General features: G+C 63.6%; 54 protein-coding genes (2 of these 54 cut by a window edge). 27 read left to right on the top strand and 27 right to left on the bottom strand.

Annotated features, from left to right (window positions below; all coding sequences use genetic code 11):
- From ACIQLF_RS13345 to ACIQLF_RS13335, 3 genes are all read right to left on the bottom strand, one after another.
- Positions 1-1,279 carry the 5' portion of an ATP-binding protein gene (locus ACIQLF_RS13345; protein WP_400299108.1) on the bottom strand. Its footprint begins 140 nt before the window's first position, so 1,279 of the gene's 1,419 nt are visible here — the first part of the coding sequence; its start codon is at positions 1,277-1,279; its stop codon lies off the left edge, out of view.
- A gap of 76 nt (positions 1,280-1,355) precedes the next feature.
- Positions 1,356-1,688 carry a hypothetical protein gene (locus ACIQLF_RS13340; protein WP_400299105.1) on the bottom strand — a complete coding sequence of 111 codons (333 nt, stop codon included), beginning with the start codon at positions 1,686-1,688 and terminating at the stop codon, positions 1,356-1,358.
- Between the two features lie 240 nt (positions 1,689-1,928).
- Complete coding sequence (locus ACIQLF_RS13335; protein ID WP_400299103.1) at positions 1,929-3,605, bottom strand: thiamine pyrophosphate-dependent enzyme; 1,677 nt, start codon at positions 3,603-3,605, stop codon at positions 1,929-1,931.
- Between the two features lie 278 nt (positions 3,606-3,883).
- Here ACIQLF_RS13335 and ACIQLF_RS13330 point away from each other — a divergent pair, with 278 nt between their 5' ends.
- Positions 3,884-4,465 carry a GNAT family N-acetyltransferase gene (locus ACIQLF_RS13330; protein ID WP_400299100.1) on the top strand — a complete coding sequence of 194 codons (582 nt, stop codon included), beginning with the start codon at positions 3,884-3,886 and terminating at the stop codon, positions 4,463-4,465.
- Between the two features lie 69 nt (positions 4,466-4,534).
- Here ACIQLF_RS13330 and ACIQLF_RS13325 read toward each other — a convergent pair whose 3' ends face one another.
- From ACIQLF_RS13325 to paaI, 4 genes are all read right to left on the bottom strand, one after another.
- A complete protein-coding gene (locus ACIQLF_RS13325) occupies positions 4,535-5,236 on the bottom strand; it encodes a nicotinamide mononucleotide transporter (protein WP_400299097.1) in 702 nt (233 codons plus the stop codon).
- Between the two features lie 89 nt (positions 5,237-5,325).
- The gene (locus tag ACIQLF_RS13320) at positions 5,326-5,943 is read right to left on the bottom strand and encodes a TetR/AcrR family transcriptional regulator (protein WP_400299094.1); all 618 of its coding nucleotides are present in this window, start codon (positions 5,941-5,943) and stop codon (positions 5,326-5,328) included.
- Between the two features lie 102 nt (positions 5,944-6,045).
- The gene (locus tag ACIQLF_RS13315) at positions 6,046-7,365 is read right to left on the bottom strand and encodes an AMP-binding protein (RefSeq protein ID WP_400299092.1); all 1,320 of its coding nucleotides are present in this window, start codon (positions 7,363-7,365) and stop codon (positions 6,046-6,048) included.
- 52 nt (positions 7,366-7,417) lie between these two features.
- A complete protein-coding gene (gene paaI, locus ACIQLF_RS13310; RefSeq protein WP_400299089.1) occupies positions 7,418-7,858 on the bottom strand; it encodes a hydroxyphenylacetyl-CoA thioesterase PaaI in 441 nt (146 codons plus the stop codon).
- A gap of 328 nt (positions 7,859-8,186) precedes the next feature.
- Here paaI and ACIQLF_RS13305 point away from each other — a divergent pair, with 328 nt between their 5' ends.
- A complete protein-coding gene (locus tag ACIQLF_RS13305; RefSeq protein ID WP_400299087.1) occupies positions 8,187-8,540 on the top strand; it encodes a hypothetical protein in 354 nt (117 codons plus the stop codon).
- 213 nt (positions 8,541-8,753) lie between these two features.
- Entirely contained in the window at positions 8,754-8,924 is a 171-nt protein-coding gene (locus tag ACIQLF_RS13300) for a hypothetical protein (RefSeq protein ID WP_400299084.1), read from the top strand.
- A gap of 55 nt (positions 8,925-8,979) precedes the next feature.
- Here the strand turns inward: ACIQLF_RS13300 and ACIQLF_RS13295 are convergent, their stop codons facing one another.
- From ACIQLF_RS13295 to ACIQLF_RS13285, 3 genes are all read right to left on the bottom strand, one after another.
- Positions 8,980-10,005 (bottom strand): GNAT family N-acetyltransferase, encoded by a 1,026-nt coding sequence (locus ACIQLF_RS13295; RefSeq protein ID WP_400299082.1) that lies wholly within the window; start codon positions 10,003-10,005, stop codon positions 8,980-8,982.
- On the bottom strand, positions 10,002-12,164 hold the full coding sequence (locus ACIQLF_RS13290) for a S9 family peptidase (protein WP_400299080.1): 2,163 nt from the start codon (positions 12,162-12,164) through the stop codon (positions 10,002-10,004). Before ACIQLF_RS13290 ends, ACIQLF_RS13295 begins: the two co-directional genes overlap by 4 nt.
- Before the next feature lie 101 nt (positions 12,165-12,265).
- Positions 12,266-12,574, bottom strand: a complete 309-nt coding sequence (locus ACIQLF_RS13285) for a hypothetical protein (protein ID WP_400299079.1) — start codon at positions 12,572-12,574, stop codon at positions 12,266-12,268.
- 88 nt (positions 12,575-12,662) lie between these two features.
- Between ACIQLF_RS13285 and ACIQLF_RS13280 the strand changes: the two genes are divergently transcribed.
- From ACIQLF_RS13280 to ACIQLF_RS13265, 4 genes are all read left to right on the top strand, one after another.
- Positions 12,663-14,090, top strand: coding sequence for a serine hydrolase domain-containing protein (locus ACIQLF_RS13280; RefSeq protein WP_400299076.1), 1,428 nt, complete (start codon positions 12,663-12,665; stop codon positions 14,088-14,090).
- Positions 14,091-14,317: 227 nt separating this feature from the next.
- Positions 14,318-15,772: an amino acid ABC transporter substrate-binding protein/permease gene (locus ACIQLF_RS13275; protein WP_400299074.1), complete on the top strand. Its 1,455-nt coding sequence runs from the start codon at positions 14,318-14,320 to the stop codon at positions 15,770-15,772.
- Positions 15,769-16,527, top strand: coding sequence for an amino acid ABC transporter ATP-binding protein (locus ACIQLF_RS13270; protein ID WP_400299071.1), 759 nt, complete (start codon positions 15,769-15,771; stop codon positions 16,525-16,527). The genes ACIQLF_RS13275 and ACIQLF_RS13270 overlap by 4 nt, the downstream gene beginning before the upstream one ends.
- Positions 16,528-16,697: 170 nt before the next feature.
- Positions 16,698-16,985: an SHOCT domain-containing protein gene (locus ACIQLF_RS13265; protein ID WP_400299069.1), complete on the top strand. Its 288-nt coding sequence runs from the start codon at positions 16,698-16,700 to the stop codon at positions 16,983-16,985.
- A 134-nt stretch (positions 16,986-17,119) separates the two neighbouring features.
- On the opposite strand, the gene ACIQLF_RS13260 is transcribed toward ACIQLF_RS13265, so the two are convergent.
- Positions 17,120-17,932 (bottom strand): polysaccharide deacetylase family protein, encoded by an 813-nt coding sequence (locus ACIQLF_RS13260; RefSeq protein WP_400299066.1) that lies wholly within the window; start codon positions 17,930-17,932, stop codon positions 17,120-17,122.
- A 274-nt stretch (positions 17,933-18,206) separates the two neighbouring features.
- Between ACIQLF_RS13260 and ACIQLF_RS13255 the strand changes: the two genes are divergently transcribed.
- Entirely contained in the window at positions 18,207-18,653 is a 447-nt protein-coding gene (locus ACIQLF_RS13255; protein ID WP_400299063.1) for a DoxX family protein, read from the top strand.
- Between the two features lie 81 nt (positions 18,654-18,734).
- Here ACIQLF_RS13255 and ACIQLF_RS13250 read toward each other — a convergent pair whose 3' ends face one another.
- From ACIQLF_RS13250 to ACIQLF_RS13230, 5 genes are all read right to left on the bottom strand, one after another.
- Entirely contained in the window at positions 18,735-19,649 is a 915-nt protein-coding gene (locus ACIQLF_RS13250; RefSeq protein WP_400299061.1) for a MetQ/NlpA family ABC transporter substrate-binding protein, read from the bottom strand.
- Between the two features lie 82 nt (positions 19,650-19,731).
- Positions 19,732-20,448: a methionine ABC transporter permease gene (locus ACIQLF_RS13245; protein WP_400299058.1), complete on the bottom strand. Its 717-nt coding sequence runs from the start codon at positions 20,446-20,448 to the stop codon at positions 19,732-19,734.
- The gene (locus ACIQLF_RS13240) at positions 20,439-21,485 is read right to left on the bottom strand and encodes a methionine ABC transporter ATP-binding protein (RefSeq protein WP_400299055.1); all 1,047 of its coding nucleotides are present in this window, start codon (positions 21,483-21,485) and stop codon (positions 20,439-20,441) included. The genes ACIQLF_RS13245 and ACIQLF_RS13240 overlap by 10 nt, the downstream gene beginning before the upstream one ends.
- Positions 21,486-21,848: 363 nt before the next feature.
- Positions 21,849-22,562: a hypothetical protein gene (locus ACIQLF_RS13235; RefSeq protein ID WP_400299053.1), complete on the bottom strand. Its 714-nt coding sequence runs from the start codon at positions 22,560-22,562 to the stop codon at positions 21,849-21,851.
- Positions 22,559-22,870 (bottom strand): PadR family transcriptional regulator, encoded by a 312-nt coding sequence (locus ACIQLF_RS13230; RefSeq protein ID WP_400299199.1) that lies wholly within the window; start codon positions 22,868-22,870, stop codon positions 22,559-22,561. Before ACIQLF_RS13230 ends, ACIQLF_RS13235 begins: the two co-directional genes overlap by 4 nt.
- Before the next feature lie 237 nt (positions 22,871-23,107).
- Here ACIQLF_RS13230 and paaA point away from each other — a divergent pair, with 237 nt between their 5' ends.
- The 6 genes from paaA to ACIQLF_RS13200 all read left to right on the top strand — a co-directional run bounded on the left by paaA (position 23,108) and on the right by ACIQLF_RS13200 (position 27,784).
- On the top strand, positions 23,108-24,097 hold the full coding sequence (paaA, locus tag ACIQLF_RS13225) for a 1,2-phenylacetyl-CoA epoxidase subunit PaaA (RefSeq protein ID WP_400299050.1): 990 nt from the start codon (positions 23,108-23,110) through the stop codon (positions 24,095-24,097).
- Positions 24,098-24,100: 3 nt separating this feature from the next.
- Positions 24,101-24,394 carry a 1,2-phenylacetyl-CoA epoxidase subunit PaaB gene (gene paaB / locus ACIQLF_RS13220; protein ID WP_400299047.1) on the top strand — a complete coding sequence of 98 codons (294 nt, stop codon included), beginning with the start codon at positions 24,101-24,103 and terminating at the stop codon, positions 24,392-24,394.
- Entirely contained in the window at positions 24,391-25,251 is an 861-nt protein-coding gene (gene paaC / locus ACIQLF_RS13215) for a 1,2-phenylacetyl-CoA epoxidase subunit PaaC (protein WP_400299045.1), read from the top strand. The genes paaB and paaC overlap by 4 nt, the downstream gene beginning before the upstream one ends.
- A gap of 18 nt (positions 25,252-25,269) precedes the next feature.
- The gene (gene paaD, locus ACIQLF_RS13210; protein WP_400299042.1) at positions 25,270-25,758 is read left to right on the top strand and encodes a 1,2-phenylacetyl-CoA epoxidase subunit PaaD; all 489 of its coding nucleotides are present in this window, start codon (positions 25,270-25,272) and stop codon (positions 25,756-25,758) included.
- Positions 25,755-26,924, top strand: a complete 1,170-nt coding sequence (paaE, locus tag ACIQLF_RS13205; RefSeq protein WP_400299039.1) for a 1,2-phenylacetyl-CoA epoxidase subunit PaaE — start codon at positions 25,755-25,757, stop codon at positions 26,922-26,924. Before paaD ends, paaE begins: the two co-directional genes overlap by 4 nt.
- An 80-nt stretch (positions 26,925-27,004) precedes the next feature.
- Positions 27,005-27,784: an enoyl-CoA hydratase/isomerase family protein gene (locus tag ACIQLF_RS13200; RefSeq protein ID WP_400299036.1), complete on the top strand. Its 780-nt coding sequence runs from the start codon at positions 27,005-27,007 to the stop codon at positions 27,782-27,784.
- Positions 27,785-27,923: 139 nt separating this feature from the next.
- Here ACIQLF_RS13200 and ACIQLF_RS13195 read toward each other — a convergent pair whose 3' ends face one another.
- Both ACIQLF_RS13195 and ACIQLF_RS13190 read right to left on the bottom strand, forming a co-directional pair.
- On the bottom strand, positions 27,924-29,225 hold the full coding sequence (locus tag ACIQLF_RS13195) for an MFS transporter (protein ID WP_400299034.1): 1,302 nt from the start codon (positions 29,223-29,225) through the stop codon (positions 27,924-27,926).
- A gap of 70 nt (positions 29,226-29,295) precedes the next feature.
- On the bottom strand, positions 29,296-29,745 hold the full coding sequence (locus ACIQLF_RS13190) for an Lrp/AsnC family transcriptional regulator (RefSeq protein ID WP_209998829.1): 450 nt from the start codon (positions 29,743-29,745) through the stop codon (positions 29,296-29,298).
- 218 nt (positions 29,746-29,963) lie between these two features.
- Between ACIQLF_RS13190 and pdhA the strand changes: the two genes are divergently transcribed.
- From pdhA to ACIQLF_RS13175, 3 genes are read left to right on the top strand one after another with little or no spacing between them, the layout of a single operon-like run.
- Positions 29,964-31,133: a pyruvate dehydrogenase (acetyl-transferring) E1 component subunit alpha gene (gene pdhA / locus ACIQLF_RS13185; protein WP_400299031.1), complete on the top strand. Its 1,170-nt coding sequence runs from the start codon at positions 29,964-29,966 to the stop codon at positions 31,131-31,133.
- On the top strand, positions 31,130-32,230 hold the full coding sequence (locus ACIQLF_RS13180) for an alpha-ketoacid dehydrogenase subunit beta (RefSeq protein WP_400299028.1): 1,101 nt from the start codon (positions 31,130-31,132) through the stop codon (positions 32,228-32,230). The genes pdhA and ACIQLF_RS13180 overlap by 4 nt, the downstream gene beginning before the upstream one ends.
- Positions 32,227-33,642 carry a dihydrolipoamide acetyltransferase family protein gene (locus tag ACIQLF_RS13175; RefSeq protein ID WP_400299025.1) on the top strand — a complete coding sequence of 472 codons (1,416 nt, stop codon included), beginning with the start codon at positions 32,227-32,229 and terminating at the stop codon, positions 33,640-33,642. Before ACIQLF_RS13180 ends, ACIQLF_RS13175 begins: the two co-directional genes overlap by 4 nt.
- 198 nt (positions 33,643-33,840) lie before the next feature.
- On the opposite strand, the gene ACIQLF_RS13170 is transcribed toward ACIQLF_RS13175, so the two are convergent.
- From ACIQLF_RS13170 to ACIQLF_RS13145, 6 genes are all read right to left on the bottom strand, one after another.
- Positions 33,841-34,737 (bottom strand): LPXTG cell wall anchor domain-containing protein, encoded by an 897-nt coding sequence (locus ACIQLF_RS13170; protein WP_400299022.1) that lies wholly within the window; start codon positions 34,735-34,737, stop codon positions 33,841-33,843.
- The gene (locus ACIQLF_RS13165) at positions 34,734-35,456 is read right to left on the bottom strand and encodes a SipW-dependent-type signal peptide-containing protein (RefSeq protein ID WP_400299019.1); all 723 of its coding nucleotides are present in this window, start codon (positions 35,454-35,456) and stop codon (positions 34,734-34,736) included. Before ACIQLF_RS13165 ends, ACIQLF_RS13170 begins: the two co-directional genes overlap by 4 nt.
- Positions 35,456-36,037, bottom strand: a complete 582-nt coding sequence (locus ACIQLF_RS13160; protein WP_400299016.1) for an alternate-type signal peptide domain-containing protein — start codon at positions 36,035-36,037, stop codon at positions 35,456-35,458. The genes ACIQLF_RS13165 and ACIQLF_RS13160 overlap by 1 nt, the downstream gene beginning before the upstream one ends.
- Positions 36,034-36,633, bottom strand: coding sequence for a signal peptidase I (locus tag ACIQLF_RS13155; protein ID WP_400299013.1), 600 nt, complete (start codon positions 36,631-36,633; stop codon positions 36,034-36,036). Before ACIQLF_RS13155 ends, ACIQLF_RS13160 begins: the two co-directional genes overlap by 4 nt.
- Positions 36,634-36,747: 114 nt before the next feature.
- A complete protein-coding gene (locus ACIQLF_RS13150; protein ID WP_400299010.1) occupies positions 36,748-37,410 on the bottom strand; it encodes an alternate-type signal peptide domain-containing protein in 663 nt (220 codons plus the stop codon).
- A gap of 53 nt (positions 37,411-37,463) precedes the next feature.
- A complete protein-coding gene (locus tag ACIQLF_RS13145) occupies positions 37,464-39,647 on the bottom strand; it encodes a hypothetical protein (RefSeq protein ID WP_400299007.1) in 2,184 nt (727 codons plus the stop codon).
- A gap of 499 nt (positions 39,648-40,146) precedes the next feature.
- On the opposite strand from ACIQLF_RS13145, the gene ACIQLF_RS13140 reads away from it, so the two are divergent.
- The 4 genes from ACIQLF_RS13140 (at position 40,147) to ACIQLF_RS13125 (ending at position 43,372) form a co-directional block, all read left to right on the top strand.
- A complete protein-coding gene (locus tag ACIQLF_RS13140; RefSeq protein ID WP_400299004.1) occupies positions 40,147-40,830 on the top strand; it encodes a response regulator transcription factor in 684 nt (227 codons plus the stop codon).
- Positions 40,831-40,986: 156 nt separating this feature from the next.
- Positions 40,987-41,196: a hypothetical protein gene (locus ACIQLF_RS13135; protein ID WP_400299001.1), complete on the top strand. Its 210-nt coding sequence runs from the start codon at positions 40,987-40,989 to the stop codon at positions 41,194-41,196.
- 59 nt (positions 41,197-41,255) lie between these two features.
- Positions 41,256-42,146 (top strand): MBL fold metallo-hydrolase, encoded by an 891-nt coding sequence (locus tag ACIQLF_RS13130; RefSeq protein ID WP_400298999.1) that lies wholly within the window; start codon positions 41,256-41,258, stop codon positions 42,144-42,146.
- A gap of 50 nt (positions 42,147-42,196) precedes the next feature.
- Entirely contained in the window at positions 42,197-43,372 is a 1,176-nt protein-coding gene (locus ACIQLF_RS13125; protein ID WP_400298997.1) for an MFS transporter, read from the top strand.
- Here the strand turns inward: ACIQLF_RS13125 and ACIQLF_RS13120 are convergent.
- Positions 43,327-44,256: a phosphatase PAP2 family protein gene (locus ACIQLF_RS13120; RefSeq protein WP_400298995.1), complete on the bottom strand. Its 930-nt coding sequence runs from the start codon at positions 44,254-44,256 to the stop codon at positions 43,327-43,329. The two genes, ACIQLF_RS13125 and ACIQLF_RS13120, sit on opposite strands and share 46 nt — an antisense overlap.
- Positions 44,257-44,417: 161 nt before the next feature.
- Here ACIQLF_RS13120 and ACIQLF_RS13115 point away from each other — a divergent pair, with 161 nt between their 5' ends.
- From ACIQLF_RS13115 to menD, 5 genes are all read left to right on the top strand, one after another.
- Positions 44,418-45,005 carry a winged helix-turn-helix domain-containing protein gene (locus ACIQLF_RS13115; RefSeq protein ID WP_400298992.1) on the top strand — a complete coding sequence of 196 codons (588 nt, stop codon included), beginning with the start codon at positions 44,418-44,420 and terminating at the stop codon, positions 45,003-45,005.
- The gene (locus tag ACIQLF_RS13110; RefSeq protein WP_400298989.1) at positions 45,002-45,691 is read left to right on the top strand and encodes an SRPBCC domain-containing protein; all 690 of its coding nucleotides are present in this window, start codon (positions 45,002-45,004) and stop codon (positions 45,689-45,691) included. Before ACIQLF_RS13115 ends, ACIQLF_RS13110 begins: the two co-directional genes overlap by 4 nt.
- A 42-nt stretch (positions 45,692-45,733) precedes the next feature.
- Positions 45,734-46,744 (top strand): o-succinylbenzoate synthase, encoded by a 1,011-nt coding sequence (locus tag ACIQLF_RS13105; RefSeq protein WP_400298986.1) that lies wholly within the window; start codon positions 45,734-45,736, stop codon positions 46,742-46,744.
- Positions 46,745-47,165: 421 nt separating this feature from the next.
- Positions 47,166-49,235 (top strand): PhoX family protein, encoded by a 2,070-nt coding sequence (locus ACIQLF_RS13100; protein ID WP_400298984.1) that lies wholly within the window; start codon positions 47,166-47,168, stop codon positions 49,233-49,235.
- A gap of 173 nt (positions 49,236-49,408) precedes the next feature.
- The gene (menD, locus tag ACIQLF_RS13095) at positions 49,409-51,109 is read left to right on the top strand and encodes a 2-succinyl-5-enolpyruvyl-6-hydroxy-3-cyclohexene-1-carboxylic-acid synthase (protein ID WP_400298981.1); all 1,701 of its coding nucleotides are present in this window, start codon (positions 49,409-49,411) and stop codon (positions 51,107-51,109) included.
- Between the two features lie 77 nt (positions 51,110-51,186).
- On the opposite strand, the gene ACIQLF_RS13090 is transcribed toward menD, so the two are convergent.
- Together ACIQLF_RS13090 and ACIQLF_RS13085 are read right to left on the bottom strand one after the other, a co-directional pair.
- Complete coding sequence (locus ACIQLF_RS13090; protein WP_400298978.1) at positions 51,187-53,064, bottom strand: beta-galactosidase family protein; 1,878 nt, start codon at positions 53,062-53,064, stop codon at positions 51,187-51,189.
- Positions 53,065-53,122: 58 nt separating this feature from the next.
- Positions 53,123-54,142, bottom strand: coding sequence for a LacI family DNA-binding transcriptional regulator (locus ACIQLF_RS13085; protein WP_400298975.1), 1,020 nt, complete (start codon positions 54,140-54,142; stop codon positions 53,123-53,125).
- 312 nt (positions 54,143-54,454) lie between these two features.
- Here ACIQLF_RS13085 and ACIQLF_RS13080 point away from each other — a divergent pair, with 312 nt between their 5' ends.
- Positions 54,455-55,349, top strand: the 5' portion of a protein-coding gene (locus ACIQLF_RS13080) for an ABC transporter substrate-binding protein (RefSeq protein ID WP_400298973.1). Its footprint extends 437 nt past the window's final position; 895 of the gene's 1,332 nt are visible here — the first part of the coding sequence; its start codon is at positions 54,455-54,457; the stop codon falls past the right edge of the window.

Genomic DNA, 55,349 nt, shown 5'->3' with positions numbered 1-55,349 from the left:
CGGTGCGTTTTGAATTGTGGCCCCTGCCGAATCGCTCGAAGATCCGTTCCTGGTCCTCAGGCGCGATTCCGATGCCTTCGTCACGCACCCAAAAGCGAAGCGTCCTCTTTCCGCCGGCCGACCCGTTGACGTTCGTCCCCAGCGTGATGGTGGTTCCCGGTGCCGAGAACTTAACAGCGTTCGAGCACAACTGCAGCATGGCCTGGGTGATTCGTTGGGGGTCCAGGAGCGCAATGGCCTCGTTTCGATGCCCGACCTTCCAAGTCCGCTCGCCAAGCGGATATGCCTTGTCCAGGAGGTCATCCAGCAGGGTTCCAACATTGGTGGGCACCGGGTGTACAAAGTCGATTCGGTTTGATTTGGCCAGGGTCACCAAGTCGTTGATCAAGAACGACATCCGGTCCAGTTCGGCCAGCGCTATGTCGCGGGACTGGTTGACGTCGCCGGGATCCGACGGGTCCATGAGTTCCAGGTGTCCCTGGACGATCGTGACCGGGGTCCGAAGCTCGTGGCCCACGTCATCCAGCAATTGGCGTTGCGAAGTCATGGCGTTTTCCAAGCGGTCCAGCATGGCATTGACCGTGGCCGTCAGTTCGGCCAGGTCGTCCCGACCGACAACTTCGATGCGTTGGGCAAGGTCGGATTCGGAGATTTGCCGCGCGGTGTTCCGAAGTAGGGTGATCGGTCGCAGGATACGACCCACCAGCATCCAGCCCACGACTCCTGCGGTCAACAACACGACGAGCCCGACCAAGAGGTACACGAGAAAACCCTGGTTTAGCGCGCGTTTTTCCGCCGTGTAGTCGTAGGCGAAGATAAGGTGCGCCGGGCCGGCTTGATCGCCCAAGGCGACGGGCACCGATACAGCCCGGTATGTTGTCGTGGCGGTGGGTACGGATTGCACGACCACGTCCGTGCGTGAGGTGCCGCCTGCCGCCCACGCAACAAATTCCGGATCGTTTTCCAGCCTGAGGTCGACGACCTCGGGGGCCGTCCAGCGCACCTTTCCGTTGACAATGCTCAGCATGCCCTCGTGGCTGGCAGGCAGGGTCTGCTGCATGGCGGTGTAGAGGAGGACCTCGGCCGTCACGGGCTCGGGGAAAACCGTGGCGTCCGAATGCCGTGCAGCCAGCACGCGGAATTCCTCGACGCTGCGTTTGAGCGAGTCGTCGATACGGGCGTCCATGCTGGAGAGCTGCAGCAGGTAAACCACGCTCCCGGTGACAATAAACGAGATGGTGATGAGTCCCAGCATGCCGGCCAGGACGCGCGATCGCACCGACCAACCCCGCCGAGAAGGCTTGGGCCGGGGGTCTGCGTCCCGTGCGGTTTCGGAAAGGGGCGTCCCCTCGTGGCTAGTCGTCAATGTCGTCGCCGTCGCCGTCGTCATCATCGTCGTCGGCCGTTGACGGCGGAAGCGGTTTGACGGGTGCCGATTTGCTGGGGATGAGCGTGGTGGGCGCCGGCGAAGAGGAACTTTGCGTGGCAGGGGTGCCGGACGGCTCAGGAGTCGCGGGTGCATTCGGGCGCGACTGGGTGGGGATGGCGCTCTGCTGGATGGTGATTCCCGGTCCAAGCTTGACCGGCGGGGGAGCCGAAGCCGCTTGGGCCAGCACGTACACGCCAACGCCGAGGGCAGACAAAACAACTGCCCAGAGAGCAACCTGACGCATCGTTCCAAATCCCATAGGACTCAGTATGGCCGAAGTTGATGAGACGAAGATGAGAAGCCGCCACCGTGAAATTGCATGCGGCTTGGCACGAAGACCACTGGGCGGCATCTGTGGCCAGCAATGACCGCAAGAACGGGGGAGCGGCCAGAGGATTGGAACGGTGAAGAGTGGATGGCCGCAGATGCGTTCCGCCCGCTCGGCCGGCAGATCCGCGCAATGGGCGGACCTGCCGGCCGAGCGGGCGGACGGAGCGACTTAGTAGGCCTTGACGCGCTGCTCCACGATCAGGTGGATGAGTGCGAACTGGCCTTCGTCGTCGATGGCCTTCAGCGCCGCCTCGAGTGCCGCGGGAACGTCGGCATCGTTCTCAACCCGGACACCGAACCCGCCGAAGGCCTGGGCCATCAGGGCGAAATCGGGGTTCTTGAGCTGCGTGCCGGAAACGCGCTCCGGGTAATGGCGTTCCTGGTGGGTGCGGATGGTGCCGTATTCCTGGTTGTCCATGACGATCACCAGCGGGGTGGCACCGTACTGTGCGGCCGTTGCCAGCTCCTGCCCGTTCATCAGGAACTCGCCGTCTCCCGCGATGGTGACGACGCGGCGGCCCGGGAAGTTCAGCGAGGCCGCGATGGCCGAGGGAACCGAGTAGCCCATCGAACCGTTGCGGGCCGAAATCATGGAGGCGTATTCCTCGGTGGGGAAGTAGCGGTGCGCCCAGTTGGTGTGCTCGCCGGCGCCGAGGGTGATCATCGCATCGGTCGGCAAGCCCTTGACCAGGTTGGCCATGAGCGTGTCCATCTTGGCGGGACCGGCGGACGGCGTCGCCGGCGGCAGCGCCGAGAACTTCACCTGTTCGGCACGCATGCGGTCGGTGAACGCCTGCCATTCCGGCTTCACGTCCAGGTCCATCATGACGAGGTCGCGGACGAATACGTCGGGCTTGGAAACGATCTGGTGGGACACCGCGCCCGAACGTCCGCGCAGGGACGGGTCGATGGTGACCAGGAAGTTCTTCTTGCTCCAGTCCTGGCGAACCACGAAACCGTCGGTGATGACGTCACCCGGGACGGTGCCGACGAAGACCAGCAGGTCGGTTTCCTCCAGTAGGTCGTACGTCGGCTTGGGGCGCCCGTAGCCGATCGGGCCGACGTAGGACGGGGAACTGAACGGGACGGTGCCTTCGCAACGCCATTCAACGGCCGCCGCGATCTGGTGGTCTTCCAGCCACTTGGTCAGGGTTTGCGCGCCCTCAGCGGTCCAGTCGTTGCCGCCCACGACGAAGAGCGGCTTGGTGGACACCTCGAGGGCGGACTTGAGCTGCTTCCAGTCGGTGACGGTCATCCCACCCGCGGCGACGGGAATGATCGGGTGCAGGGTTGGCTCGACCATCTCACGGATGATGTCCTCGGGTAGGCCCACGACCACGGGACCCGGGCGTCCACTCATGGCGGCAAACATTGCCTCGGCAACGATCTCCGAGGCGCGCTCGGGGTGGTCCAGGACCATGACACGCTTGGCGCCGGTGTCGAACCAGCCCTTGATGTCGAATTCTTGGAAGGCCTCGCGGTCGCGGTGGGCGAACGGGATCAGGCCCACGAACAGCACCATGGGGGTCGAGTCCTGCCAGGCTGTGTGCAGGCCGACGTGTGCGTTGGCGGCACCCGGGCCGCGGGTGACCATGGCGATGCCGGGGCGCTGGTGCATCTTGCCGTCGGCTTCGGCCATGTAGGCCGCTCCGCCTTCGTGGCGGCAAACGATTGTTTCAATCGGGGAGTTGTGGAGCCCGTCCAGGACATCGAGGTAGCTCTCACCCGGAATGACATAAGTGCGTTCCACACCGTGGGCCACCAGGGTATCGACGATGACATGGCCTGCCGACTTCTTGGTCGGCGTCGGGGTCTGCGCGTGTGCCTGTAGGGTCTGGGTGCTCATTGGTCATTGCTCCTTGCTGTCGCCGCGAGTGCCGGCGACATATGTTGCATGGCGGGCACGTCGTTGTGCCGCGGGTCGAATGAAAGCTAAATTTTCAGCAAATGTACATGATGCTTGCTGAATGCCCTAAGTATGGTACGAAATGCATCCGTCACAATAGGGCGTTGATCACTATGACTTGTTTTTGCTATCACGGCGTCTTGTTTTTTGACGCCTGCGGCAGGATTGATGTGTCGGCTCATAGTTCTATGGAAAATCTCTACCGATAGGGTTGAACCATGACACCGCCTCACTTGTCGGGTTCCGAACTGGCACACCTGCGTCCCTGGACCGAATCGGCGCCGGACGTCGCGGCCGTGCTGGAGGCATTCGACACCGATGACATGGCAGGGCAGTCGGGCGAGCCGGTCAACTCCGAGGCCGCCGCCCGACGCTGGCTCGACGCATGGGTGGGCGCGCCGCGTCCCGACGCCGTGGCGTTCGCGATCGACATCCAGGGGCGGGCAGTGGGGCACGTGATGGCCAGCGCCATTGACCGCCGCCATGACACTGCCTGGATCTCCTATTGGGTCACCCCGGCGGTGCGCGGGCGAGGCTTGGCGTCAGAGGCGACCGCAGCCCTGGCCGACCATTGTTTCCACGAACTGGGGCTCTACCGGCTGGAGCTGGCCCACCGGGTCAACAACCCCGGCTCGGGGCGGGTCGCAGTAAAGGCCGGATTCATCCCTGAGGGCGTCGAACGCGCCAAGCTGCGGTACCTGGACGAGAACGGGCATCCTGTCCGCTTCGATGTGCAAACCTACGCGAGGCTGCGCGACGACCCAGTGCCCTCCCTGACGCCGCTTCGCATCGGGCCGTAGCCGACCTCGTACGGAAAGCAGAAGGCCCTGAACATCAATGATGTTCAGGGCCTTCTCAATTCGTGACCGCTATGCGGCGTAGGGGCTCGGCGGGTACTCCGAGCCTGATTCTGCTTCGGCCGCGATCGACTTCGCGGTGGGAAGGTCGCGCCAGACGAACCAGCCGTAAAGGCCGGCCAGGACCTGGAATACCGTGACTCCCAACAGTGCCAGCGCGGGGTTGCTGCCGAAAAGGACCGCGACGTAGACGACGCCCGAGGCGCTTGCCGCAAGCCATGCCCAACGGAAGCCGCAGGCGATGCCGATCAGCGCCACCACGAGTGTCGCCTCGGCCAGCAGTGAAACCAGCACGGCTGCGGTTCCTTCACCGAAGATGAAGCCGGTGGTGAGCATCCGTCCCAGGCGCAATGCGCCGAATACGACAAGCAGCGCCACGCCGATGAGCAGCGACTTCACCGAGAATTCGCGGCGGACCACCGTGCGGCCAAAACGGCCAGCCATCTCGTACTTGGAGAAGCGCCACAGGCCGAAAGCGGCGGCCAGCATGGCCGGAACCGCGTAGAAGAGCATGGAAATTTCATACTGCAGGGCAACCACTGTCGGCCCGGCGAAGACAGCCAGGATTTGCGCCCACCAGCCCAGGTCGTTGCGGCGGGCCAGCAACACCATGGCAATGCAGCTCAGCAGTGCCGATACCGCGAAGAGCGCTACCTGGGTGCCGGAATCGGTGCCCGGCGCCTGGGAGAAGAGGTTGTAGAAGAGTTCGTCCACGAAAAATACTGCCTATTCACAAAGATATGGGTGTGAGACGGTGCGAGAGCCTCAACTACTGATCGTAGCGTGAAACGTGGGCCAAGCGCCTATCGGTCGCTCTTGTGCAGACCTTCGAACATCATGGTGATCGCATGCTCTTCGACCTGTTCGGCCGTGACGTTGCCGTCCTCGCGGAACCACTCGACCAGCGAGTTGATGGTGCCGAAGAGCAACCGGGTGGTGGTGCGCGGGTCGATGTCGCTGCGCAGCGAGCCCTCCTGCTGGGCCTCGATCACCAGGTCCGAGACCCTGCGGTCAACCGCTCGCCGTCGGTCAAGGGCGTCGCGCTCGATCTCCGTGTTGCCGCGCAGGCGCAGCAAAAGGGTGACGTACTGCTGGCGCTCGACCAGCACCCGGATGGTGGAGCGCAGGAAGAACTTCAGGCGTTCCTCTGCAGTTCCCACCGTGGCGCGCTCGTCCTGGGCAATGGCCTCCAGCGGCACCAGGGCCTCGTCGAGGGCCAGCCGCAGCAGGTCTCCCTTGGATGGCACGTGGTGGTAGATCGCCGACTTGCTGATGCCAAGGTTCTCGGCGAGCTTGCCCATCGAGGTGGCGTCGTAGCCGTGTTTGTTGAAGACCTCAACGGCAATCGAAAGCACCGACTCCTGGTCGTAGCCGGGACGTCCCCGCTTGCTTGCCGGGGGCTTCATTGCACTGGTGGTCATGGTCAGTCATTCTTTCACGAAGTCAGAACCGGCGGGGCACCTGGGGATACGTGTTGGGGCGGGAACCGTTTCCGGATTCCCGCCCCAACTCAGATTCACGACCTACTTGTTGCGCAAGTCGTAGATGCGACGCAGCTTGCCCGAGGACCGGGCGAGGGTTCCCGGATCCATGACGTCGATCTCGCAGGAGGAGCCCACGTGGATCTTGATGAGCTTGGCCAGTTCCTTGGCGGCTGCTTCCGCGCGGTCGCTGGTGCAGTCCTCGCGGCGCTCGATGCGGACGGCCAGCTGGTCCATGCGGCCCGGGCGGGTGATCTCCAGCTGGAAGTGCGGGGAGAGTCCCGGGACCTTGAGCGCCAGCTCTTCGATCTGGGACGGGAACAGGTTCACGCCGCGCAGGATGATCATGTCATCGCTGCGGCCGGTGATGCGGCCCATGCGGCGGTGTCCCTCGCGCGCGGTGCCCGGCAGCAGTCGGGTGAGGTCGTGGGTGCGGTAGCGGATGATCGGCAGGGCCTGCTTGGTCAGCGAGGTGAACACCAGCTCGCCGTGCTCGCCGTCGCGCAGGACCTGGGTCTCGTCGAAGGCGTCGACGATCTCCGGGCGGAAGTGGTCCTCCCAGATGTGGCTTCCGTCCTTGGTTTCGTTGGACTCGCCGGCAACACCGGGGCCCATGACTTCGGACAGGCCGTAGATGTCGCAGGCGTCGAGGTCGAACATGACCTCGAGCTCGTGGCGCATTTCCTCGGTCCACGGCTCGGCGCCCAGGACTGCGGTCTTCAGCGAGGTCTTGCGCGGGTCAATGCCCTGGCGCTGCATGGCATCGCCAATGGTCAGCAGGTAGGTCGGGGTGCACAGGATGGCATCGGGCTCGAAGTCCTGGATCAGCGTGATCTGCTTTTCCGTCTGTCCGCCGGACATCGGGATCACGGTGGTGCCCAGTCGCTCGGCCGCTGCGTGCGCGCCGAGGCCGCCGGTGAACAGGCCGTAGCCGTAGGCGTTGTGGACCTTCCAGCCGGGCTTTACGCCGGAGAGGCGCAGGCAGCGTGCGCCGAGCTTGGCCCAGTCGTCAAGGTCGGTCTGGGTGTAGCCGACGACGGTGGCGCGGCCGGTCGTCCCGGAGGACGCGTGGATGCGGGCGACCTCGTGCTGCGGCACGGCGAACATGCCGAAGGGGTAGGTCTTGCGCAGGTCTTCCTTCTCGGTGAAGGGGAACTTGGCAAGGTCGGAAAGTTCCTTCAGGTCCGTCGGGTGGACACCCGCGGCGTCGTACTTTTCCTTGTACAGGGGCACGCGGTCATAGGCGTAGGCCAAGGTGTCCTGGAGGCGCGCGAGCTGGATCGATTCGATCTGGTCGCGGCTCATGGTTTCTTCCGGGTCCAACGGATTTGGAAGCTCGATCCGGGTGGAGGTCTGGGTCATTTCAGGGCCTATCGTGCTGTGTGTACGGGAGAAGTGGAACTGGAGGGGGAAACTAGGCGCGCTTGGGGATGGTGCGCGAACGGCCGCGGAATTCCGCAAGGATCTCATCCTCGGCGCCGGGGACCGACTGGAAAACCTGGATGTCGTAGATGCCGCTGCGGCCGGACTGCTGGCGGCGGTTGGCGACGGCCGTGAGCAGGCGTCCGGGAATGCCGGGCTTGAGGAAGTTGATGTCCGCCCCGGCGGCCACCGTGATGGAGTCTTCGGAGCCGGTGTGCGGGTTGCAGGACAGGGCGAATGCGGTGTCGGCGAGGGCGAAGATCATCCCGCCGTGGGCGATGCCGAAACCATTGAGCATTTCCTGACGGAGCTTCATGGTGATGGTCGCATGACCGTCGGCAACCTTCGTCACTTCAATGCCCATCCATTGGGTGGCATAGTCGTTCTTCAGGATGGGATGCATTAGTGGTGCGTCGACGTCGATGTCGCTCATGAAGGTCCCTTCAATTATTTACCGAACGATCATTAGGTAATCCTGAAATGTGAGATAAGTCAAGACGCGAGCGTCGAAACGCCGTCATTTTGCGACCGGCGCGGCACGAAATTTCCCCCACGGGAACGATCCGTCCAGAGCGCTGCGGACGCGGACTCAGGTATCCCACATGGGGGTTTCGGCTCGGCCGGAATGGTCGGAACGAAGCAGGGGCGATTTTACCGGCTGGATGACGGTGCATGGGACGAAAGCCCCTACCTGCCTCGCCAGCTCCAGGAGCAAACTCAAGAGTGGAGGACCTTCTGGATTATTGAGGAGCTGAAAACCGATGCGTAAATGGAGGCGTTGGGAAGACTGGACAGTGGTTGTCGCCGGCTTGGCAATTGCGCTGACCCCGCTGTGGAGCGAGGCGATCGGAAATTCCATTCCGCTGATGATTACTTCGGGCACCTTGTTGGTGATTGTCGGAGTGATCAACCTGGCAGGGCCGAATCTTTACGGCATCGAGGCCGGACAATTGCTGGCGGCCTTGATCGCCATCATCCTGCCGGGACTTGGATATTTTGCCGGGGTCAACGTTCCGGCCATGACCTCGTGGATCGCCGGCGGCGTCGCATTCATCGCCACCATCCTGGCCATGAAACCAAGCGTCAAGGCCTCGCACGAAGTACAGCACCAGTGAAGCTTGATGCCCCGGGCTTTTGGCTTTGCAACGCTTATCGAAAAAGAATGTGTCTTCGGGGATTGGCTCCGAAGACACATTCTTTTGTGCCCGGGCCACCACGGCGTTGGGCGCCTCATGCCATGAACGAATCGGGAAAGCGGCACCCTTGCACGAAACGAAGCAAGGCCAAATGAACACAATTTCAGGCCCGGTGCCGGTAGGCTCTCGCGCATGACGGGGGATTCGATTTCGGGAATGGTCCTCATCGTGGTTTTCGCAGCCATTGCGCTGTACGCCTTGTACTTCGTGGTCCGCGCGGCCGTCCGCGACGGCATCAAGCTGGCAAGGAATGCCGAAGCAAGCAACGCCACCAAGGACATCGGCAACAGCGCCCAAGTTTGATCCGAACATGCCGGTAGCCCCGGAATAATCCGGGGCTACCGGCATGCAAGTTCGATCAGCCGGCGTAGATCTTGGCGTACAGGTCCCGGATGAAAGGTTCCTTGACCGCGTTGTAGTCCATGACCAGGCCCGCGCCTCCGCCGCGCGCGTTGACCGCGTGCGCCGCCGAGCGCTTGATGCGAGCATATTCGTCCCGGTCGTCGGGATGCCGGCGCAGCCAATCCCTGTAGGACCGCATGCGCGAGGTTTCCGGGCACCCCGGCGCAAAGACATGGAAGTTTACCGGGGGCAGCCCGCTGCCCTCCGCCGCGACCAGCAGCCGGTGGGCGTACCAGCGCGGTTCGCGCAGACGCAGGGCGAAACCTGCAGCCTCGAGGTCCGGAACGTAGTCGGCCTCGGCGGCGGGGTCGGCAACCGTCAGCACCACATCGATGACTGGCTTGGCGGGCAGGCCCGGCACCGAAGTGGAACCCAAGTGATCCACCGCCAGGGCCTTGGACCCCAGCGCCGACCCGATGCGCTCGGCGAGCGCGGCAAAGTCGTCGCGCCAGGACTCCCGGGATTCGACGACGGTGACCTGCACGGGCACGGGGGAGCCGTTGACCCATTCCACGGAAGATGAATCCGTCTCCGGGTTCCGCACCAGCGGCAGGTGGGGCAGCACGCAGATGTAGCGCCGGTTGTTCGGCCAGCGCGGGTCGGTGGCCGAGTCGCTGCATTGGAAGCCGGAGCCGAGGTAGAACCCGATGGCGTCCTCATCCGTGCGCGCCACGACCATGGCCTCTTCGAGGGACTGCACCCGGTTCACGAGCGCCCGCGCCACGCCCTGCCGGCGCAGGGCCGGGGCGACAGCGAGGTATTCGACCTCGACCGCATAGGCATCGAGCCGCCGGTAGACGGCCAGCGCCTGCGGGTCGCCCTGCGGGCCGGGCACCACCAGCAGCTCCATGTCCGCGATCTGCCCGACCAAGGCATCGAGGTCGGCGCCGGCGGCGTCGGAAGCATCGGTGAGCAGCGCCCGGAACGCGGGGTTCGTGGCGAACCCCGCGCCGGACGTGCTGGTTATTTCGGGTGTGGTCATGCCCCCGCCGGGTTCAGGCCCAGGGTGTCAAGGGCGAAGGCGTAGTCCCAGGCGCGGGTCTTCCAACCCTCGTAGCGGCCCGAGGCGCCGCCGTGGCCGCCGTCCATTTCGATCTTCATGATGATCGGCTCGCCGCCGGTGTTTTCCTCGCGCAGCTTCGCAACCCACTTGGCGGGCTCGACGTAGAGTACACGGGTGTCGTTCAGCGAGGTGACGGCCGCGATCTTCGGGTAGGGAAGGGCCGCAACGTTTTCGTACGGGGTGTAGGACTTCATGTACGCGTAGACCTCCGCGTCCTCGATCGGGTTGCCCCACTCTTCCCACTCCAGGGCCGAGAGCGGCAGATCCGGGTCCAGGATGGAAGTCAGGGCGTCGACGAACGGCACCTGGGCGATGATGCCCGTGTAGAGCTGCGGGGCAAGGTTTGCGACGGCGCCCATGAGCAGGCCGCCGGCGGAGCCGCCGAGGGCCACCACGCGGGACGGGTCGGCCCAGCCGGTGTCCAGCAGGTACTTGGTCGCATCGACGAAGTCGGTGAAGGTGTTCTTCTTGGTCAGCTTCTTGCCGTCCAGGTACCACTGGCGGCCCAGCTCGCCGCCACCGCGCACGTGGGCGATGACAAAGACGACGCCGCGGTCAAGCAGCGACAGCCGGGGGATGCCGAAGCCCGGATCCATGGACGCCTCGTAGCTCCCGTAGCCGTAGACGATGACCGGGTTGGGGGACTCGTTGGTGACGTCCGCCCGGCGCAGGATGGTCAGCGGGACCTTGGTGCCGTCCGTCGCCGTGGCCCATTCGCGGGTCGCCAGGTAGTCGGCGGAATCGTAGTTGTTGACCTGGGTCTGCTTGCGCATGGTCAGCGTGCCGTCTGCCAGCGTGTAGTCGTAGACGCGGGACGGGGTGAAGTCCGAGGTGTAGGACAGCCGGATCATCGGCGCCTCGAGTTCGGCGTTGGCCAGCGAGGCGGTGTACAGCTCCTCGTCGAAGGCGGGTTCCACGGCCGGCTGCTGCGCGTCGGTGCCAAGGCCCGACAGCGGGAGGATCTGCACGCGTTCGGTGGTGTCCTTGCGGACGGAAATGATCAGGTGGCTTGCGGTCGCAGCGGTTCCCTCGACCTTGACGGTGTCCCGGTGCTCGAGGACGGTTGCCCATTGCTGCTGTTCGTAGGGGACGCCGACCTGGTCGGCTGGCAGGAGCGAGACCATGTTGTTCAGGGCGTCGCGGTCGTGGGTGATCACGTAGGCGCGCCGGCCCTCGATGGTGATTGGGTCCATCGAATGCAGGATCCGGTGCTCGCGGGGAAGCAGCATCACGGGAACGGCATTCGCATCGAGCAGGTCCAGCGCCAGGGTCTCCGAGTATTCGGAGTTGCCGATCGAGATCATCATCTCGTTGCGGTCCGCGGAAAGATCGAACCCGAGCCACATGCCCGGATCGTCTTCCTGGATGATGACGACATCGGTTTCCGGGTCGGTTCCCAGGGTGTGTGCCTTGATCTGGTTCGGGCGCCACGACTCGTCGACCACCGTGTAGAAGATCCTGGTGCCGTCGGGGGAGAAGTTCAGGCCGTAGAAGACGTTCTCGATGACGTCGGGCAGCAGCTCGCCGGTGGTCAGGTCCTTGATGCGCAGGGTGAAGCGCTCGTCTCCTGCATTGTCCTGGGCGTAGGCCAGCAGGTTGCCGTCTTCGCTCACCGCCAGGCCACCCAGGGAGAAGAAGGGCTTGCCCTCGGCCTCGAGGTTCCCGTCGAGCAACACCTGCTCGCCCTCGATGCTCACGCCTGCCTCGATGGCCGGGGGAGTCCAGTCGGCGGCGATGTCGCCGGTGTCGGTTGCGGCAACGCGGCAGTGGATCGAGTACTGGGAGCCTTCGGCGGTCCGGGTGAAGTACCACCAGCCGCGCTTGCGTGCGGGCACCGACAGGTCGGTTTCCACGGTGCGTTCCTTGATTTCCTGGAAGATCGCCTCGCGCAGGGATTCCTGGTTGGCCGTGACGGCTTCCGCATAGGCGTTTTCGGCGCGCAGGTGTTCCAGGACCTCGGGGCTGTCCTTTTCACGCAACCATTCGTAGTTGTCGATGAAGGTGTCCCCGTGGTGGGTGCGGGTGACGGGGACCTTGGCGGTCACCGGTGGCTGGGGCGTCTGCTCGGCGTGGCTCATGCTCCTATTCAATCCGAACCGCGGGCCGTCCGTGCGATGCTACGCCCACCGCGTACAAAACCGCCCGGATCGGGGCTGCGCGGACAGGACCGCGGGAGGAGTCAGGAAGCGGCGGGCTTCCAACGGCTGGCCTGGAAGAGCAGGGTGGCCAGCAGGAAAACCACTCCGAGAACCAGGAACACGAATGCCGCGATGTTGTAGTGCAGCAACGTCGTGTCATCGAATGTCAGGCTGGAAACGCCGTCATCGTACATCGCCTTTGACGGTCCCAGTTTCTGCAGGATGAATGCAGTCAAGAGCATGACAGCCGTCAAACCCCACAATGCGATGGCATAGGGGTTCCTTGGCGTCGAAGGAGCCACGGGTTTGGTCGGTGCGGCATTCGCTGCCGTGGTCTGGGAATCGCTCATGACCTGAGCCTACGCAGCCCAAACACGGTCGTGGAGGCTCGCCCCGTTGATCGGTCCGAATCGTTATCCGACATGGCAGGATGGCTCCATGAGCAAAGCGCAGCAGCCCACGGCCAATCCCGCAACCGCCATCTGGGAGTCGGTACTGCGGTATGCGCCAAGCTTCCTGGAAATCGACCGTGCCGTGTCCAGGCAACCGGGCTTCCAATGCGCGGTGGCCGTTGACGGCGAATTGCTCGGGGCCTTCAGCGGCGGATACGCGCACTTGGGAAAGCTCGCCAAGCTGACCAACGACCACCTGTTCAGGGTTGCCTCGCACTCCAAGACATTCACCGCCACCGCAGCCATGCTCCTGTGCGAGGACGGCGTCCTGTCCCTCGAGGACAGGCTCGGCGACCTGCTGCCGGTCCTGGCCGACAGCGACGTTGCAGCGGTCCGGGTGCGCGAACTGCTCTCTCACTCCGGCGGAATCATCAGGGACAGCGAAAACGCGGACTTCTGGGCGCTCGGGCGGCCCTTCCCTCCGAACGCCGAACTGCTGGAGATCGCCAAGTCCTCCAAGGTGCTCGAACGCAACGAACACTTCAAGTACACAAACATCGGCTACGGGTTGCTGGGCCTGGTCATCGAGGCGGTGAGCGGACAAGCCTATGACGAGTTCGTCAACCTGCGCATCCTCGCCCCGCTGGGCTTGGAGAACACGGGCGCGGACCTCGACGGGCGCGCGCCGGAACTCGCCGCGGGCTATGGGCCCCTGGTGCTGGCGGGCAGGGACCATGCATTGGAAGCCCGGACCGAAATCGAGCACATCCACACCGGTTCACTGGCCGCGGCCACGGGCTTCTACTCCACGGCAAGCGACATGGTTGCCTACTTCTCTTCCCACCTCGTTGGTGCCGCACCAAGCGTGCTCAGCGACGATTCCAAACGCCTCATGCAACGCAAGGTGGAAGACTCGGGCGTTGCCGGCCGGGGCTACGGCCTCGGTCTCATCCTGCAAAAGGTCCAGGACCGCGACACCTTCGGCCACAGCGGCGGGTACCCCGGGCACATCACCCGATCCTGGGTTGTCCCCGAAACCGGCGTGGTGCTCAGCGTACTCAGCAACGCGGTGGATGGCGCGGCAACCGCTTGGGGCGAAAAGCTCTTTGCCTTGGCTGCGCTCGCCGAACAGAAAACACCGGAGTCCTACAACGGCGTCGGACCGGACACTCTCGCTCGGTTCACGGGCCGCTTCGCAGCCCTGTGGGGTTTGCAGGACGTCGTGGAACTGGGTGGCAAGCTGTTCATGCTCGAGCCCGGGGGAGCAGTTGATCCCAAGACCACAGTGCCACTGGAATTCGTGGATGAGTGCACCCTGAAATCCGCGGACCCCAACGGGTTTGCCGGGTACCGGGAACTCGTCCACTTCGAATTCGATGGGAGTGGTGCCAGTGCACTTCGAGGACCCGGAGGCATGCGGTTTGTGCGGCAGGGAGACTTTGTACTTCCCAAGGTATTGCGGCCAACGCAGTAGCGAGTTGCGGCCGAAGCCGCAGAAAGTTTCGTTTGCCAAAACAGGCTCACCAGCATTGATTTTCAAGAACTCTGGACAGAAAATTGGGCGTTCGTACTTGACCGTTTTCTCGGCTGGTGGTGTGACCAGCCGCGCACAGCAACTAGGCTATGACCCGTGTTAAAGCCATCGCAGATTGGTGGCTTGGCCATATATGGGAGAGTGAACAAGACTTGAAAACGTCTAAAATGACAGGTGGCCCCCGTGGCTGGCTGAAGGCGGTGACTGCTGCCATGTTGGGCCTTTTCCTGCTGCTTGGTCCAGCGGGTCCAGCATTGGCCCAGCAGAGCGACGATGGCGTCGCCGGCAAAACCTTCGTCATTGGAACCGATACCACCTTCGCGCCTTTTGAATTCCGCGAGGGAGGTGAACTGACCGGCATCGACATGGACCTGATCCGTGCCATCGCCGAGGAACAAGGATTCGAAGTTGAGATCCGTTCGCTTGGCTTCAACGCCGCACTGCAGGCGCTGAGCTCCAACCAGGTCGACGGCGTGATTGCCGGCATGTCGATCACCGATGAACGCAAGCAGGTCTACGACTTCTCGGAGCCCTACTTCGAGTCCGGCGTCCAGATGGCGGTCGACAAGAACGACGACACCATCAAGGGCTACGAGGACCTCAAGGGCAAGACCGTGGTAGCCAAGACAGGTTCCGAGGGCGAGACCTACGCCAAATCGATTGCCGGGCAGTACGGGTTCACCGTCAAATCCCTGGACCAGTCGGCAACCATGTACGAGTCCGTCAAGTCCGGTTCCGCCGTGGCGGTCTTCGATGACTACCCTGTGCTGGCCTACGGCATTGCACAGAACAACGGGCTGAAGACGGTCACCGACAAGGTTCCCGGCGGCTCCTACGGATTCGCGGTCAACAAGGGCAACAACACCGCCCTGCTGGCCGCATTCAACGACGGGCTGGCCAAGTTGAAGGCCGACGGCGACTACCAGAAGATCCTGGACAAGTACCTGGCCAATCCGACCGCAGCAGCCCCCACCACCTTCCTGGACCTTTTGGTCAAGTCGTTCCCGGCCCTGATGAACGGCCTGAAAAACACGCTGTTGGTGACCGTGATTTCCTTCGCCGTGGCCATGGCGATTGGCCTTTTGGCCGGGTTCATGAAGATCTCCCACAACATCGTGTTGCGCGGCATCGCGACCACGTTTGTGAATGTCTTCCGAGGGACCCCGCTGCTGCTGTGGGCCTTCATGTTCTACTTCGGCATCCCGCAGCTGACCGGGCAGCCGATCAACATCTGGGTGGCAGGCGTGCTGACGCTGTCGCTGAACTCCGGTGCCTATGTGGCCGAGATCGTGCGCGGCGGCATCCAGTCCGTGGATCCCGGGCAGCTCGAGGCCTCGCGTTCGCTGGGCCTGGGCTACGGCAAATCCATGCAGAAGGTCGTGGTCCCGCAGGCATTCAAGATGATGACCCCTTCCCTGATCAACCAGCTGATCATCATGCTGAAGGATTCCTCGCTGCTGTTGGCCATCGGCTTCGCCGAACTGCTCTACCAGGGCCAGCAGATCTACGCGGCAAACTTCCGCGTCACCGAGACCCTGCTGATCGTGGGCGCCATCTACTTCGTGGCCATCATGGCCCTGACCAAACTGGCAAACTACGCCGATAGGAGGTTCAACAAGTGAGCGAATCAACTGTTGAAACACAGAAGCCAGCCAAGATCACCGTTCGAGGACTGCGCAAGTCATTCGGCACCAACGAGGTGCTCAAGGGCATCGACGTGGAGATCGGCGAGGGCGAAGTCGTTTGCGTCATCGGACCTTCGGGGTCGGGCAAATCCACCCTCCTTCGTTGCCTGAACAAGCTCGAGGAAATATCCGAGGGGCACGTCATCGTGGACGGCTTCGACGTCACCGATCCGAAGGTGGACATCAACGAGGTCCGCCGCCACGTGGGAATGGTGTTCCAGCACTTCAACCTGTTCCCTCACATGTCGGTGATGGAAAACATCATGCTGGCACCCGTGGAACTCAAGAAGGCGACGAAGGGCGAAGCCAAGGCGCAGGCACTCAAACTCCTTGCACGGGTGGGGCTCCAAGAAAAGGCCAATGCCCGTCCAGCTTCCTTGTCGGGTGGGCAGAAACAGCGCGTTGCCATTGCCCGGGCCCTGGCGATGAGCCCGGGCATCATGCTCTTTGACGAAGCCACCAGCGCACTTGACCCGGAAATGGTCGGCGAGGTGCTTCAGGTGATCCGCGATCTGGCGGCCGAAGGCATGACCATGGTCCTGGTGACCCACGAGATGGGCTTTGCCAAGGAAATCGGCGACCGCGTGGTATTCATGGCCGACGGCGTGGTCTGCGAGTCAGGCAAACCTGCGGACCTCTTTGGCAATCCGCAGCAGGAACGCACCAAGGAATTCCTCTCCAAGGTGCTCTAAGGGGTTTGATCAAGCCCTGGCGCGCCGCACCTGCCAACGCGGGTGCGGCGCGCTTCCACGACCACGTGTGAACCAAAGCGGCCAATCGTCGAGCCGTCCATGCTTTTCACCGGATCCAAGAACTATGGTTGGAGAATCCGCCGTAGATTTCTTGGGAAAGGCAACACATCATGGGACTTTTTAGAACTGCCGGACGAGCCGCTGTTGCCGGCTCGGTTGTAGGCCGTGTCCAGCGCAAGCAGCAGCTGCGATTTGCCGCCGAGGACGCGGCTGCAGCCGCAGCCGCACCGGTTGCCGTGGCGGCGCCGGTGGCCGCTCCCGTCGCAGTCCCGCCGTCGTCGATGGATCTCACCGACCACAAACTGGCGCAGCTCAAGCAGCTGGGCGAGCTTCGCGCCGCCGGCGTCTTGACCGAGGGAGAATTCCTCGGGGAAAAGGCCAAGATCCTGGCGCTTTAGGCAAACGACAGGATCGGCGAATACCACCGATCCTCCGGCAGCATCACGAAGGCGGTTGTGAACCCATCAACGACGGGTGCGCAACCGCCTTTGCTGCGTCGGGGAATGCCCGGCAAGCAGGTGCTGCCTTCGGCTCAGCCCTTGGACGTGGCGGGGCGTTGGCCCGATCCGTAACCGATGCCCGGATTCGGGTGGCCAATGAGTTCGGTGACGGTCACGAAGTGGTAGCCCTTTGAGCTCAGGTCCTTGAGGATCGCTGGCACGGCGTCGATGGTCGATTTGTGGATGTCATGCATCAAGACGATCGATCCGGGAACGATTTTTTCGGCGGCCTTGATCGTGGACTTGGTATTGCGGGTTTTCCAATCCAAGGTGTCGACATCCCACAGTGCGATGGGCACGGAAAGGTTCTTTTTCAGCGACCGCGGCAGCGCACCAAACGGCGGCCGGACCAGCGTCGGATCGGTGCCGGTGGCCTCCTTGATGGCGTCATCGGTCTTTTGCAGGTCGCGCTTGGCCGCGGCAATGGACACCTTGGTCAGGTCCTTGTGCGACCAGGTGTGGTTGCCGATTTCGTGTCCCTTGGACAACTCGTCGCGCACGATCTGCGGGTGCTTCTTGACGTTCTTCCCGATCAGGAAGAAGGTCGCCTTGGCATCGTACTGGTCCAACAGGGACAAGAGTTCCGGGGTGTACTTTCCGGGTCCGTCGTCGAAGGTCAACGCAACGCATTTGACCTTGCTGCAATTCGGCGGTGTCCGCTCCGCTTCGGGTTTGGTTCCCTGATCCGTGGCGGGAGGCGTCTCGGCGGCCTGTCCTGAATCCTCGGGGGCCGGGGCGAACGAATACCTCACCCAATTTTCGCTCAGCGGGGCCGAACAACCGGCCATGGCAAGAGTCAAGACGGCGGCGGTTGCGATGCGAAGGACGGCAAGGCGAGAGCTCATGCCTCCCATGTTGCCGGTCGAACCTGCAAAGATCCTTAACCGGCGGGGCGTTTCGCCCAAAGCGTTAGCGAACCTCAACCTCGGGCCGGCCGTCCCGACAGCGGGCCCAAGCAACGCGGCGTCACATTCGCCGAGGCAAATCTCACAACACTTGAATCTTCAACCAAATTGGTGGAATGCTTGAAACAGAAAACGCGGTCCGGCCAATACCGGCCCGCCGCGCCATCCGCCGCCGGCGGAAGTCGTGACCGCCAAAACCCGAAGGGCCACACCGATGGATACTTTTCCGAAAAACCCCGCACTGACAACCGCTACCCAGACTCTCCTGCGTGTGGTGGTTGGATTCCTGTTCGCCGCGCACGGGTGGCAAAAATACGTCCAATTCACCCTTGACGGAACGACGGCGGCCTTTGGCCAAATGGGCGTTCCTGCGGCTGGCCTGGTGGCCCCGCTGGTCGCGACGCTTGAGCTGGTCGGCGGCATTGCCTTGATGCTGGGCGTGCTGACCCGCGTCTTTGCGGCACTGCTGGCGCTGAACATGCTTGGTGCACTGGTCCTGGTGCATGCCCCGGCCGGAGTATTCGTCGAGAACGGCGGATTCGAGCTGGTGCTGGCCTTGGCCGCCGGAGCGGCCGCCATCGCGCTGATGGGCCCCGGGCGGATTGCCGTTGACCGGTTCATTCTTGGACGTTCCCGGGCGAAGTCCGCGCTTACTGCCTGAGTCGTTAAGTGGACGAACCCTCGTGGCGGCACCGAACTCAATTCGGTGTCGCCACGGGGGTTTTGCATTTTGGGCCGGGTGCTACTTGGCGTCGATGGGCACCAGCAGGTCCTTGACCGACGGGTCGGTGCGCAGGAATTCCTGCACCGCGGGATCCTGGAATGCCTTGACCAGGTTCTTGACGTTTTCGGTGTCCTTGTACTCGGTGCCGATGGTCAGCTGCCCGGCAAACTCGTCGGGCGCGGACGGGGCGAAGATCTGCTGCTCAAGCGGGATCTTGGCCGAGACGTAGTACTCGGTGTAGCCGACGGCCGCATCAAGGTCCGGCAGTGCGCGGGACTGCGCTGCGAAGTCAAGTAACTTGATCTTGATTCCCTTGGGGTTCTCCGTGATGTCCTTCTGCGTTGCTTGAGACTTGTTGATGCCGTCGGCAAGCTTGATCAGCCCGGCGCGCTCCAGGAGCCAGAGTCCCTGGGCCTCGTTGGCCGGGTCGGAGTATAGGGAAATGGTGGCGCCGTCGGGGATCTCATCCACCGACTTGTACTTCTGGCTCCAGATCCCGAAGCCCCAGCGGAAGACGGGGGTTGCGGCGGTGAGCTTGAAATCGGGGTTGGCCTCAAGCACCTGGGAAAGCCAGAGCTTGTGCTGGTAGATGGTTCCCGCAACCTCGCCGGTGGACACGGCGCGGTTCAACGTCGTCGAATCGGAAAGGCCCTTGAACGCGACCTTGATGCCGTACTTGGGGGCCACGTTTTCGGCGACGAAGTTCACCAGGGCCTGTTCGGCGTGGTTGCCTTCGGCCGTGACGACGGTCAGGGTGGCGCCCGCGACGTTGTTCGGCGACTTGTCTCCGGCGCCCGCGTTGACTGCCACCGTGGCGGCGACGGCTGCGGCAACGGCCAGTGCGCCGACGGCCCATGGCCACTTCTTTTTCTTCTGGATGGTGAAGCCGTGGGCTTCTTGCCCGCCTGTGGTTTTGGTGTCGGTGATTGTCATGGGAGTTCTCTTTCGGGTGTGGGGGAGCCTGGAGCGGGGGAGGCGTTCCGGGCCGGGTGGGGATGGGTGGAAGGTGTTGGGATTAGCGGCGGCGCAGGCGCGGGGTGGCGGCCCGCACCAGGGCATCGCCGACCAGCTGGACGATCGTGACCATGAGGATCAGCAGCACCACGGTGGCCAGCATGACTGTATGGTCGAATCGCTGGTAGCCGTAGGTCACCGCGACGTAGCCGATTCCGCCGGCGCCGATGGTTCCGGCGATGGCGGAGTACTCGATCATCGCGATGGTGTTGATGGTCAGCCCGCCGAGGATCGCGGGAACCGCCTCGCCGAGCTGGGCGGTGCGGATGATTTGCAGGGGCGAGCCCCCGGAAGCCCGTGCGGCTTGGGTGACCGATCGCGGGACGTCGCGCAAACAGTTCTCCACGAGCCGGGCGAAGAACGGGATGCCCGCCAGCGACATGGGGACGATTGCCGCGGCAATGCCGATGTTGGTGCCCGTGACGAACCGGGTGAAGGGGACGATCGCGGCCATCAGCACCAGGAACGGCAATGACCGGCCGATGTTGACGATCCAGCTCAGCACCCCGTAGACGCCGCGGTTCTCGAAGAGCCCTCCCGGCGCCATGTTGTGCAGGGCGACGGCGATCGGGGTGCCGAGTGTCACCACGATCGCCATGACGATCCCGACCATGGCCAGGGTCTCGCCCAAGGCGGGGACCAGCAGGGCCGGCAGTTCCGGGATGGGGGTGTCGGTCAGGGCGCGGATCTGCACCGCGCTGGAAAGTGTCAGGCCCATTGGAGTTGCTCCTCTTCCTTGGCGCCGGCCCCGGCCGGCGCGGGGATCCCCGGTCCGGCTTCCGGGCGCAGCGTGGCGCGCAGGCCGTGGCGGGCGAAGGCGCGCTGGACCCGGCGTTCCTCGGCGCGCAGGCCGACCGTGGCGTTGCCGGTGCTGGTTCCGTCGATGCTCTGGATGGTGGCCGCCAGCAGCGCGACGGGTTCGCCGATCTCCGCAGAGACCAGCTGCAGCCAGTCGGCCGGGACGGTGCGTGAATCGTAGGTCACGTACCAGGCCCGGGAGCCGGCGCCAGGTTCGGCCGGGGACAGGTGCGGCTGCAGGGCCCGGCCCAGGGCGGAATCGTGATCGGTGAGCAGGTCCACCAGGGAACCCTGCTCCGCGATCCGGCCGTGGTCCAGCCGCGCCGCCGAATCCGCGACGTGCAGGACGGTGTCCATTTCATGCGTGATGAAGACGACCGCCAGGTCAAGGTCGTCGCGCAACTGGCGCAACAGGGACACCACCGAACGCGTGGTTTCCGGGTCCAGGCCGGAGGTGGCCTCGTCGGAAAGCAGCACCGAGGGGCGCAGCGCGAGTGCCCGGGCGATGCCCACGCGCTGCAGCTGGCCGCCGGAAAGCTCGAACGGGTAGTGGTCCGCCCGGTGGGAAAGCCCGACGCGGTCGAGCATCTCGGCCACCCTCGACTTGGTCTCGGCGGGCGTGACGCCCAGGTATTCGAGCGGAAGGGCGATATTTTGGGCGGCGGTGCGCCGCGAGAGCAGGCTGGCGGACTGGAAGACGGTTCCGATCCGGCGGCGGGCCACCCGGAGCTTGTGCTCCGGCAGTCCGGCGAGGTCTTCGCCGTTGACGATGACCTGGCCCGAGGTGGGCCGTTCCAGGAGGTTGATGCATTGGGCGAGCGTGCTTTTGCCTGCGCCCGAGGGGCCGACAACCGCAAGGATCTCGCCGCTTGCAACCTCCACGTCAAGGCCGTCGAGGACGGTGACGGCGTTGGGGCCGTGTCCATAGACCTTCGTGAGGTTCTTGAGGCTGATCATGAGGGGGGAGCTTTCCGTCGTGGCGCGGTCCGGGGACCATGCCGTCTGGCTGGGCAGCTTCACCGGGGTGGACTGCCGTGGGGGAGTGATTCCATACTCCGGATGCCCGGCTTTAGGCGCCAGATGACGGTCACGGAGCGGCATGCACGGTCACGCAGCGACGTATTTACCCCGTCGGCCGGACCTGAAACCGCCCTGTTTGACACACAAGGTCATCTGCCGACACGTGGGACGTCTTGTACTTGCGGGTAGTACGGTGACCGGCATGTACCAGGGGTGGATCAAACGGCTGTGGTCCCGGTTCGAGGTGAACCGGGACCACTGGCTTCAGCGAAACGGGATGCTGCGGAATGCGCCGGTTCCCTATCCGGCCAGGATCCAGGCGGCCACCGTGCTGCCGAGGGCAAAGATCGGCATAAGCGCATGGGGGAGGATGGACGCCACGATCCGTCCCCTTCCGGTGGACTCTTTGGGCGTGGACAGCGGATCGACGATCGGGTCGTCCGGGGTGCGTGCCGAGTCTCGGATGCCCCATAGGAAGGCTGCCAGCAAGACCAGCGCCGAAACCGAGCTGACGATCAGTGCATCCGCGCGAAGCCATGGCGTAGTCCCCGGGGCCGGCGCGAAAGAAGCGGAGGCGACGGCGGCTGCAATCGAGAGTCCGAAGACGGCGGCGAATACCCAAAAGTGGCGGACCAGCTTATCCAGGTACAAGGGGAGGGCCGCGACGATCAGCAGCGGAACCAGCAGGAGGAGAACCTGGGGCAGCGAATAGCCCAGCGGCTCGTTGCCGAAGAACGCCCACACGGCCGGAATGTAAACCAACAGGGCCAACGCACCCAGCGCCGGGGCGAGCGTTGCTCCGGGGTCGAACCCCGCACCTTCAACCAGTGGCAGCTCCAGCTGCTTCGCATAGTGGCGCGGTGTTCCGAAGGCCTGCAGCGGGTTCTCGCCGGAGTCCGCCAGCAGCTCCTTCACCGCGGCGACCGCATCGCCGATGGCGTCTCCGCGGACCTCGCGCAGGCGCAGTTCGATGATGAAATCGTCAATCCACTTCTTTTCGGCCGTGGTGCTCATGATTTGCCTTCCTGTTCTCCGGCATCGGATTCGTTGAGGTAGTCGGTCGTGGTCTTGGCGAACCGGGTCCACGCGCTGCGCTGTTCATCCAGTGCGGCCTGCCCGGCCGGGGTGAGTTCGAAGTATTTGCGCCCGGGGCCGCCGTCGCCGGCGCGCCATTCGGTTTTCAATAGCCCCGCGGCTTCAAAGCGCGCCAATAGTGGGTAGAGCGTGCCGCCCTTGATGGTGCCGAGCCCGGCTTCCTCCAGCGCCGTGATGATTGCATACCCATAGGACGGCCCGGGTTCCAGTGATTTCAAGGCACACATTCCAAGCGTTGCCCTGAGCCAGTCGCTGGGCCACGTTTCTTGCTGACTAGTGTCGGAACCGTTTTCGGTTGCGACCTGAGGGGATTTCATAACTAGATTGTGTGTCTAACTAGTAAGCCTGTCAAGAGTTGAAGTTGATGTTTTGGGCCCGTAACCGATTGACGAAAAGGTGACGATCCGCATATCCTGAACGAACGGTCAGTAAATAAATGTTTTTGTCACAGTGAGGTGAGCACTATGGCTGCGCAGAATGAAAGCGGCGGAAAGCTATCCGCGGTACTTTCTCCTGAGGAGCAAGCAGGCAAGGATCGCTTCGACGCGATCATCGCCGAAGATTCCCGCATCGAACCGCGCGACTGGATGCCGGAGGCATACCGCAAGACGCTCACGCGTCAGGTTTCCCAGCACGCGCACTCCGAGATCATCGGAATGCAGCCCGAGGCAAACTGGATCACCCGCGCTCCATCACTGAAGCGCAAGGCCATCCTGATGGCCAAGGTGCAGGACGAGGCGGGCCACGGCCTGTACCTCTACTCCGCGGCCGAAACCCTCGGCACCCCGCGCGACGAGCTCAACGAGCAGTTGCTCAGCGGACGTGCGAAGTATTCCTCGATCTTCAACTACCCGGCGCGCTCCTGGGCGGACATGGGCGCCATCGGCTGGCTCGTGGACGGCGCGGCGATCGCCAACCAGGTTCCGTTGTGCCGCGCCTCCTACGGCCCGTACGGCCGTGCGATGGTTCGCGTGTGCAAGGAAGAATCCTTCCACCAGCGCCAGGGCTTCGAAATCCTGCTCGAGCTCGCCAACGGCACCGAGGCCCAGAAGAAGATGGCGCAGGACGCCATCAACCGCTTCTATGCCCCCGCCTTGATGATGTTCGGCCCGACGGATGACGAGTCCCCGAACTCCCAGCAGTCGATGGAATGGCGCATCAAGCGCTTCTCCAACGACGAACTGCGCCAGCGTTTCGTCGGCATGATCGCCGAGCAGGTCAAGGTCCTTGGACTGACCCTGCCGGATCCGGGATTGCACTTCGACGAGGAATCCGGCAAGTGGATCCACAAGGAACTTGACTGGGAAGAATTCAAGGCGGTGATCGCCGGCAACGGTCCGGTGAACTCCCAGCGTTTGGAACGCCGCCGCCAGGCCCACGCCGAAGGCGCGTGGGTTCGTGAAGCAGCAGCGGCCTACGCCGCGAAGATGGCTCGAAAGACTGAGGTTGCCTAAACAATGAGTGAAAACAACAGCGCCTGGCCGCTTTGGGAAGTATTCGTCCGCTCCTCGCGCGGGCTCTCGCACGTGCACGCCGGTTCCTTGCATGCGCCGGACAAGGAAATGGCACTTCGCAACGCGCGCGACCTGTACACCCGCCGCAACGAAGGCGTGTCCCTGTGGATCGTGAACTCCAACGACATCATTGCCTCCGACCCGGACGCCAAGGGCCAGTTCTTTGAGTCCCCGCAGGGCAAGGACTACCGCCACGCGACCTACTACACCAAGAGCGAAGGCGTGAAGCACCTGTGAGCGCACACGACATCGACCACTCCCTGGACAGCTTCGGCGACGCGAGCGCCTCGGCGACCCGCGTCACCCCGGGCAACGCACTGCGCCCGGAGGACATTGCCATCCAGCAGACCGCCCCGAGCGAAGAGGTTGCGCAGTACGCGCTTCGCCTGGGTGACGACGCCCTGATCCTTGCCCAGCGCCTCTCCGACTGGATCTCCCGCGGCCCCGAGCTCGAGGAAGACATCGCCCTGGGCAACATTGCCCTGGACCAGCTGGGCCACGCCCGTTCCTTCCTTTCCTACGCTGCACTGGCCTGGGACAAGACCGAGGACGATCTTGCCTACTTCCGCGAGGAAGAGGAATTCACCGCGCTGCACATCGTGCAGCAGCCAAACGGCCACTTCGGCACGACCATCGCGCGCCAGCTGATCGTCTCGATCTTCCAGCACCTGCTTTACACGCGCCTGCTGGATTCCTCGGACGAAACCATCGCGGCAATCTGCGCGAAGGCGGTCAAGGAAGTGGACTACCACCGCGACCACGCCATCCAGTGGACGCTGCGTCTGGGCCTCGGCACCGAGGAATCGGCCGAGAAGATGCGCCACGCGCTCGAGATCCTCTGGCCGTACGTCGACGAGATGTTCAAGGACGAACCGCTCTACGACCTGCTCGGCGATGCCGGCGTACGCCCGTCCGTGCTGCGTGCAGCCTGGGACGAGGAAATCACCGCAGTGCTCTCCGATGCGGGCTTGGAAATCCCCAAGACCGGTTCGGCCATGAGCTTCGGCCGCCAGGGCGAGCCCAGCGAATACATGGGCTTCATCCTTGCCGAAATGCAGGTGCTGGCGCGCAAGCACCCCGGCGCCAGCTGGTAAAGAAAGTAGCTGAACGACGTGTCTGTTTCCACCGAGCGCTTGCTCGAAATCGCCTCACGGGTCACGGATCCTGAGATACCTGTTCTCACCATCGAGGACCTCGGGATTCTGCGCTCGGTGCAACAGGACACCGAGGGCACGGTTCACGTGACCATCACCCCCACCTATTCGGGGTGCCCGGCCATGGACGCAATCACCGAGGACCTTGGCATCGCCTTCCGTGCGGAAGGCTTTGAAAAGGTCATCGTGAACCTGGTGCTCTCACCGGCCTGGACCACCGACTGGATGACAGAGTCGGGCAAGGCCAAACTCGAGGAATACGGCATCGCCCCGCCTACCGGCACGGGCCACCGAGGCCGGGTCACGGTGGGCATGGCGGTCAAGTGCCCACAGTGCCATTCTCTCAATACCAAAGAACTTTCCCGCTTCGGTTCCACCTCCTGCAAATCCATGTATCAATGCAAGGATTGCCTGGAACCATTTGATTACTTCAAGGTGCTCTCATGACAGATACCGCTGCCACGCCCGAAACGACCCGACGCCGGGCCACCTTCCATTCCCTGCGCGTTGCCGAGGTGCGCCGGCTGACCGCCGACGCCATCGAGGTCACCTTCGAGGTCCCCGAGGACCTGGCCGACCAGTTCGACTACGTTTCCGGCCAGTACGTTGCCCTGCGCAAGGAACTGCCGGACGCCGAAGGCAATCCCTTCGAACTGCGCCGCAGCTACTCGATCTGCGCGGCCCCGGTACGCGGTGAGATCCGTGTTGCGATCAAGCGCGACCTTGGCGGCATCTTCTCCACTTGGGCCAACGAATCCCTGGCCGAGGGCGACGTCATTGACGTGATGAGCCCGGCCGGTGCCTTCATTTCCAAGCACAAGATGACCGGAATGAACGACCCGGAATCCATCGACACGGACAATGAAAACAACTTCGTGGCCGTTGCCGCGGGCTCGGGCATCACCCCGGTCATGGCCATCGCCCGCACAGTGCTTGCCGCAAACAAGAACACGCGCTTCGACCTGATCTACGCGAACAAGGCGGCCATGGACGTCATGTTCCTCGAGGAACTGGCGGACCTGAAGGACAAATACCCGGCGCGCTTCGCCCTGCACCACGTGCTCAGCCGCGAACAGCGCATCTCGCCGTTGCTTTCGGGGCGCATCGACTCCGAGAAGCTGCACACCATGCTCAGCACGGTGATCCAAACGTCCTCCATCGACGAGTGGTTCCTCTGCGGCCCGTTCGAACTGGTCCAGATGGTGCGCGACAACCTCACGGCCCAGGGCGTTGCGGCCGAAAAGGTCCGCTTCGAACTATTCACCACCGGCGAGCCGAACCGCCCGGAGGGACACATCGGCCGCCCCGTGGTTGCCGACGACGGCGGGAAGAACTTCGAGATTTCCTTCAAGCTCGACGGCCTGCAGGGCGAGGTCAAGAGCCCGGTCAGTGCCCGCGAAACCATCCTGAACGCAGCACTGCGCGTTCGCCCGGATGTTCCGTTCGCTTGCGCCGGCGGCGTGTGCGGCACCTGCCGCGCCAAGGTCGTCACCGGAACCGTCGAAATGGACGAAAACTACGCGCTGGAACCGGACGAGGTGGAGAAGGGCTATGTCCTGACCTGCCAGTCGCGCCCGACCAGCGACAGCGTGCTGGTCGACTACGACGCCTAAGAAGAATTGATTATGGGGAAGGATCTGCTCATGGACGTGGGCGGGTCCTTCTCCTGTACCGACTGGAAAATGAGGACCGGATGATTGAACTAAGCATTTCCGGCGGCGTGGCAGAAATCGTGCTCAACGCCCCGCAGAAGATGAACGCGCTCGACGAGGCGGCCTTGGCCGAACTCGAGGCCGCCTACGACAAGGCCGCGGAGGGCGTCGAAACCGGCGAGGTCCGTGCGTTGCTGCTGCGCGGGGAAGGGCGAGGATTCTGCGCCGGCCGAGACATCTCCGGGGTCACCCCGGCCGACGACGACGTCTTGGGCTACCTGGGTGGCAAGGTCCAGCCGCTGCTTGCCAAGATGTCGTCATTCCCGGCGCCGACCTTCGCGTCCGTCCAAGGAGCATGCCTGGGCGTCGGACTCGGTCTGGCCATCGCCACGGACGTTGTCTACGTTGCGGACAACGCGAAGATCGGCTCGCCCTTCGCCAACCTCGGGGCCACCCTGGATTCGGGGGGACACTGGCTCTTCACCGAGCGCCTGGGCTCCCACCGCACCCTCGACATGATCTACACCGCCGAGCTGATCAGTGGCGCGGAAGCCGTGCGCTCGGGCCTCTTCTCGCGCTCCATGCCCGCGGACGAATTGCTGGAGAACACCCGCGCCATCGTTGCAAAGGTTGCCAGCGGTGCCACCGAGGCATTCAGGGCCTCCAAGGAATTGGTTGCCGAGATCCGCGACGCCCGCCTGGGCCTCTGGGAATCAATGGCCAACGAAAACCAGGCCCAGGCCGACCTCTGCGCAACCGAGGACTACGCCGAAGGATTCCTGGCCTTCCAGGAAAAGCGAAAGCCCGTGTTCAAGGGCTAGTCGATTTCCCGTCCTCACCGAATGCGCCGTCGTTGTTGGCTATTGCCAGCAGCGGCGGCGCATTCCCCTTGGGCGGCTGGGGCCAGTGTCCTCGGATCGTCCCTGACCGAGGTCTTTCATGCTTCACCGGAGCCGAAGACTAAGTGTTTGCAGTCGTGGCGTCCCGGATGGATTTCTTGAGGAAGACGAGCAAAGGAAGCGCTGCGCATGCGGTGATTCCCACCCAAATCCACATGGCAGCCTGCAGGCCCAAGGCATCCCCTGCGAGACCGCCAATGATTCCCAGCACCGGAACCGGTCCCATGGTGAATACCAGGCGGAACCCCTGCTGGCGGCCCATCATTTCCTCGGGGGTCAAGCGTGCGAGCAAGCCATACGCTGTTGCGTTGTAGGACACCATCAGCGCGTTGTAGAGCACCGAATGAGCCACTATCAACACCACCGAGACGGCGGAAGCGCCAACCGCCAGAGGAACAAGTGCGACCGCCAACGGCAGGCACAACACTGAAAGCGCAAGAACCTTGCGTTCGCCCAGCCTGTTCAGTAGCGCTGGAACCAAGAGCGAACCGAGCAAGCCGCCAACGGCGATCGTCGAAATGACCAAACCGATCATTTGTGGAGTGAACCCCAAGACCTTGATGAAGTACAGGGTCTCCAATGCCGCACCGAATGCCAGGCCCATGTTGGTGATGGACGACGAGGCCGTGAGCGCACGGATCATCGGGTGTTTGATAGTGAAAAGAAGCCCCTCGCTGAAGGAATCTTTGAAGGAAACTCGCTCCTTGGGCTCCTTGGGCTGGATGGCGACATTGGAGTTGTTCCGGAAGCCCCAGAGCAATGCCCCTGCTGCCATGAAATTTGCCGTTCCCGCCACCAACAGGGTGAATGGCGCGGATATGAGCGCAACCAAGATGCCTGCCAAACCGGGGGAAATGATGCCCACTGAGGCATCCACCGTTTCCTTGCGCGCGAAAGCCTCCGAAATGAGGTCACGCCCCACGATGCCGGGCAGTGCTGACCCGGCACCCATGCCCCAGAACATGCCAGCGACACCCACCGTGAACGACACAGCCAGCAGCTGAGGGTAACTCAAGACCTGCAGCGCCCAGCAGATGGGAACCGAGAAGATCGCCAGACCGGCTGCCACTTGCGCCCAGATCATGGTCTTGATCCTGTTGACGCGTTCAAGCAGGATCCCGGCTGGAATGGCCAGGAAAACAAACGCGATGGATTCGGAGGCATTCAGCAGACCGATTTGCGTTGCATCGGCGTCGAGCGCATAAATGGCAACCAAATCGTTGGCGACATTCAAGATGCCCGAGGCGACGGCGCCAAAGGCAATGGAGACCATCAACGCGGGGAAGCCGGGACGCAGCCTCAGGAGACTTTGCGCCCCGGCGGATTCGTCATGCGTTGCCGTTTCGGCCGACTGACGATCCATGCTGGCCGCTCCCTGTTTGGTCACAACCCTGAATGAGTCATTGGGATTAGCCTATGAGTCGCGTGTCGGATTAGCGAGTATCGACATCCTCGAAGATCAAGAACGTTTGGGTGTCCAAGACGCCGGGCATGGCCTGGATCTGTTCAAAGATGACTCGGCGCAGGTCGACATTGTCCCGGGCTCGGACTAGGAGGATGACGTCGAAGTTGCCGCCGACCAGCCCAACGTGGTGCACCTCGGGCATGAGGGCCAGGCGTTCGCGCAGTTCACGCCAGGAGTGCTGGCGCAATTTCAGGGTCACGTACGCGCTTGCGCGCAGGCCCGCACGCAGCGGATCGATCACCGCGGTGTAGCGGGTGATGACCCCTTCTTCCTGAAGGCGATTGATACGAGAATAGGCGTGGGCCCGCGAGACGTGGACCTTCTGCGCCACGGTGGTGACGGACTGCCGGCCGTCGCGGGTTAGCTCTTCGAGGATGCGGCGGTCCACGTCGTCGAGTCGAACCGGGGGAGTCTCCATCAAATGCCTCTATCCGCTTTGTCTATAAACCATCGTGTAGCGACGGTCACATTTTCAATCTGTCCACAATACTATCGATCTCATGCCCAGTTTTCCAGAATTACTCAACAGACTGGATACGTTTCAGTAGCAAAACACATAATTGAGTCAATAATTGGCATCCAGTCAAGCCCCCCGGCCTGGACGAATGCCACCGAAACGGCAGAAAGGCGTGGACCGTGACCATCAACGAATCGCGCGAAGCAATCGAGCAGGTGAGCAGCAAATTCGGCATCACCCCGGAGGACTACATGCTTCCGGCGCGAACCGAGATCCACATGCTCGACGTCAACGGCAAACTCCACCCGTCGGGCGAACAAGGTGCCGAGCCGGGCCACGATTACCCGTTGCCGAGCCCCGCAGCTCTGCTGGCCGCCTATGAGCAACTGGTGATCGGCCGCCGTGTCAACGACCAGAACTCCGCACTCGTGCGACAGGGCCGCATGGCCGTTTACCCCTCCAGCCACGGGCAGGAAGCCTGCCAGGTTGCCGCGGCCCTGTGCCTGGGCGAAGACGACTGGATGTTCCCCACCTACCGCGACTCGGTGGCGGTCATGGCCAAGGGCGTGGCACCGATGGAGGTCATGACGAGCTTCCGCGGCGACTGGCACAGCGGCTACGACCCCAAGCAGTACAAGGTATCGGTCCAGGCCACCCCGCTGACCACCCAGCTGCTGCACGCAGTGGGCGTGGCGCACGCGGCCAAGCTGCGCGGCGAGGACACCGTTGTCCTGGCCATGTGCGGCGACGGCGCGACCAGCGAGGGCGACTTCCACGAGGCCCTGAACTTCGCTGCAGTGTTCAACCTGCCGGTGATCTTCTTCGTGCAGAACAACCAGTACGCCATCTCCGTCCCGCTCTCGCAGCAGTCGGTCGCCCCGTCGCTGGCCCACAAGGCCGTCGGCTATGGCATGGCGGGCGAGCGCGTCGACGGCAACGACCTGGTTGCGCTGCTCTCCGTGCTTGGCCGTGCCGTGCGCCTGGCCCGCGAGGGAAACGGCCCGCTGCTGGTCGAGGCCCACACCTACCGCATGCAGGCACACACCAACGCCGACGACGCAACGCGCTACCGCGAAGACGCGGAGGTCCAGGCCTGGATCGCCAAGGACCCGCTGACCCGCATGCGCAGCTACCTCGTCGATGCCGGGCTGCTCACCGAGCAGGCCGAGGAACGCATCACCGCCAGCGCCGAGGCAGTGGCAAAGACCCTGCGCGACGGCATGAACTCGGAAAACACCCCGGACCCGGCCGAGCTCTTCGCGCACGTATTCTCGACCCCCACCACGCAACTGACCGAGCAGGCCAACCTGCTAGCCGACGAACTCGCCCGCGAGGAGGATACCAAGTGAGCCCGACCATCAGCACCTCATCCGAGGCAAACGGCAACGTCAGCGCCGAAACCGCGGCACAGGCCGCACGCGCCGCAAACACCGGGTTGCAGTCGGTGACCTTCGCCAAGGCGCTGAACACCGCGCTGGCCGACGCCATGGAATCCGACCCGTCGGTCCTGATGTTCGGCGAGGACGTCGGAGTGCTCGGCGGCGTCTTCCGCATCACCGACGGACTGACCAAGCGCTTCGGCACGGGCCGCTGCTTCGACACCCCGCTGGCCGAATCCGGCATCGTCGGCATGGCCATCGGCATGGCGATGAACGGCATGCGCCCGGTCATCGAGATGCAGTTCGACGCCTTCGCCTACCCGGCCTTCGAGCAGATCGCCTCGCACGTGGCCAAGATGCACAACCGCACCAAGGGCAAGATGCCCCTGCCGTTGGTCATCCGCATCCCGTACGCCGGCGGCATTGGCGGCGTGGAGCACCACTGCGATTCCTCCGAGGCCTACTACGCGCACACCCCCGGGCTGAAGGTCTTCACCCCGGCCACGGTCAAGGACGCGTACCTGATGCTGCGCGAGGCCATCGATTCCCCGGACCCGGTGGTCTTCATGGAGCCCAAGAAGCTCTACTGGACCAAGGAACAGGTCGACCTGGAGGCCCTGCGCCTCTCGCACGAGACCGCACTGGTTCCCTCGACCGAGGGCAAGGCTGCCATTGCCCGTTCCGGCACCGACGCCACGCTGATCGCCTACGGCCCCTCGGTGTCCACGGCGCTTGCCGCTGCCGAGGCCGCGGCCCTGGAGGGGCGCAACCTCGAGGTCATCGACGTGCGCACCATCGTGCCGCTGGATGACGCGACCATCTGCGAGTCCGTCCGCAAGACCGGCCGGGCGATCGTCATCGCCGAGGCCCCGGGCTTCGCCTCGGTGGCCAGCGAGATCGTGGCACGCATCCAGGAGAGGTGCTTCCACTCGCTCGCGGCCCCGGTGCTGCGCGTGACGGGCTTCGACACCCCGTTCCCCGCACCGAAGCTGGAGAAGTACTTCCTGCCGTCGGTAGACCGCATTCTAGACACCGTTGACGCATTGCAGTGGGAGGAAAAGGCATGAGCGTGAAGACATTCCTGTTGCCGGATCTCGGCGAGGGCCTGGCCGAGGCGGAACTGGTCAAGTGGCTGGTTGCCGTGGGCGACACCGTGGTCATCGACCAGCCGATCGCCGAGGTGGAAACCGCCAAGTCGATGGTGGAGGTGCCCAGCCCGTACGCCGGGACCGTGCACCAGCTGCACGGCGCCGCGGGCGAAATGATCCAGGTGGACACCCCGCTGATCTCCGTGCTCGAGGAGGGCGGCGAGGCCGAGCCCGCAGCGGCACCCGTGCCGGAGCGCGAGGTGGCGCAGTCCTACCGCGAGGAGGAACGCGCGGGCCTCGCGGAGCCGGAAAGCAAGGGCTCGGGCAACGTGCTGATCGGCTACGGCACCCCCGAGGGGCTTGCCGCCAAGGCGCGCAAGCGCCGCCCGCGCGGCGGTGCCGTTGAGGCAGCCCCGGCACGGGCGCAGGTCCGTGCGGCGGCCGCGGTGCCGCTGCGTGCGCCGCTGGTGATCTCGCCGCTGGTCCGCAAGCTGGCCAGGGACCGCGGCATCGACATCGCCACGCTCGCGGGCTCCGGGATCGGCGGGCTGATCCTGCGCAGCGACGTCGAGGCAGCCTCCGCGGCCCCGGTCGTGGCTGCCGTCATCGCGGCGCCGGCCCCGTCAGCCGTGCCCGCAGCGCAGCCGGTTGCCGCGGCCGGCGAACTCGACTCGCGTTCCGGCCTGGCCGTTGCCTCGCGCACCCCGATCACGGGTGTCCGCAAGACCATCGCGGCGGCCATGACGCGCTCACGCAGCGAAATCCCCGAGGCCACGGTCTGGGTGGACGCGGACGCCACGGCGCTCCTGGAGATGCGAAGCGCGCTCAAGGCAAAGGACCCGCAGAACACCCCCGGGCTGCTGGCGTTCATCGCGCGCTTCGTGGTGGCCGGGCTGCAGAAGTACCCGGAGCTGAACAGCCGCATCGAGACGAACGCGCAGGGCGAGGCGGAGATCGTCGGGTTCGGCGGCATCAACCTCGGCATCGCCGCGCAGACCGACCGCGGGCTGATGGTTCCGGCCATCCGCAACGCCCAGCAGCTCAGCGCCCGCGGCATCAACGCCGAGCTCGCGCGGCTCACCGAGATCACCCGCGCCGGCAAGGCAACGGTTGCCGAGCTGACCAGCGGCACGTTCACGCTGAACAACTACGGCGTCTTCGGCGTTGACGGTTCGGCCGCCATCATCAACTACCCGGAGGTCGCGATCCTGGGCGTCGGCCGGATCATCGACAAGCCCTGGGTCGTCAACGGGGAGCTCGCCGTCCGCAAGGTCACCGAGCTGACGCTGGCCTTCGACCACCGCGTCTGCGACGGCGGCGTCGCCGCGGGCTTCCTGCGCTTCGTTGCCGACGCGATGGAGAACCCCGCGGGGGCGCTGGCCGACCTGTAGGGCGTTGGACTGAAGACGGGCGTGCGCCCAATCCTTTTGAGGGGGATTGGGAGCACGCCCGTTTTTTGTTTGCCGGAGTGGCACGGAGACCGGAAAACCGTCGGCCACAAACACCAAAGGCAACGAACGACGTTGTGGGACGTCGTGCGTTGCCTTTGGCGTCGGGCAGATAACCATCCGCCCAAGTATTTTGCGGTGCTAGTTTGAGTGCTTTCCCTTGCGGCGGCCGCGTGCGGCGAACAGCCAGCCGAGGCCCACCAGCCCCAGTCCGGCGACCACTGCGCCCCAGATTTCGGCGCCGGTGTTGGCCAGCGGAGGCTTGGCCTGCGGCTTTTTGGTATCCAGCGTGCCGGGGTGGCTCTCCGCAGGGTCGTCCGGGGTTCCCGCAGGATCAGTCCCGGGGGCGTTGGTTTCCTTGCCTGGGTGGCTTTCCGACGGCTCGGGATCTTCCGACGGCGGGGTCGCCGTTGGATCCGTGGGCGGGGCCGCGGTTTCCGTGCCCGGCAGGTCCGGATCGTCATCACCGGAGATGGTCAACCGGACATCGAAGGACGCCTCGCGCGCCGAGACGTTGGCCCTGTTGCCGCTGGTCGCCTCGATCGGGAACCGGTAGTCGATGGTGATCGGAACCGTTTGGCCCTGGGCAACCGGGACATCGTAGATCTCGGTCTCCGGGCGGGAGGCCAGCGTGGTGAAATTGGCGCTTCCGCCGTTCCAGGCCAGGCGCAGGTCGTCGTAGAAGTTCCCCTGGTCTTCTGCGCCCTTGCCGTTGTCCTTGGTGTCGGGGGCGTTGGGATCCAGGATCTTCACGTTGACGATCGAGGCGTTCAGGGTTCCGGCCGAGGGACCGTCGTTGCGGACGAACAGGGTGCGCGTGGCCGAATCCCCGGGGACCGCCACCGGGACTCCCACGAAGGAGCCGCCGATCACCGAGGTGTATTCGTCACCGTCCCACGAGAGGGCGATGACGTCCTTGGTGTCAGGCGCGGGGGCGGCGGAGGCCGGGGCAGCCAGCGCGGTGAAGGCGATGGCGGCAGCCCCGAGGACGGAGGCGATGGACGCGCAACGGGTGGACATTGACTTGGTGCTCATCATTTACCTGGCCTGAAGGTCTCGAAAGTGAATCCGATGGTGTGGTCCGGTTCCTTGCTGGCATCCGCGACCGAGGTGACGTTTGCCCACCACTGGTCGGAAGCCGTGACGGTGCCGGTTCCCTTGTCGGGAGTGGCTGTCACGGTGGCCTTGTTGGTGTAGGTGCCGGCGCCCGGCAACTTGTCCAAGGTCGCGGTCAGGCACCAGAACTCCGAAGTCGGAGTCGTTGCTGCCGAATAATCTGAGCTCACAGGGGTTCGGGTGTAGTAGCCCGAGGGCAGCGGGGAAGGCAGCTGCGGGCGAGGGGCGAGCTTGCAGTCGGCGGCCGTGTCCACCCGAACCAGCTCCGTCTTTGCGGCACCGAACAGCGAGTCCGGCCCGAACGTCGGAGATGCCACGGAATAACGCATGCCCTTGTTTCCCTGGGAGAGCGAGTCCACCTGGATGGGGATGGCAACTGCCTTGGAGCTCAGCAGCGTTGCGGCCTCGGCCTTGCCGAACGTGAAGTTCAGCGTCTGCCCGGAAGCGGTTGCCGATTTGGCGAGGGTGGCGCCAGGGGCGCCGACTGCGAAGGCGACCTTGCCGGTCTGGATCTGGGACGTGAAGGATTCGTCGTCGTGCCACAGGGCCATGGTGGCTCCGCCGATGCTGCCCACGAGTACGGTCGCGGCGGCTGCCGAGGCGATCAACAGGGCCGGCTTGATGCGCGGTGTGCGTTTCATTAGTTGAAGCCCTTTCCGGTACGGACCTGGTCAAGGTCTACAACGATGTTGCCAAGCTTGGCCAGCTCGGCGGGATCGCCAAAGCGATCGGCCTTCGAACCGGCGATTTTCAGGTCCACTTCCACGGTCCAGGTGGCGGTGCCCACGGGAAGATCGGGAATCGAGACCGGGGTTCCCAACGGAGCGGAAACGCCCGGGGTGCCCGGTGTCTTCAACGTGTATGTGGCGGAAACACCCGCCGGGAGAGCTGCTGCCTTGTCCCAGCGGACGGCTACCTTGCCCAGCATGTTCTCGCCCTCAAAGGTGGAGATGAAGGACTGCTTGATGCTGAAGGTGTCGCCCGGCGTGGCCAGGAACGTGGCCGGGTCGATGGTCTTGCCGGCGTTGGTGGTCAGTGGGACATCCGGGGACGTCTCGGTCCAAACGGTCGTGCCGGATTTATCCAGCTGAAGGTTGCCTGCCGTGATGCTGCCGGCGGCGATGGCCGCCGGATCGCTCCACAGCGAATAAGTGGTGGCGCCCGAGGCGACTCCGAGGACGACGATGCCGGTGGCCCAGGCGAACTTTGTTACTGCCTTCACAGCTGCTCCTTGGTGCTGCGGCCGCGCTTGGCGCCGGCCGAGGGGCGGATGAACATGAAGGCTCCATAACCTAAGAGTGCGGTGGCTGCTGCGACCACAACGAATTGACGGTGTTCACCGATGGCCATGGCCGCATGCCCGATGTACGGAACGTGGTACATGATCACGCCCCTGATCTGTGCGGCGACGATCGGCTTGTCGGCTGCCCCGTTGGCATCGCCCTGGGTGACGAACAGGGTGCCTTCGGGAGTGCCGCCGAGCTGCTTGGTGATGACCCGGTGGGTGATCAACATGGGATCGCCCGATTTGGGCTGGAAGGTGACGACGTCGCCGACCTGGATCTCGCTGGCTTTGGCGGCCTTCACGGCGACCATGTCGCCGGGGGAATATGTGGGTTCCATGGAGCCGGTCAACACTGTGAGTGCCGACCCGCCCATGAGGCGAGGGACGACGGCAAGGGCGATGGCGAGCAGGCAGGACGCAATGACCAGTGCCGTGGTGATGCCCGAAAACAAGCCCGAAAGCACCGATCCGCCGGACGTGGATTCGGAGGTCCGCTGATCGGGATCCGTTTCCCGTTCGAGGGTGGTGGTCATGTCGCTGCCTTTGCCTGTGTGTTGAGGGGAACTACGTGGATGAGACTGGTGTGGGGGAAACTCTGGGGATGTTTCCCCCACACCCATTCAATCCGCCGATGGGAAGCGGAAGGATTAGAAGCCGCCGCCGGTGGTGGCGGTGCGGGTCTGCTCGAGGGTCACGCCGAGGTCCTGAAGGTCTGCAGTTGCCTTGGTGCGAAGCTGCTCGTCGGTGTCCTCATCAAACGTCGCGGTGACTACGACGTTGAGGTTGGCGGCGGTCGGAAGAGCAGCCGGGAGGGTCGGAAGAACAGCGGACGGTGCTACGTTTCCGGTGTTGTCGGCAGCGGCGAAAGCCACCTTGGCCGGAGTTCCGAGCTCAATGTCCTTTGCACCCGGTACTGCAACGCCGGTTGCTGCGTTGACCAATGAGTACTTGACGGTCACGCCCTTCGCATCGGCAAGCAATCCGCCCTCGGCGTTGCCGGCGAGTGAAAGGCCGAGGTCCGCAACCAGGTTGTCGCCCTGGAGAGCCGCGGCAATGCCGAAGGTGCCCTGGATGGTGTCGCCCGGAACGATCTTGAATTCGGTGAGATCGATGTTGTGATCCTTGTCAGTGCGGTCAGCCGAAGTGTCGACCCACTGGGTGGTGCCGACGGTGGCGACATCCAAGTTACCGGCGGTGATGATGCCGCCGTCGACGTTTACGTCGTCGTTCCACAGTGCGAAGGTGGTTCCGCCTGCCAGCAGTGCGATTCCGGCGATTCCGGCGATGGCGCCCTTGGTCTTGTTGTTCATGATGGTCTTACCTTTCGGTGAAATGCGAGGTTTTTGCCCGGGATCGGGCGGAACTACTGTTGGGCTTTGACGGACCCGGTTGCGGTGCAAGTTGTTGATTCGGCCGGTGCCAACGTGGTTTTCGTGCACGTGGCCGTTCCGACGGGGTCATCCTGGACAACGATGTTCTTCAACGTCGTTGTCCCGGTGTTAGTGACCGTGTAGGTCCAAGTCACCGAGGTTCCCGAGGGAACATTTGGTGCGTTGTCCGGACCTGTGACCGGCTTGCCTCCGTTGTAGGCGGCAGCGGTCTTCACGATCGAAATCTTCGATGCGAGTTTCTTGTTGATCACGGTGCAGCTGATCACGTCACTTTTCTTGACTGGCACCGTGAATCCGAGGAGCCCCGAATCGGCAATGACCATAGCTGCGCCCGTGCTGACGTTGGTGCACGTGGCGTTGAATTTGCCTTGTTTCACGAGTTCAAAATCGGTTTTTTGGGTTTCTGCGATTGTCACGTTTCGAGATTCGGTGTTTGAACCGGTGGTGAAACCGCCGACCTTGAAGTTCAAGGCACCGTTGGCATCGGTTTGGCCGGTTGCTGAAGTTCCCTCGCCCGCAGTGACGCTTGTCGTGCTGCTACTGAACGTCCAATCATTTCCGGGGGTGTTGCCGCCGGTAGGCTCCTGGATTTCCTTGACGACGGTCACGGTACCCAAGCAGTCCTTGGTTGCCATGGTTTTCAGTGTTTGACCGAGGTTCGAAAATTCGGTGGTGAAGTAGTCCGAGCCCTCGTCCGTGCCTGAAATCAGTTCAAGCCGCTGCTTATCTGCTGCCAAGCTAGTGCCCGATCCCATGCCGATGCCGACGGCGATGACCTTGGCCCCGTTCCCGTTGACCCCGGCTTTGACCTGGTTGGCGGAGTAAACGGCCGGCTCGACACTTTGCAGCGTGGCGGAGGTGCCCGATCCCGAGGCATTGGCGCCGTAGCGCGTGGGCTCGCCATCGGTCAGGAAGAGCACAACGTCGTAACCGGGCTCGATCTGCGAAAGTCCTGCGTCCCAGTTGGTGTAGTAGTCGCTACTGGACTGCGGGATCGTGAACCCATTGATCTTGCTCTTGAGTGCTTCCGCACCTGCGGGTTGCGCCACCGAGGTCAAACCCACGGATGCGTTGGCGGTGCCCTGCGCAGGCGCTCGGCTGGCAAAGGTCTTGAGCGCGATTTCCGACGGGGTTCCCTTCAATGAATCGACGAAGCTCGTTCCGGCGTCCTTGTATGCGGATAGGGTCCCTGATTGCTGGATTGAGTAGGAAAGATCGAACACAACTGCCATCTTGATGCCGCATTTCTGCGGCGGGGAGGGATTCCTTCGAACGAATGGCCACGGCTTGTCTTCGCCTCGCAACTGAACCGTGCGATCACCGGTGTTGTATGTTCCTCGAATTTCACCGCTATTGAATCGAATGAGAGTCGAGTTGGAGTTGCCCCAGTTGTCTGCGGCAGACCATGTGGCGTTGCTTTGTCCTACGGCATAGAAATATCCGTATTTGTAGGTCTTGTTGTTTTTCCCACCCGTTAGCGGCAACGGCGTGATGAGGCCGCACCTCCCTTGGGCGTCCGTTTGGCATGTCCCCACCGAAGTGCCACCAGTGACGCTGTCATTCGAAACGGTAAAGAACTCAAAAACGGCGCCCTTCGCCGGCGCCACGGCGCTAGCGGAGATCCGGTCACCAGCTGCTTCGACGATGAGTTTTGCCTGATCGCTGCCAGGAACTTCACTCGGGACGCCAACTTGGACTGATGCAGCTGCGGCTACGGACGCATCCGCAGTCATCGTAGTCTGACTTTGCAGTTCAACGACGCGCTCGGTAAACGTGGATGAGGCGGGAGGTAGTGCGGAACGCGATGGGATAGCCTGTTTGGTTGGCGCTGCCGGAACACTAGCAGTCGCCTCGCTACTAACTTCAGCGGTGTTAGATTCGGTGGCCGGAGCTTCCGAAAACCGTACGGCAGAGTCTGAGGGCGCGCTTTCTGCGGCGGCCTTTTCCGGGACCTCAGAAGGTGTACTTGACGGGGTCGCTGATGACGCTGGCGACGACAGCGTTTCGGCGGCACCCGCCTGATCGGCGATGGCAGCCGGCAGTGTTGCGAAGGCGACAGCCATGGCCGTAGCTACTGCGGCGGGCAGTAGGAAGCGACGGCTTCGAACCGGTTTATGCGACATCAGATTCCCCAAAATCTTCAGATGCTGGATCACCGTGATCCAGCATCGAGACTGAATCTATGGGCAGTAGCCTGCGGGTATGTTGCAGAAAGCTTGCGATTGGCTGTCGTTTTTTGTTGGATGGTTGCTTTCAGGTTCGACTACTTCGATTCCTCCTATCGATTGGCCAATTGTGTGGTGCGGGTCGCATTGTCGTCATTTTCCTTGCCAGTGTTCTGTATTGGCGGATAGCCTAGGGCTGGGGTAGGGAGGAAGTTTACAATCTGAACTGGCAATAGCGGTCGTGACAAACCACGACCGCCTGGCTATTAGCTTTCGGTTTTGTTTTGGGAACTTGACCGGTACTGAGCGATTAGTGCAGTCCGCGTCGAGCCTTAGGGCTCTGGCAACGATTTGCCGGCTACAGAGCGTAGCTTCACCCGGATTGCTTGCCTTGGGGGCTTGCAGGACCCAACTTGGGGTTGTCGTTTGGTGTGCAAGCGGAGTGGAATCTGGTTGCCGTGTGCCAAACGACCACATATTTGGGGGAAATATGAATCGTCGCGTCGTACTTATTGTTGACGGGCAGGATCAGTTGCGTCATGCGCTGAATGAACGAAACTTTCAAACCTGTGTTTCGAGTGCTTCTGACGCGCTCGACGCCTATGCGGCAAGCCAGCCGGCTCTCGTGGTGGTTGACGGAAACGGGGTTCCAAGCGCCGGGCTCGAGGTCTGCCGCTCCCTGCGCGCCATTAGCGAAGTCCCCATCTTGGTCATTGCGACCGAAATGGACGAAGTCGACGAACTGCTGGCCTACGCGCTGGGCGCCGATGACTGCATGATTGGCCCCGTGTCGATCCGCAGATTCGTGGCCAAGGCAGGGGCTCTGACCCGGCGCAAGAAGCATCATGCAATCGAACCAGAGCCAACACTGCTGCGCCACGGAAGTCTTAGCTTGGACGCCGCCGCCCGGCAGGTAAATATGGCCGATCGGACTGTCAGCCTGACACGAACCGAGTTCGATATCCTGGCCATGCTCATGCACCGCCCGAACCATGTCATCACGCGCGGGAGCCTGGTCCAGGAGATCTGGCCCGACTGGTTCGGCGACGAACGCGTCATCGAGGTCCATATCTCACGACTGCGCCGAAAGATCATTGATGCGGGCGGCCCCCGCATCGTGGAAGCAGTGCGCGGTGTCGGATACCGGCTCGGGCTCCTGCAGCCGACCGCGTAGTTTCCAGGATTTCTTTTTCGGTTAGGGCAACGGCCCGGGTGCCGGCACTGCCCGTGAATCCGCCCTCCACTGACAGGGGACCGGGTTGTCTGACTCAAGAAACTGCATGGGGCCCGCATCTATGATGCGGGCCCCATGCAGTTCTATCCTGAGGTCATGATCGAGATGAATGATTTGCCAGCAAGCTATGTCGAGTACCTCCTGGGCCTCGAGGAACACCATGCGGCCATGGTGCTGCCGGTGATGAGGGAATCCGTGGCCGAGGGAACGCACGGGGTCCATGTGCGGGGCTTGGGCGGCCACTCCGAGCAGGCTTTCGTTGACGAGACCGTTCCTTTTGGCCACGTTAAGGTCACCATTACCTGATCGCCACTGTTGCCCGACCCAGTTGATTGACACCGGTACCCGCTCGAGGAGCCCGTTCCATGCCTGATGTTCCCGAGTCGATGCCTGAGCCGTCTCCGAACGATGTCAACCCAAGGGACGCGGAATCCGCGCCCTTGGCGTGGGAGGCGCTGCCCGACGGTTGCTGGCGATTGACCAGCCCCGGGTTCGCCATGAACAGCGGGCTCATCGTGGGTAGCCGGCTGGCGGTCCTGATCGATACCGGCGCGGGTCCCCGCGAAGCAGAGGCGATCCACCGTGCGGTTCGGCGGATCACCGACCTGGATCTCATCGTCGTCAACACGCATGCCCACGGCGACCATTTCCTTGGCAACGACTATTTCCGTGCCCAAGGGGTCATGGAGTTCTACGCGGGGAACCTGGCCATCGGCCACATGGAGGAATCCGAGGCGGAGCAGCGGGCCCTGGTGCGGAGCCTGGAGCCGGAAATGGGTGCGGGGGTTGGCGAACACACGGCCATCCACGTGCCGACCCATGCCCTGGGCAGCGGACCGCGCGAACTGAATCTCGGGAACAGGTTCATCACCCTGCAACAGGTCGGTTCCGCGCACAGCCCCGGCGACGTGATGGTGCGTGCGGGCCGCGTGCTTTTCGCGGGCGACGTGATCGAGCAGGGCGGCCCCCCGAATTTCGGGGATTCGCGCCCGAGCCAGTGGCTGCGGCTGCTGGAGGATCTCGCCGCACATGAAGGCAAAGACACGGTGTTCGTTCCCGGTCACGGCGGCCCGGTGGACCGGGACTTTGTGCAACGGCAGGCCAACGAACTGCGCGGGGCCATTGTGCTGTGCCGGCGCATTGCGGCCGGCCTGACGGAGGGTCGCGAACCGACTGACATCGAGCTGTCGGTGCTTCCCTACGGACCGGTGGAGTCCCGCTTCATATATGAACGGCTTGCCGCCACGAGCCCATAGGTCATGCGTACGATGAGGAAATGGGCGATCAAACTTTCAGTCTGCGGAGCATGGCGCTGAAAGTGTATTCGCCTTCTCTTTTGTACTCCGTTGGCCTTGGGGCCGTCACGCCCATCATTGCGATATCGGCGAGGGACCGCGGGGCGAGCATCGCCATGGCCGCGCTCATCGTCACACTTGTCGGCGTTGGATCGCTGATTTCCAATGTCCCGGCCGCACTGCTGACCAACAAGGTCGGTGAGCGGACAGCCATGGTGGCTGCCGCCGGCTGGGCCGCCGCGGGCTTGGCACTCGGCCTGTTCGATTCGGAGCTTCCGCTCTTCGCCATTGGCGTCACCATGCTGGGCATGGCGGGCGCTGTTTTCAACCTCGCCAGACAGAGCTACCTCGCCGAGGCCGTGCCCGTTGAATACAGGGCGCGGGCCATGTCCACGCTCGGGGGTGTGATGCGCATCGGCGTGTTCGCCGGGCCGTTCATGGCCACGGTCGCCATGCGATGGTGGGGCATCACCGGGGCCTATTGGGTGGGCGTGGCGGCAATGCTGCTTGCCTTGGTCGTCTGCTTTGCCATACCCGAGCTGCCCTCGCGCAGCAGAGAGCGGGTCGACTCCCTCCCCGAAGCTTCCACGATTTCCATGTGGGGCATGGCCAAGAAAAGCCGGAGGGTGCTCTGCGGCGTGGGGCTGGGCGTGGTGTGCATTGCCGCGGTGCGTTCGTCCCGCCAGATCGTGTTGCCCCTGTGGGGTGAAAGCCTGGGCCTGGACGCCGGCACCATCGCGCTGGTCTACGGGCTATCCGGCGCGCTCGATATGCTCATCTTCTATCCGGCGGGCAAGGTCATGGACCTCAAGGGCAGGGTCTGGATAGCGGTGCCGTGCCTGGCCATCATGGCGATCGCCATGTCCCTGCTGCCGCTGGCGACCGGCATCGGGATGTTCACGGCCGTTGCCATGCTGCTGGGCTTCGGCAATGGAATCGGCTCGGGCATAGTGTTGACCCTGGGCGTCGACTATTCCCCGGTGCACGACCGGGCGAGGTTCCTGGGAGTGTGGCGCCTGATGGCGGACGCAGGGGCCATGGGCGGTCCGATCCTGCTGTCCGGGATGCTGGCCGTCGCCACGCTGGGCATCGGAATCTGGAGCATCGCGGCGGTATCTGTGCTTGGGGCGGTGCTGTTCGGCTATTTCATTCCGAGGTCGGAGTTGAACCGGATCGGTGCCCCGTAGCGGCTGAAGAGCCGAAGGGCCACGTGGCCGACGAGGAACGCCGAGCCCATGATCAGGGCCAGGCCCGCGCCGAGGAAGACCAGCAAGACGGGATCCGATACGTCGCCGATCCTTGGATGCGGCAGCAGCAGCGCGAGGACCAGTCCTGCGCTGAAAGCGATGGTTCCGGCCGCTGCGCACCAGGCCAGGATCCTTTCCGCGCGCCCTGAACCAGTCCGTCCCCTGCCGCTGCCGGCTTCCCTGGGACCGTGCAGGTGTCGCAGCGCGAGACCCGCAAGAAGTGTCCAGAAGGCGGCCACCAGATAGGCGGCCACGACATCGCTGGGACGGTGCCAGCCGAGCACCAGGGTTGAGGCGCCGGCGAGTGCGGCGTAGGTCCAGCCGCAGAGGGCCACCAGCGGGCGGCGTGCCGCGGGGCTCACCAGGAAGATCGACATCATTGCTGCCGCGGCAAAGGTCGTGTGGCCCGAAGGGAAGGAGTTGACCGTGGCAGCGGAGATGTTCAGGTCGGGCCGCTCGAGAACCACGTGTTTGAGGAGTTGGGTGGTACCCGATGCCCCCAAGATGCTCAGGCCCGCGACGGTCGGTCGTATGAAATCCCGCCGGCGGATCAAGGCCCAGAGCAGCACCAGTCCCGACAGCACGGCCGAGAACGCCGGCATGTAGTCAAGGAATGTCAGGGCCGGTTTCCGGGTTGCATCGGCAGCGAGGAATGCCTGGCCTCCCAGGAGTGCGGCATCGTCGATCCATTGTCCAAGGCGGGTCTGGATGAAAAAGACATAGCAAGCAACGAACGCCACGGCCAGTGCCGCCATTGCGGCGTACCAGGGCAGCACGCGGGCGGGCCCGCGTGGAACGGTTGGGGCCAAATCTGCTGAACTCATTGCCACTAGCCTGTCACACCCTGGGTCTCCCATGTAGCTCGTGCGCCTCGGATCTCCGTGTTGGTTCGCCGCCGGGACGTCGAACCACGCATGGAATTCGGCAGTCGATGGTCCGCCTAGAATCCATTGACAAAAAAATTTGTCAGTGAGATTCTTGAGTCATGTTAGACCTTGCAGTGTTGGAAGACCCTCGGGCCGCGGCAGCCACGCTTGACCCCCTGAGGTGCAGCCTCCTGGGGGAGCTGCGCGAGCCGGCATCAGCGAGCATGCTTTCCCAGCGCATGAACATCCCGCGCCAGAAAATCACCTACCACCTGAACCAGCTGGCCGAACTCGGCCTGTTGCAGGAGGTGGAGCAACGCCACAAGGGAATCATGACCGAGCGCCTGATGCAGGCGACGGCCGCGTCCTACGTGATTTCTCCGGAAGCCGTGGGCGCCCTGAACCCGAGCGCCGGCGAATTGCGGGACAGGTTTTCCGCAATTTGGATGCTTGCCCTTGCCGCTCGGACCCTCCGCGAGGTGGGACGCCTGATCGTCGGGGCCCGCGCGGCGAACAAGCAGTTGGCAACCTTTGCCTTGGACGCCGAATTGACGTTTTCCAGCGCCAGAGACCGCGCCGAGTTCAGCCGCGAGTTGGCCGAAAGCATGGGTTCCCTGGTCGCCAAGTACCACAATCCCTCCGCGTCCGGGCGCGTGCATCGCCTGGTCGTAACCCTCCATCCAAAATTGAAAGAGCAACAGTCATGAACAAGGAATTTGAAATCCGCCAAGAAGCCGATCTGCCAGGCACCCCCGAGCAGATCTGGAAGGCCGTCACGGAGGACACCGCAGCCTGGATGTTCCCCACCGGTGAGTGGGAATCCTATGTAAGTGAAAAGAACTACCCAACGCACCTGGTGTCCCGCATGGAAGGACCCAACGGATGGTTCAACCAGCTCGAGCATGAATTGACACCCGGCCCGGACGGAACCCATTTGCGCTACGTGCATTCGGGAATCCTCGTTGACGACTGGGACAACCAGTACGACGGCGCCACAAAGCACACCACGTTCTACCTGCACACCCTGGGTCAGTACCTCCGGTACTTCAACGGCCGCCCGGTGGCCTTCAGCGATGTTCAGGGGCCCGAGGCTGCTTCAAGCGCGGATGCCCTTGACCGTTGGATCGAAGCCTTGGGACTCGGCGATGCGACAGCGGGGGAGTCCCTCAGCCTGGAGCTCCCCGGACGAGGAGTGCAGGAAGTGGTCGTCGACTTCAGGAACGAGAATTTCGTAGGACTGCGGACCAGCGACGCGATGATTCGAATCTTCGGGCGCAACGCCTTCGGCCACCGGGTGGGGTTGACGGTGCACGACTTCAAGCCTGGTGCCAAGGAAGAACACAACACGGAAGCCTGGCAGCAAGCCCTCAACGGGGCCTACGCCGCAGCGTAAACAGCGGATTCAGAGGTCGGGAACCGGCGATAGGCTGGAGTCATGTTTGAACTGCCTGGCCTTGCCGAACTCACCGAGCGCGCCCACGTCGTCTCCCTGCCGATGCGCGTCAAGTTCCGCGGCGTTGAACATCGGGAGGCGTTGCTCCTTGAGGGGCCCGCGGGGTGGGGCGAGTTTTCGCCTTTCCTCGAATACGCTCCGTCGGAGGCCGCGTCATGGTTGGCTTCGGCCATCGAGGCCGCCTGGTGGGGTTATCCGGAGCCTGTCCGTGACGTAATCCCGGTGAACGCAACCCTTCCGGCGGTCGGCACCGAACGCATTGCACAGGTCCTGTCCAACTACGACGCCGTCCACACCATCAAGGTCAAGGTGGCGGAGCGCGGGCAGGACCTGGCCCAGGATGTCGCGCGGGTGGCCGAGGTCCGCCGGCTGTTCCCCGATGCGCACATCCGCATCGACGCGAATGCGGGATGGACCTTCGAGGAAGCAACACTGGCCTTGGAGGCACTGGCCGGTTTCGGCCTGCAGTATGCGGAACAGCCGGTGGCCAGCATCGAGGAGCTGGCCCGGCTTCGCGAGCATGTGCGGGCGCGCGAACTCGGCGTGTTGATTGCCGCGGATGAGTCCGTGCGGAAAGAAGAGGACCCGCTGGCCGTGGCCCGTGCCGGGGCGGCCGACCTGATCGTCATCAAGGCGCAACCGCTGGGCGGCGTTCGCCGGGCGCTCGAAATCGTGGCGCAAGCGGGGCTGCCGGCGGTCGTCTCCTCGGCGCTGGACACCTCCATTGGCCTGCGCCAGGGGGCGGCACTTGCCGCGGCCCTGCCCGAACTGCCCTATGCCTGCGGGCTTGCCACCGGTTCGCTGCTTGTCGATGACGTCACGACCGACAGGTTCCTCGCCGTCAGCGGCGCGTTGCAGCTGCGCGACATCGCGGCGGATCCCGACCTGCTGCGGGCCCACGCCGTGGATCCCGAACGTCGGCGTTGGTGGATGGACCGCATGCGGGCAAGCCACCAAGTGCTTAACGACAAAGCGGCGACGACGGGCCGGTAGTCGGTTCGGGGCACAGGTACATTGGCCCCGGCCGGTGAGGGCTGGTCCTGGCTGAAGGCGAAGTGCCAAACGACGCATCCCCCGGTTCGTACCTGGGACCGAATTGGCATGCCACGACGACGTGCGGCCCAAACCGCCAATCGCGCCTACTCTTGCAGCTTCGTTCCACAACAGCATGAACAAAATTCTCACTCACCTATTGAAGCGAAGTCTGCCTTTCGAGCGGAGAATTGGCCTAGCAAAACCTAATGACACTCGATATCCGTATGCCGGCCCTCGAATATCCTTCATGCATGCATTCCTGGAAACTATTTAACCGGGCGTTTATCAGGCGTTAACGTTGACCAGACCAGATGCTCACCCTCTCGTGGAAAGTTATGAATCGAATAGTTCATTATCAACATCATTTATGGGGACCACGATGATCCAGAACCGAACCCTCCTGCCAATGCTTGGCCACACCCGGGGTAACCGAAACGCGGCGACCTGCCAATTCAAGTGCGGCAATGCGTGCGCCAAGGATGTCTGCAACACGAGCGACAACGAGTACTTCCGCGACATCGCGGATGCGGCATTGAGCCGCCGTTCCGTGCTGGGCCTCGGTGCGGTGGCTTCGGCAGCGTTGGTCATAGGGGGCGAGATCCTTCGGGCACCGTCGGCGAACGCCCAGATGGCGGCGGCTCCCGGAAACAGCGCCAAGCTGCAGTTCAACGCCATTGCACCGGTTCCGCGTAGCAGCGACACGCTCAGCGTTCCGGAAGGATACGAGTGGAGCCCCGTGATCCGGTGGGGCGATCCGCTGTTCAAGAACTCGCCGAACTTCGATATCACCAAACAAAGTGCCAGGGGCCAAGCTGGCCAATTCGGGTACAACAACGACTACCTCAACATAATCGTCGACAAATACTCGGGTCGCACCGGTGTACTCGTTGCAAACCACGAATACACAAACGAAGACCTCATGTTCGACCCGGAATGGTTCGCAGCCAACAAGGCCGAAGCAGCTCGCATCGCCATGGCCGCGCACGGATTCTCCGTGGTTGAGGTCAAGCGCAGCCGGACCAGCGAACGCTGGGAGTACATCCGAGGCGGTGAACGAAACCGACGCATCACCGCCTCCACCGTCTTCAACGTAGACGGTGCCGCCGCTGGTTCGGCGCTGCTCAAGACCGTGGCCGACCCCTCGGGAAAGAAAATCCTTGGAACGCTGAACAACTGCTCCGGCGGGACGACGCCGTGGGGAACCGTTCTTTCCGGCGAGGAAAATTTCAACCAGTACTTCCGCGGTACCGGATCGGCGACGGACGCACGATACGGAATCGCCGATGCCGCAACCGAGCGCGGCTGGGAGGACGTCGATCCGCGTTTCTCGGCACACAACAAGGGATTCGAAAACGAGGCCAACCGATTTGGATGGGTCATCGAAATCGACCCGCAAAACCCCGACTCGACCCCGGTCAAGCACACGGCGCTCGGGCGGTTCAAACATGAGGGTGCAAACGTCCGCATCGCGGCGGACGGCAGGGCCGTTGCCTACTCCGGCGACGACGAGCGCTTCGACTACGTGTACAAGTTCATCTCCAAGGCGAAGTACAAGCGCGGGGACCGCAAGCACAACCTGCAGTTGCTCTCCGACGGCGACCTCTACGTGGCACGATTCAGCGGCGATTCCCCGGCCGGCCAGATCGACGGTTCGGGCACTGTGCCGGCCGACGGCGAGTTCGACGGAACGGGAACCTGGCTGCCGCTGGTGCGGGACGGCAAGTCCAAGGTGCCGGGGATGAGCGTCGAGGAGGTGCTAGTTTACACCCGTCTTGCAGCGGACAAGGTCGGCGCCACCAAGATGGACAGGCCGGAGGACGTGGAGCCGAGCCCCCTCTCGGGCAAGCTGTACATTGCGCTGACCAACAACACCCAGCGCGGCACGACAGGCAAGGCCGCGGCCGACGAGGCGAACCCGCGCACCAAGAACCGCGACGGCCACGTCATCGAGCTGACCGAACGCAAGAACGATGCCGCCGCCACCGAGTTCGACTGGAACATCCTGCTCGTGGCCGGGGACCCGTCCAAGGACGCGAGCACCTATTTCTCGGGGTACCCGAAGGACAAGGTCTCGCCGATCGCCTGCCCCGACAACCTGGCGTTCGACTCCAAGGGAAACCTGTGGATCTCCACCGACGGGCAGCCAGGAACCATCGGCTACTGCGACGCCCTGCACAAGGTGACGTTGACCGGCAAGGAACGCGGCAAGGTCGAGCAGTTCCTTGCGGTTCCCGCCGGAGCCGAAACCTGCGGCCCGGTGATCCACGACCGGGACGGCTCGGTGTTTGTCTCGGTCCAGCACCCGGGTGAGGGCGGCAGCTTCAACCAGCCGCTCTCGTTCTTCCCCGACTACGTGTCGGAGCCCGGAAAAGCCAAGCGCGGCGAGGTCTACGGGCCGCGCCCCTCGGTGGTCCAGGTCTACGCAACGGGCAAGTCCCCGCGACGCTAGCAGCGGGCCAAGAACAGGCGCATGAGCGCCGTGCTTGAATGGAACCTCCTTTCACGCACGGCGCTTTTCTGCTTGTTCCCGGAAACCGGGCTCCTGCGTCTCGGTCTGCGAATTGCCGCGGCGCCGTAGGGAACGGCACGGCACACGTCGGGGTCGGAATTAGGATGGAAGGTATGCCGTCTAATACCGATCCCGAACTCGTCTCCATGGACGTAGCCCGGAAACTTGTGACAACCCTGCAGGCCGCCGGAGTGCGTGACGTGGTGATCTGCCCTGGCTCGCGCAGCGCCCCGCTGGCCTACGCGTTCGCCGAATCCGAGGCCGCGGGCACCATCCGGTTGCACGTGCGCATCGACGAACGGGGCGCGGGATTCACGGCGCTCGGGCTGAGCCTGGCCGGCGGCGCACCGGTGCCGGTGGTGACAACCTCCGGCACGGCCGTGGGGGAGCTGCTACCCGCGGTCATGGAAGCCAACCACGTGGGTGCCCGGCTGCTGGTGCTTTCGGCGGACAGGCCCACCGAACTCCACGGCACCGGGGCAAACCAGGCCACCAACCAGGTCGACCTCTTCGGGGTGCACGTGCGCGCCAGCGTGGACATCGAGGCCGGCAGCGATCCCGCCGCACAGGTTGCCGGGGCTCTGAAGGCGGCCAGGGGCTCCGAAACCACGGCGCCGGGGCCCGTGCAAATCAACGTCGCCTTCCGCGACCCATTGGTCCCCTCTGATACGGACGGGCTGCCGACCTTTGGCGCCAATGTGACGCACCCGCCGGTGGCCCTGGACATCGCGGAATCGATCCTTTGGGCACGGCCCGGCCCGGACGAGTCGCTGCGCACCGTGGTGGTTGCCGGACACGGCGCGGGACCCGTCGCCGCGGACTTCGCACACGCCCTGGGCCTGCCACTCTTTGCGGAGCCCAGCTCGAACGCACGATTCGGCGCGAACGCCATCGGCCCGTACCGGACGCTGCTGGCTTCGCACATGTCCCGCATCCAGCGGGTGGTGCTCTTTGGCCGCCCCACATTGAGCCGACCGGTGGCTCGCCTGCTGAACAATGCGTCGATTGAGACGGCCCTCTGGGCGCCGTCGCCCGCGCCGTGGTTCGAGGAGGGCAAGAGGCGCGAAAAGCTGATCTCCGACTCCGCGGAGCTGGAGGCCTTTGCCGGGAACGCGCCGGCCGGCTGGCTGGAAAGCTGGCAGCGGCTGGGAGCCTCGGCCGCCTCGTCGATCCAGAAGCGGATCGAAGGTCCCGGGGGGCTCAACGGCCCGCTGGTGGCGCAAGAGGTCTGGCGGGCGGCACGGGGCAACCTGGTGTTCGGATCCTCGAACGTCATCCGCGACGCCGACCTGTGCGGCACGCCCGCGGATGCATCCGCGGCGCACGTGTACGCCAACCGCGGGTTGGCCGGAATCGACGGAACCATCGCCACCGCCACGGGCATCGCCCAGACCCGCGCGGGGCTGAAGACCACGGTGCTGCTCGGGGACGTGACGTTCCTGCACGACGTGGGCGGGTTGCTGCTGGGGCTGGGCGAACCGGAACCGGAAATGGACGTGATTGTTCTCAACGACGGGGGAGGCGCCATCTTCTCGACGCTCGAGCACGGAGCCGTGGAGGAATCGGGCCGCTATGCGGATGCCGTCGAGCGGCTCTTCGGCACCCCGCACAGGGTGCGGATCGAGTCCCTTGCCGCGGCCTACGGCTGGGAGTACCTCGCCGTGGATGAGGTGGACGGGCTTCGCCGGGCCCTGGGCACCACGGGCGCTCGACGTCGCTTGATCGAGGTTGTCGTGGGACGCAGCGGACTGCGGGCCCTGCATGCGGAGATCACCGAAACCGTGAACGCGCTCGAATGGCCCGAAGGCCGGTAGCTGCCAAATTGCCGCGTCCGGCTTCCGACATGGGCAATGTTGGAAGCCGAACGCGGCCTGCAGGTTTGGAAACTTCCCTATTGCGGTGCCAGCGGCGCGCTTCCCGAACCGAGATTGGGCACCGGCAGGATTTTCGGGGCGTTTCCGCGGGTTCCATCCAGCTCCAGGATCACGACCCGGTTGATCCCGGGTTGGACCAGCGGTGCGGGAACGTAGAGAGATAGCTGCGGACCCCTGTCCCAGAACCTCCCAAGGCAGAATCCGTTGACCCACACATATCCCTTGCCCCAACCGGTGAGATCGATGTAGCCGTCGGCTGGGGCCGCGGCCGCGAAGTCCAGCGAGTGGAAGGCCGCCTCAGGTTCTTCAGAGGACTGCGCGGATCCGGCTTGCAACAACAGCCTGGTGGAAGGCGCCTGAGGTAGCTCCAGGGCTGTCATGTGCCAACCATGGAGTTCCTGGCGCTCGTGCAGCACGGCACCGAGGATGCCCTTTCGTTCGCCAACCAGCCGGCCGTAGTTGACCCTGCCCATTGATTCTACGAAGAGCTCGATTTCCAGTCCTTCGGCAGGAACCGATAAATCATAGGGCTGCTGGTCGTTGCGTTCGAAAACGTGCCTGATCTTCCCGTCAACGACCAGATGCGCGCGATCGTTGAGTCCGTCGATGGTCAATGGGTATGACTGCCGTGGACCGGGGACGGTGGTGGTGTAGCGAACCACGCCGTGAGAAATGCCGAGTTCTTCGAACGTCAAGGGGTGCCCCGACTCGCGGACTTCGCTCCCGCTGATGGCAACGGCATCCAAGTAGCCGCGAAGTCCCACGGGGGTGCCCGCCGCAACCAGCGGGGTCACCGGCAGGAGTGATTCGGTGAATTCCTCGAGTTCCGGGACTGCGCGGTACTTGGCGATGACCTCGCGGTAGGCATGGAACTTGGGTGTGGGCGCGCCGCGCTCATCCAAGGGGGCATCGTAGTCATAGGAGGTCACGGTCGGTTGGTACCTACCGGTGGTCACCGACTGCGGGGGATCGAAGTTTGCGCCCGCACCGGTGCCGAAGTTTGTTCCGCCGTGGGCCATGTAGAAGTTCACGGACCAGCCGGCGGAGAGCATTTCGTCGAGTGTCTGCGCAGCCTCCTTGGGGTCGCGCGCATGGTGTTCCTCGCCCCAGTGGTCGAACCACCCGTTCCAGAATTCCATGCAGAACAGGGGGTCTTCGGTCCGGTGGCGGCGGAAGCCGGCGAACGCCTTGTTCGTGCCCGACCCGAAATTCGCGGTGGCCGGCACCCCAGGAATCATGCCACCGGTGAGCATGTGGTCTTCGGGGCCGTCGGAGGTGAATAGCGGGACGTCGATGCCTCGCTCAACGAGCGCCTTCTGGACCTGTTCCAAGTAAACGAAGTCGGATCCAAAGGACCCGTACTCATTTTCAACCTGGACCATCGAGATCGGGCCGCCGTGTGTTTCCAGCAACGGAACCATGCGGGGGAGCAGTTCATCAAAGAACGCGGCTACCGCTGCGGTGTAGGCCGCCTGCCGGGTCCGGACCCTGATGCCGGGTTGCGCGGTGAGCCAGGCGGGGAGCCCGCCGTTGTCCCATTCGGCGCAAATGTAGGGCCCCGGTCGCAGGATGACCTTGAGTCCTTCCTCGCCCGCCAACCGGATGAACCGTTCGAGGTCGGCTCCACCTGAGAAGTCGAATTCACCTTGGCGAGGTTCGTGGACGTTCCAAGCAACGTAGGTTTCCACGGAATCCAAGCCCATGAGCCTGAGCCAGTGCAACCTGGTTCGCCACTGTTCGGGATGGGTCCGAAAGTAGTGGAGGGCTCCGCTGATGATCACGTTCTGATACCTCGGTTCTTGCTCGAAACTTCTGCACGTCGTCTGTGAGGCAGAAAGTGGCAGACCACGGAGTCGACGCCGATGAGAAGTGTCCGTTCCGGCGTCCGTGGTCATACGATTGTTATCGATAACAAGAGATTTGGCAATGGGGTCTAGAACTGCAAGTTTCAGTTCAGCGTTTGGCGGTGCTGGAGCGCAGGATCAATTCCGGAACGATAGGACCGGCCTGGCCGGAGGAATGCGTGCCGCCGTGTTCGGACAGTTCGCTGTCCAGCTGGCGCACCGCCTGGCGGCCGATTTCTTCCAATGGCTGGCGGACCGTGGTCAACGGCGGGGCGCAGTACGGGGCCAGTTCAATGTCGTCGATGCCGACCACGGAGATGTCTTCCGGGACCCTGCGGCCGAGTTCCTTGACGGCTGTAATCAGGCCGAAGGCCATTTCGTCGCTTGCCACGAATACTGCAGTGACCTCAGGCATGCGCCCGAGGATCAGGCCCGAGCGGTAGCCGGATTCGGCGCTCCAGTCCCCGAAGAGTTCGGGGGGAACGGGAAGGTTGGCGGCCTCGAGCGCATCCCGCCAGCCCGCGATCCGTGTCTCGGATTCGATCCAGTCCTTGGGGCCGGCAACATGCCAGATGTTGGTGTGTCCGCAGGAGATGAGATGTTCAACGGCAAGGCGTGCGGCCTGGGCCTGGTCGAATGTGACGGCCTGTTCACCCGCGGGCAGCGGGGAATCGATGGCCACCGACGGCACCTCCGCGAGCAGGTTGTCTACCTCCGTGGTGGAGTCCTGCAGGGGGATGGCGGTGATGATTCCGTCGACCCCCTGTGCAACGAGCCTGCTCAGACCTTCCTCAAGCGAGCGGGCGGAGAGATTGGTGATCGATACGAAGGTGACCGAGTATCCGCGGGCGGCGGCCTCTCGCTCGATGCCGACTATCAGCGTCATGCGCGAGTATGAGCTGGTCGAAAGCGTGATCACGCCAATCATGTTGCTGCGTCCGGTCACAAGTGCCCGGGCCGTTGCGTTGCGGCGGTAGCCTAGGCTGCGCGCCGCCTCCTTGACGGACTGGCGGGTTGCCGGCTGGACATTTGGGTGGTCACTGAGAACTCGGGACACGGTCTGCGCGGATACGCCGGCCAGCTGGGCAACGTCGCGCATGGATGGAGCGCGGGACGGTTTCTGGTTCATCGTGTCCTTCATGTCGGGCCGGCATTCATCGGTTACGGATGGCGGGGTTACAAGTTATGCGTCAAGTGACTCTATGTTATGGACGGTGTCCTTGGCCATGAATGACGAAGTGCAGGTAAAACGCGGGAAGATACTTGTTATCGATAACAAGCTGTGGCATTCTGGTTCTCACGCTTGATGTTGCGCGGCTCACATGAGTTCACTCTTGGGGGTGCCCGGGCAGGTTCAGGTGTCGGGGAAACCCCTCGAAGACCCAGCCTTTGATAGTCATTCCGGGCAACACGTTGCCTGGTGGTAGCAAGTGGAGGAAACATGAAAAGCTTCAAGCGATGGGGACTGGCCGCGGCCGGTACTCTTGCGGCGACACTCGCCCTGACGGCCTGCGGCGGCTCCAGCGGAGCACCCGCCACGACAGCGCCTGCGCCTGCTGCGTCAAGCAGCGAGGCCGCCAAGTCCGCCGAATTGACGTTCTGGGGATGGGCCCCGGGCTACGCGGACAGTGTCAAGGCATTCAATGCCTCCCAGTCGGACGTCGTGGTCAAGTACGAAGAGATCCAGCCGGGCTCGCGCGGCGGGTACGAAAAGATGCTCAACGCCGTTCAGGCCGGCAACGCCGCGTGCTTGGGCCAAGTCGGCTACGAAACCCTGACCAGCTTTGCTGCCCAGGGTGCACTCGAGGACGTCACCCAATACGCGACGGCGAACCAGGGCGAGTATGTGGAATCCGCCTGGAACAGCGTCACCGTCGGGGGCAAGGTGTTCGCCGCCCCTGTGGACACCGGCCCCATGGCGATGTACTACAACAAGGAACTCTTCGAGAAGCACAAGATTGCAGTCCCAACCACCTGGGACGAGTACAAGGCCGCCGCAGAGAAGTTGAAGGCCGCCGACCCGAAGGTCAAGATCAGCTCCCCGTATGCGAACTACGACTACGCCGGCATGTCGTGGCAGGCAGGCGCCCCGTGGTTCGGCATCGAGGGCGACAGCTGGAAGGTCTCCATCGATTCGCCGGAGAACAAGAAGGTGGCCGAGTACTGGCAGTCGCTGGTTGATGCAGGCACCATTGCCAAGGCCCCGATGTACGATCCGGCTTGGTTCAAGGGCCTGGGCGACGGTTCCATCGCAACCCTGGTCGGTGCGGTCTGGCAGGCAGGCGTCATCAAGGGCGACGCGGCGGACGGCGCCGGCAAGTGGGCAGTTGCCCCGA

The organism is Paeniglutamicibacter sp. NPDC091659 (genome assembly GCF_044756805.1).
GTDB lineage: Bacteria > Actinomycetota > Actinomycetes > Actinomycetales > Micrococcaceae > Paeniglutamicibacter.
The sequence above is the reverse complement of the archived record's forward strand: the minus strand, read 5'-3'. Positions and strand labels throughout refer to the sequence as shown.

Excerpts from the sequence above, each read along its gene's own strand:
- ACIQLF_RS13170 (WP_400299022.1), bottom strand. The coding sequence starts at position 34,737 with ATGATGAGCACCAAGTCAATGTCCACCCGTTGCGCGTCCATCGCCTCC.
- ACIQLF_RS13200 (WP_400299036.1), top strand. The coding sequence starts at position 27,005 with ATGATTGAACTAAGCATTTCCGGCGGCGTGGCAGAAATCGTGCTCAAC.
- ACIQLF_RS13120 (WP_400298995.1), bottom strand. The coding sequence starts at position 44,256 with ATGAGTTCAGCAGATTTGGCCCCAACCGTTCCACGCGGGCCCGCCCGC.
- ACIQLF_RS13115 (WP_400298992.1), top strand. The coding sequence starts at position 44,418 with ATGTTAGACCTTGCAGTGTTGGAAGACCCTCGGGCCGCGGCAGCCACG.
- ACIQLF_RS13230 (WP_400299199.1), bottom strand. The coding sequence starts at position 22,870 with ATGTGTGCCTTGAAATCACTGGAACCCGGGCCGTCCTATGGGTATGCA.
- ACIQLF_RS13100 (WP_400298984.1), top strand. The coding sequence starts at position 47,166 with ATGATCCAGAACCGAACCCTCCTGCCAATGCTTGGCCACACCCGGGGT.
- paaA (WP_400299050.1), top strand. The coding sequence starts at position 23,108 with ATGGCTGCGCAGAATGAAAGCGGCGGAAAGCTATCCGCGGTACTTTCT.
- ACIQLF_RS13090 (WP_400298978.1), bottom strand. The coding sequence starts at position 53,064 with ATGACCACGGACGCCGGAACGGACACTTCTCATCGGCGTCGACTCCGT.
- ACIQLF_RS13130 (WP_400298999.1), top strand. The coding sequence starts at position 41,256 with ATGCCTGATGTTCCCGAGTCGATGCCTGAGCCGTCTCCGAACGATGTC.
- ACIQLF_RS13320 (WP_400299094.1), bottom strand. The coding sequence starts at position 5,943 with ATGACCACCAGTGCAATGAAGCCCCCGGCAAGCAAGCGGGGACGTCCC.
- ACIQLF_RS13335 (WP_400299103.1), bottom strand. The coding sequence starts at position 3,605 with ATGAGCACCCAGACCCTACAGGCACACGCGCAGACCCCGACGCCGACC.
- ACIQLF_RS13250 (WP_400299061.1), bottom strand. The coding sequence starts at position 19,649 with ATGACAATCACCGACACCAAAACCACAGGCGGGCAAGAAGCCCACGGC.
- ACIQLF_RS13195 (WP_400299034.1), bottom strand. The coding sequence starts at position 29,225 with ATGGATCGTCAGTCGGCCGAAACGGCAACGCATGACGAATCCGCCGGG.
- ACIQLF_RS13295 (WP_400299082.1), bottom strand. The coding sequence starts at position 10,005 with ATGACCACACCCGAAATAACCAGCACGTCCGGCGCGGGGTTCGCCACG.
- ACIQLF_RS13260 (WP_400299066.1), bottom strand. The coding sequence starts at position 17,932 with ATGAGCTCTCGCCTTGCCGTCCTTCGCATCGCAACCGCCGCCGTCTTG.
- ACIQLF_RS13280 (WP_400299076.1), top strand. The coding sequence starts at position 12,663 with ATGAGCAAAGCGCAGCAGCCCACGGCCAATCCCGCAACCGCCATCTGG.
- ACIQLF_RS13235 (WP_400299053.1), bottom strand. The coding sequence starts at position 22,562 with ATGAGCACCACGGCCGAAAAGAAGTGGATTGACGATTTCATCATCGAA.
- paaE (WP_400299039.1), top strand. The coding sequence starts at position 25,755 with ATGACAGATACCGCTGCCACGCCCGAAACGACCCGACGCCGGGCCACC.
- ACIQLF_RS13340 (WP_400299105.1), bottom strand. The coding sequence starts at position 1,688 with ATGGGATTTGGAACGATGCGTCAGGTTGCTCTCTGGGCAGTTGTTTTG.
- ACIQLF_RS13165 (WP_400299019.1), bottom strand. The coding sequence starts at position 35,456 with ATGAAACGCACACCGCGCATCAAGCCGGCCCTGTTGATCGCCTCGGCA.
- paaI (WP_400299089.1), bottom strand. The coding sequence starts at position 7,858 with ATGAGCGACATCGACGTCGACGCACCACTAATGCATCCCATCCTGAAG.
- ACIQLF_RS13330 (WP_400299100.1), top strand. The coding sequence starts at position 3,884 with ATGACACCGCCTCACTTGTCGGGTTCCGAACTGGCACACCTGCGTCCC.
- ACIQLF_RS13275 (WP_400299074.1), top strand. The coding sequence starts at position 14,318 with ATGACAGGTGGCCCCCGTGGCTGGCTGAAGGCGGTGACTGCTGCCATG.
- ACIQLF_RS13190 (WP_209998829.1), bottom strand. The coding sequence starts at position 29,745 with ATGGAGACTCCCCCGGTTCGACTCGACGACGTGGACCGCCGCATCCTC.
- ACIQLF_RS13305 (WP_400299087.1), top strand. The coding sequence starts at position 8,187 with ATGCGTAAATGGAGGCGTTGGGAAGACTGGACAGTGGTTGTCGCCGGC.
- menD (WP_400298981.1), top strand. The coding sequence starts at position 49,409 with ATGCCGTCTAATACCGATCCCGAACTCGTCTCCATGGACGTAGCCCGG.
- ACIQLF_RS13125 (WP_400298997.1), top strand. The coding sequence starts at position 42,197 with ATGGCGCTGAAAGTGTATTCGCCTTCTCTTTTGTACTCCGTTGGCCTT.
- ACIQLF_RS13285 (WP_400299079.1), bottom strand. The coding sequence starts at position 12,574 with ATGAGCGATTCCCAGACCACGGCAGCGAATGCCGCACCGACCAAACCC.
- ACIQLF_RS13175 (WP_400299025.1), top strand. The coding sequence starts at position 32,227 with ATGAGCGTGAAGACATTCCTGTTGCCGGATCTCGGCGAGGGCCTGGCC.
- ACIQLF_RS13265 (WP_400299069.1), top strand. The coding sequence starts at position 16,698 with ATGGGACTTTTTAGAACTGCCGGACGAGCCGCTGTTGCCGGCTCGGTT.
- ACIQLF_RS13240 (WP_400299055.1), bottom strand. The coding sequence starts at position 21,485 with ATGATCAGCCTCAAGAACCTCACGAAGGTCTATGGACACGGCCCCAAC.
- ACIQLF_RS13110 (WP_400298989.1), top strand. The coding sequence starts at position 45,002 with ATGAACAAGGAATTTGAAATCCGCCAAGAAGCCGATCTGCCAGGCACC.
- ACIQLF_RS13105 (WP_400298986.1), top strand. The coding sequence starts at position 45,734 with ATGTTTGAACTGCCTGGCCTTGCCGAACTCACCGAGCGCGCCCACGTC.
- ACIQLF_RS13150 (WP_400299010.1), bottom strand. The coding sequence starts at position 37,410 with ATGAACAACAAGACCAAGGGCGCCATCGCCGGAATCGCCGGAATCGCA.
- ACIQLF_RS13140 (WP_400299004.1), top strand. The coding sequence starts at position 40,147 with ATGAATCGTCGCGTCGTACTTATTGTTGACGGGCAGGATCAGTTGCGT.
- ACIQLF_RS13245 (WP_400299058.1), bottom strand. The coding sequence starts at position 20,448 with ATGGGCCTGACACTTTCCAGCGCGGTGCAGATCCGCGCCCTGACCGAC.
- ACIQLF_RS13255 (WP_400299063.1), top strand. The coding sequence starts at position 18,207 with ATGGATACTTTTCCGAAAAACCCCGCACTGACAACCGCTACCCAGACT.
- ACIQLF_RS13155 (WP_400299013.1), bottom strand. The coding sequence starts at position 36,633 with ATGACCACCACCCTCGAACGGGAAACGGATCCCGATCAGCGGACCTCC.
- ACIQLF_RS13135 (WP_400299001.1), top strand. The coding sequence starts at position 40,987 with ATGATCGAGATGAATGATTTGCCAGCAAGCTATGTCGAGTACCTCCTG.
- ACIQLF_RS13315 (WP_400299092.1), bottom strand. The coding sequence starts at position 7,365 with ATGACCCAGACCTCCACCCGGATCGAGCTTCCAAATCCGTTGGACCCG.
- ACIQLF_RS13300 (WP_400299084.1), top strand. The coding sequence starts at position 8,754 with ATGACGGGGGATTCGATTTCGGGAATGGTCCTCATCGTGGTTTTCGCA.
- paaB (WP_400299047.1), top strand. The coding sequence starts at position 24,101 with ATGAGTGAAAACAACAGCGCCTGGCCGCTTTGGGAAGTATTCGTCCGC.
- ACIQLF_RS13085 (WP_400298975.1), bottom strand. The coding sequence starts at position 54,142 with ATGAACCAGAAACCGTCCCGCGCTCCATCCATGCGCGACGTTGCCCAG.
- ACIQLF_RS13290 (WP_400299080.1), bottom strand. The coding sequence starts at position 12,164 with ATGAGCCACGCCGAGCAGACGCCCCAGCCACCGGTGACCGCCAAGGTC.